Genomic DNA, 50,497 nt, shown 5'->3' with positions numbered 1-50,497 from the left:
CTCGGCTTGCTTGAGAATGGCCATGATTTGGCTGTCTGAAAAACGTGATCTCTTCACGCAAAATTTCCTTGATCCGATTAGGAGAAAATTCTACTTCTGGTGAGTATTTTTTTCAGGGGGGATTACCCCCCAGATAATGCGGTCAACCGGCAATCACCCTATCGCAGTCGTTGGCTAGATAGTCCCGGTTAAATCCACTGGTTGTAGATGTAATTTCCAGGGCTGGACCTCCGTCCGTATTTTGCGAAATTGCACCCTGCTTGACCACCCATGCGCACAGCTACTTGCCCCAGAAGCGCAGGGGCAACGCAACGTTGCAGCGCCAACACCATTAGAACATGTGATAAAGCAGCAGCCCGCCCTCTGCATCCGGGCTAGCGTCAGAAAAACCTTTGACCGCATACAATTGAATCTTCCACTCGTGACTGAGCTTATGTGTGACGAAAAGAGTGAATTCCTGAATTTGCGAACCAGTGGAGACGACTTTCTGCCTCCAGTCGTAGGAGGCGCCCGCCGTAGTGCGCGCTGCCACGGGGAGGGCAAAGCCGAGGCTGGCAAATACCGGGTCGTCGAAATTACTACCGGGTGGGTCGCCAAACTTCTTCCATCCCAGGGTCGCGAAGCCGGTCACCGGGCCGAAGGCCTTGGCGATGCCAACCTGAGCGGTATAGTCGAATTCACCGGTGCCCAAGCACTGATCTTCATCTGCGGTGGGGAACTTGACCTTGCCGATCAGATCCAGCAACACGCCCCCCTCACTGCCATCGAGCAACGCATAATCTGCGCTGGTGACAGTATCGCCCAAGCCACTTTCCACATCCCTGCAACCACCGGGCAACGGGTCGCCGTTCGGGCCGACTTCGGGGTTAGTGATGCGCAACCAGGGCACCGTAACCTTGTACGTCATGGGCCCCGTTTCATACTTTCCCACCACAGGGACGTACCAGATTTCCGAAGTGGTGCCAGTGCCATAGTCACCACTTGAATAGTCGACACCGATGGCTGTGCTGAAGGTGTCGGCCGAGGCACACACGGTAAAGCTTGCCAGCAGGCTGGCAAAAAGAGGCAGCATGGGTCTCATCGTCACCTCAAAGTCCCGTTGAGAAGCGTGATCGAACTTACCCAGCCTAGTTGCTTATTCACCGTTTGTAGAATTGCCGCAGCGCTTATGCCGAACGGCCAGATCGATCCACTTTCTCTACTTTCTCTACTTTCTCTACTTTCTCTACTTTCTCTACTTTCTCTACTTTCTCTACTTTTTCGACCTTTTCGACCTTTTCGACCTTTTCAGGTAGTTCGACTTTTTCTACCTTTTCTGGTCGCTCGACTTTTTCGACCTTTTCTGGCCGCTCCACTTTCTCAACTTTTTCTACCTTTTCGGGGCGCTCTACCTTTTGGACTTTTTCAACCTTCTCAACCTTCTCAACCTTCTCAACCCTCTCTACCTTTTCAGGCCGTCCACTGTTGTCCTCCTTCTCGGGTTGCTCCACTTTCTCGACATGCTCTGATTTTCCAGACTTGTCCACGGACTCGGATTTGCCGGTGTTGTTGCGGTCGTCCGCGTGGCCTCCACCGCTGCCGCCGTCACGGCCCTCACTGCCTTCAATGCCTTCACTGCGCGGGCTTACATCGCGCCCACCGTGACCGCTGCTGTTGTTGGGGTTGCCCGAGCCATCGGCACTCTGTTCCGTATCGGCGCCCGTTCGGTTGTCACGTCCCGCACCGCCCCTGCCCGAGGTATCAGCGCGTTCGCCAGGGAACTCAACACGGGTTGCCCGTACTTCACGCGCACCACTGAACACCCCGCTCACCCGAACACGCTGATCCACTGCCAATTTGGCGGGCTGCTCGCCTGCAAACACGGTGTCACGCCCCAGTATCACATTGAAGCCTGCAACCACCAGGTGTCGATCCTGTTGGCTTTGTACCAGACCTTCGATCACGGCCTCATGCACACGGCCGGCAAAAGGTAGGCTCGGGTCAGGTCGGCTTTGAGCGACCTCCAACTGGCGACCGGACCACTGGCCACGCACCAGCACTTCCTGCCCCGGTGCCACGCGACTTCCCAGTTTCAGCCCCTGGAGGCTGCCGGCAGCATCTATCGAGCCGATGGCACTGGCTTCCCTGAGGGTTGGCGCCCGTTCGATGCGACTAGCAACCACTTCACCATTGGCATCGCGTAGACCGCTGACTCTGACCGGTTCACCCGGGCGTAGCCCCTCAGCAACCCGTGCCCCCACGGCAAGACGCACGGGTTGCCCCATGACCCGCAGCGGCGCCGAAGCAGTGGGTAGTGCCGTCAGCGGCCCTTCATAGACGTTCAGGATCGAGATGCGTCCGGCTCGCAGGCCTTGTTTGGTGGCGAATGCTTCCACCGCGACAACCTGTCCTATCGCCAGATGAGCGCTACTCGCGGCGACGCCGTTTTCGCTCACCGGTACGTCTTTGCCGAAGTGTACTTCCATTCCATTGACGCAAATCGAAGCGAACCCAGTGATGGTGCCAACGATTCCAGTGCCGCCAACACCTCCCGGATCCAGGATCGGTGCGCCCGTGCCGCCCACCCCGCCGTGCCCCCGATTGATGATGGTGCCATCCACGCCGGCAGCCACCGCGCCCGTACCACCGGTGCCGCCGGGACGCTGTTGGAGCGGCGCGCCGGTGCCACCGACACCACCGCTTTCGGCGTGGATGCCTGTACCGCCCACACCGCCTGTCTTTGCCCCGGTACCGCCAATGCCACCCGGAAACTGCAAGTCCGATGCGCCCGACATTCCCACTTCATCGCGGCTAACACATGCCGGCGCTGCGTCCACCCATGCGGGAGTCACCAGGTTCAGTCCAAAACCCAGGACAAGAGTGAAGATACTGAAGCAGCGATTGAGGGAGATCATGGGGCAGGCGTCATCGACGAAACGGGATCGGTGGGCTCAGTGTAGAAATAAAGTCCGATTGTGATGCGCTGACGTTGCTCGATACCAGGCGAATCAAGATTTTCGAGGTCTGCGGCAAGCCGGCTGAAATTGAGCAGAGTTTGCATCCCCTCCTTGGCAACGGCCTCGCGCAAAGTGTCGACGCTGACCGCGGCAAGTGCGTCGTAGTGCACGCTGCGCTCGAAGAAAGGCAGGCCCTCCCCGCTCAGGTTATGCACCGCTGCACTGGCGTGATCGTGCAGGTTGTGGCCGAGGTACGCGGCTTTCTCGTCGAAGCCCTTCTGCGGCACGAACGCCTGGGCTTCAAGGTGTACACGGTCCTGTTCATCGAGACGCACGACACCCAGGCGCAACCATTCATCGAGCACCACCCGCGCGCGGATGTCCGTACTGACCTTCGCCATCAGGGCATCAAAGGAGCACTTACCGCCAACACTGGCCAGTCGTGGCAGAGGTAACGCCTGGCCAGCATCCGTGCAGAAAGGCCGACTGTTGGTCCAGGCGTTGACCAGTTGCGCGCTTAAAGTAATGTTCGCCGGCAGCGTAGCGATCGACGTCTCGCTCTCGTTTCGCAGCCGCCGCACATCCTTGCGATGAACCCCCGTGAGCAGGCTGATGCGGCTGTCGCTCGAAACTTTGTCGTCCAAGCGAAACTCACGATCAGCCACATCGACGAACACCTCTTTGAGCAAATCGGCGAATACGGTATAGGTGACCCCTTTGCGCAGCATCAGGCGCACCAGCGGGCGCATGACCCGCCGCAGGGCTCCTAACAGAGAGCGGGGTAAGGTAGGCGATTGCATACAGCACATTCCTTGACAGATAAACCCAGTATAACGACGTGGAAAAATTCCCATATGAGCTGGTACGCACTTTTTCCAGGAATAAGGGATAGCTGCAAGCGCTCACTGCACATGCGTTGCGTGGGGCAATAACGGGCGGGACCAAATCTCATACAAAACCTTCTCTGAAGGTTTTGTATGAGATCCCATCAGAGTGAGTCAGCTCCTACTGTTGTCATCCCCTGCTTCGCCGCCGACATGAATGCCGCGGTCATCACCCGGTTCGCCACCCACAGGGTTGCCACGATTATCGCCAGGCTCACCCCCAACGTGATTGCCATTGTCGTCGCCAGGCTCGCCGCCAACATGATTGCCATGATCGTCCCCGGGCTCTGCGCCAACATGATTGCCATGATCATCACCAGGCTCACCCCCAACGTGATTGCCGTGATCATCGCCAGCCTCAGCATGGTTGCTGCTGCGGCCAGAATTCGAATTCCCGGCGTTGCCCTGGCCTGCATCGCCATGGCTGCTGCCACTGTTACCACCGCCGTTGCCAGCATGACCACCACTACCACTACCACTGCCACCACCGCTGCTGCTTCCACCATGACTGCCTCCACCGCCGTTTCCACCACCGTTTCCGCCACCACCACCACCACCACCACCACCACCACCACTGCCGCCACTGCCGCCTCCGCCTCCGCTACCACCACCGCCATTTCCGCCGTGGCCACCACTTCCGCCTCCACCGCCATGTCCGCCACCCTCTTTGGCGTAAGCACTGGAACCATGAAAAATCGTATCCGGCACCAAAACGATGGACGCCGACAGCACACCACCTATGGCCATCGCCAATAGAGCCTTCTTGAACAGCCTATGAATCTGCATTTTCCGTCTCCTGGTCATTACCGCGAGAAACGCCAAATCAAGTCGGGAATCGTTAAAAGTTTTTTGGCATTTTGCGTGGGATTTTTTCCCACGCTTAACAATTAGACCTCTTTTTACGTAGGTTCAAGGGGCGCAAAGAAAAGTCGACCAGTGGTTGGCCTGCAAAGAAGTTAGAAATGACGTATCGCAAAATGATCTTTTTCGGACGGGACAGGCACTCAGTGCCATAGCCAGCAGCTAAGTGTCGCGATGAAAGAAAACTGACGGCCGGAGGACTTCAATTCAAGCTCGAAGTGCAGCTTGGTCATTGCTTGCTTAATGGCCGACTGGCGTTCCTCATGATCGGCAGGAAGTGGTCACCCTCTGCCTGTTGTCAGCGTCGGTTTGGGGTCGACTCTGTCGGTTACGGATAGGAAGCGTGCTCATCAGGCCGAATGCGCTAGGCGGGCAATTCTGTGCAATTACCTTGCGGTCGCGCCTCTGTTTCCAGTGGACGCTTCAGTGTTCGACTTCTGCCAGACTGATCATCTGCTGCAACGCGACTATCAATCGACCCAAACGTGGATTGAAGGACACGAGTTGATCCGCACCGAGGGCCCGGGCTCGCTGCAGGCTCACACCCATCATATTGGTTGATGGGTAATCTTCGCCCCGAAAATTTGGGGAATAAAAAGCCCCGCCTGAGCATTGCCCGGCGGGGCTTTATTCTGCCTGCTGCCACCACCCTGCTGTCACGGCCAAACCGATCTATCAGGAAAAGTCTTGGGAGGCACGAATTATATGGTGTCCCAGGCGGGGTTCGAACCTGCAACCTTCCCCTTAGGAGGGGGATGCTCTATCCAATTGAGCTACTGAGACACTGATCGCCGCCGCTCCTGCGAAGGACGGCCTGCATGTTAACGGGCAGTCTCCCGTTTGTCATGTCGTACCCATGCTTTTTAAGCGTAGGCATTTTCGCCAGGAAGTTCACGCCATCGTGCAGATTGCACCAACGAGAAAATAGCTTTCTTGCAAAATGCAATGCAAGCCTACCCCTGACAACATCTAACCTATTGATTTTATTGAAGTAAATACCAATATATCATTGGCATGTTGCCTGCTTTAACTGCTTTCATACACAAGCGGAGGCCAGCCTCATGAACAGCACTCTATTAGTAGCCAATGCAATCGCCTTGGCGATCGTACTGGGTGTTCAGTTTGCGCCGAAGGATGACGAAGTGGCTGCCAATCAGCGAACGCCTCACTACCTTCAGTTGCAGAGGACTCCTCAGCTTGCAGTCATGAATAACCAAACACGCGCGTCCGGACAGGACGCAAGCCAGGGGATGGCGGTCGCCACCACACAATCTTCGGATCGCCTGGTATTTTGAATCACTTCATCAGGAGCGCAGCATGTCCAAATGGGCCACAGGATTTTTCGCCTTATCTCTAATGAGCGGCATGCTGCATGTTGCACTGGTGAAGGACGCCCTTGTGACCGCGCCGCTGATTGTGTGCGCCGCATCTGGATTCCTGTTCATGGGGGCGCTGATAGCGGGTCGCAAAATCAAGTTTGATCCAGTACTACGCTAACACCCGAAGATCGATAGCGAACTGCAACGAGAGGCGCCGTCAAGAGCGCCTCCCCGCGAGGCCAGAAAGCCTCAGCGCCTGCTCGTGACAGACTGCCACCCACCCTGAATCCTCCCCTCCACACCAACACACTAGCAAATCGGCCAATTGCCACTATTCTCTAATAGAAGGTGCAGTGAGGGCGCGCTTTAACACGGGGTTATGGTGTCTGCGCACATCATCCGCCAGGGAAGCAGGCAGCTGGAGATGCGGACCTGGTCAAACTTACCAACCAGTCCGCATTTCTGATAATGGGTGCTGGCAAAACGCCTTTATCCGGTTCAATATTTGTCACAGAATTGACGCCAACGAACTGGCAATCTTGAGGCATTATGCGGGCCTCTATCAATTCAGGTTGAACATTTGTCCGGAAAGCTTGTCCTATCAGACATCCTGCGGCCAATCCCGAGAACCGCTCCTCTGAACTAACCGGTTAAATATATGCGCCCATTGAAACAGGCAATTTATTCCAGCCGTACGGCTGACAAGTTTGTCGTACGTCTGCCAGACGGAATGCGTGAACGCATTGCCGAGGTGGCTCGCAATCATCATCGCAGCATGAACTCTGAAATCATTGCACGCCTTGAGCAAAGCCTTATTCAGGAAGGTGCGCTGGGCGAAGAGTTGAGCATGCGCCTGGACAGCCCGGAGCTGTCATTGCACGAACGCGAACTGTTGCAACGCTTCCGTCAACTTTCTCATCGCCAGCAAAACGCGCTGGTTTCACTGATCGCCCACGACGCCGAGATGGCTGCGGACGGGTCCTGATTCAGCCGAATCCTCCCAAGCCAGCTTAATTGCTGGCTTTTTTTTGGCTGAAATCCAGACCTAAAAAAACCCGCCTGGTGATGGCGGGTTTTTAAGCCTGGAGGTCAGAGCAGGAAGATAGTCGCCAGCCCCAGGAAGATGAAGAAACCACCGCTGTCGGTCATGGCGGTGATCATTACGCTAGCGCCCATTGCCGGGTCTCGACCCAGCCGAGCCAACGTCATGGGGATCAGCACCCCCATCAATGCCGCGAGCAACAGGTTGAGTGTCATGGCCGCGGTCATTACCACACCCAACGACCAGCTACCATAGAGCAGATAGGCGACGATGCCGATAACCCCACCCCAGACCAGTCCGTTGATCAGGCCTACTGCCAGCTCCTTGCGCATCAGTCGCGAGGTGTTGCCGGTGCTCACCTGATCCAGAGCCATGGCCCGGACAATCATGGTGATGGTCTGGTTACCCGAGTTACCACCAATGCCAGCCACAATCGGCATCAACGCCGCGAGTGCGACCAACTTCTCGATCGAGCCTTCGAACAGGCCAATGACTCGCGAGGCGATGAACGCAGTGATCAGATTCACTGCCAGCCAGGCCCAACGGTTACGCAGCGACTTCCAGACAGAAGCGAAGATATCTTCCTCTTCACGCAGACCTGCCATATTGAGAACTTCGTTTTCGCTCTCTTCACGAATCAGGTCGACCATTTCATCGATAGTCAGGCGACCGATCAACTTGCCGTTTTTGTCGACCACGGGCGCGGAAATCAAGTCATAACGCTCGAATGCCTGAGCGGCATCGTAAGCATCTTCATCCGGGTGGAAGCTCACCGGATCGCTGGCCATCACTTCCGCAACCTGCTTGTCAGGATCATTGACCAGCAGGCGCTTGATCGGCAGGACCCCCTTGAGCACGCCGTCGTAATCGACGACAAAGAGCTTGTCGGTATGACCGGGCAACTCTTTCAAGCGCCGCAGATAGCGCAGGACAACTTCCAGGCTGACATCCTCGCGGATTGTCACCATCTCGAAGTCCATCAACGCACCGACCTGTTCCTCGTCATAGGACAATGCGGAGCGCACGCGCTCACGCTGCTGGCCATCGAGCGTTTCCATCAGCTCGTGTACGACATCGCGTGGCAGTTCGGAAGCAAGGTCAGCCAGTTCATCGGCGTCCATGTCCCTGGCTGCCGCCAGGAGCTCATGATCGTCCATGTCGGCGATCAGGGTCTCACGGACCGAATCGGATACTTCGAGCAGGATGTCGCCGTCACGATCAGCCTTGACCAGTTGCCAAAGCGTCAGACGATCATCCAGCGGCAATGCTTCAAGGATGTAGGCCACGTCGGCGGAGTGCAGGTCATCGAGCTTGCGTTGCAGCTCGACCAGGTTTTGCCGGTGAACCAGGTTTTCGACGCGCTCGTGGTGCGGGCCCTCCTGACGGTGCGTCAGGTCTTCGACCACACGTTGGCGCTGCAACAGCTCAACGACTTGAGCGAGGCGGTCTTGCAGGCTTTCTTGCGTTTTCTTTACTTCAACTTCAGACATAGGCGAGCTCCACTCCCAGCAGCGGGGCACGCCGGGAGGATCAATCAGTCAATTCATGATTGGATAATCGGGATTTCAAATAACTCTTTAAGTAACTACTGGGTAAGTCCATGAAGGTATTCCACAAGCCCCGGCGGGGCTGACGGGCGCAATCATACACCGCCCGGAAGTTTTAAACGTTAAAAAATCGCGGCTGGAAACAAGCGCTTGCAAGACAAACCTGAGTGCGTCCTGATCCTTAAATGTGCGACGACGCATGGCGAAAAGAAAACACAGTGCCCGAGGAAAATGTAGCGACTACCCTCTTCTAGGACCGTCATGGAGGACGATTAATGCCATCGCACAGCTACTTTTTTTTCATGATCACCCTTTTGTTCCTGCAGGGCCCCGCATCAGCCACGACCATTCACCGCTGTGAAGCCCCTGACGGACATCCGACCTTTACCACCTTAAGCTGCGCCCCTGGCCATAGCCTCTCGCTGCAGGAAGTCCGCGCCTATCTGCCAGGCAGCGTGGTGCCGCTGGCACCCGAAGCGGACCCGCCCGCCACTCATCGCCCACAACCCCAGCTAACGGTGATAGGTCAACTCGAGGAAAAATGTGGAAACGTGCTCAGCCCACGAGAGCGCAGGGAGGCACTGATCAATCAGAGGATGGTGGCCGGACTGAGCCAGCAGGACGTCGAAAGCGCGCTAGGCAAACCGGACTCGATCAGTATCCGCAATTCAACCACGACCTGGCGCTACGCTGCGAAGCGAGGCCGCAGCGCAGGGGTGCAATTCGACGAAAGAGGATGCATCCCGGAAAAGGGCAAATCCCGGACGGCAAAAAGCCCGCTTTAAAGGCGGGCTTTTTGGTGTTTGGTGCACTCGACAGGATTCGAACCTGTGACCGCTCGGTTCGTAGCCGAGTACTCTATCCAGCTGAGCTACGAGTGCATTTGTGTTTTTATACCAGATCACAACTGGTTGGAGCCAAGTTATTCGCATGACTGCGAACAACTCTTAAATGGTGCACTCGACAGGATTCGAACCTGTGACCGCTCGGTTCGTAGCCGAGTACTCTATCCAGCTGAGCTACGAGTGCATTTGTTGCCGCGCATTATAGGCCGTCTAATCTCTATGTCAAACACTTTTTCTAGTAATTTCAACAACTTACCGAAAAAGCCAGATTACAACGTACTACGCAAATAATGGCGGAGAACGGGGGATTCGAACCCCCGACACCCTTTTGAGGTGTACTCCCTTAGCAGGGGAGCGCCTTCGGCCACTCGGCCAGCTCTCCGCAACACGGGGCGTATATTAACCAGCTTCTTCCCCGTTTGCAAACATAAAAAGCGATAAAAATTAATGGCTTGGTTCTTCGTCCTTCTCTTTCTTTATACGCAGGTAAATTTCCTCACGGTGGACCGCAACCTCTTTCGGGGCGTTGACACCAATACGCACTTGATTTCCTTTGACGCCGAGCACGGTCACGGTGATTTCGCCATCACCGATAATCAGGCTTTCTGCGCACCGACGAGTCAGAATCAGCATACCTTTCTCCTCACGCATTTCATTTCAGGGACAACAGTCTGCAAAAAAAAGGCACTCGACCTACAACCTGAATGGTCGCAGCCCTACATGCCTGAGTATTGACCAGCGCGAGCAAAAGAACAGCCTTGGGTCGCGCCATTCAAGAAAACAGCGGGCGCGGTCAGACCGCGCCCGTTGGCAAACGCATCACTCGCCTTGACGAGCCGGTGCGTCCAGTTCGAAAGCCGTGTGCAGAGCGCGCACAGCCAGTTCCAGGTACTTCTCTTCGATCACTACGGAGACTTTGATCTCCGAAGTCGAGATCATCTGGATGTTGATGCTTTCCTTGGCCAGGGATTCGAACATGCGGCTGGCCACGCCTGCGTGGGAGCGCATGCCGACGCCGACGATCGAGACCTTGGCGATCTTGATGTCACCCACCACTTCACGGGCACCGATCTCGCGAGCGGTGTTCTCCAGCACGGTCTGTGCGGCCTGGAAGTCGTTGCGGTGCACGGTGAAGGTGAAGTCGGTGGTGTTATCGTGCGCAACGTTCTGCACGATCATGTCGACTTCGATGTTCGCGGCACTGATCGGGCCGAGGATCTTGAACGCAACACCCGGGGTGTCTGGCACGCCACGGATGGTCAGCTTGGCTTCATCGCGATTGAAAGCGATGCCGGAAATGATCGGCTGTTCCATGGTTTCCTCTTCATCAATAGTAATGAGGGTGCCCGGACCCTCCTTGAAGCTGTGCAGTACGCGCAGCGGAACGTTGTACTTGCCGGCGAATTCCACCGCACGGATCTGCAACACCTTGGAACCGAGGCTGGCCATTTCCAGCATCTCTTCAAAGGTAATCTTGTCCAGGCGCTGGGCCACGGACACTACACGCGGATCGGTGGTGTAGACGCCATCGACGTCTGTGTAGATCTGGCACTCGTCAGCCTTCAAGGCTGCCGCCAAGGCCACACCGGTGGTGTCGGAACCGCCACGGCCGAGCGTCGTGATGTTGCCGTGCTCGTCGACGCCCTGGAAACCGGCGACGACGACCACGCGACCGGCCTTCAGGTCACCGCGAATCTTCTGGTCATCTATCTGCAAGATACGCGCTTTGTTGTGCGCGCTGTCCGTCAGAATCCGCACCTGGTTGCCGGTGTAGGACACCGCCGGCACGCCACGCTTGATCAGCGCCATGGCCAACAATGCAATCGTCACCTGTTCACCAGTGGAAACAATCACATCCAGCTCACGGGGAACCGGTTGACCGTCGCCACTGATTTGCTTGGCCAGATCGATCAGACGGTTGGTCTCGCCGCTCATTGCAGACAGCACAACCACCAGGTCATCGCCGGCTTCGCGGAACTTCTTAACCTTGTCGGCGACCTGCTCGATTCTCTCGACAGTGCCGACCGAGGTGCCTCCAAATTTCTGTACGATCAAAGCCATTTCAAAGCCGCCTCTGCCCATGAAGGGCGCCCAAATAATCACTCAAACAGCGCGCCGGCCCGCCACTAGACGACGGAGCGGAAACCCTGCCTTATAAACCCTGCTCTACAAATGGAACAGTCAGGGCCAGGGCCGCATCCAAGGCACCAGCGTCCGTACCACCGCCCTGCGCCATGTCTGGACGACCACCGCCCTTCCCGCCCACTGCTGCAGCGGCTTGCTTCATCAAATCACCGGCTTTGAGTTGGCCAGTCAGGTCTTTGGTTACGCCTGCAACCAGAACGACCTTTTCCTCATGGACACTGCCGAGCAGGATCACTGCGCGGCCGAGTTTGTTTTTCAGTTGATCGACCAGCGCCAACAGCGCCTTGCCATCCTGGCCGTCCAGACGCACGGCCAGCACTTTCACGCCCTTGACGTCCAAGGCGGAGGCCGACAGATCGTCGCCCGCCGCGCTGGCGGCCTTGGCCTGCAACTGCTCGAGTTGCTTCTCCAGCAGACGGTTGCGCTCCAGCACAGCCGACAGCTTGTCGATCAGGTTGTCGCGGCTGCCCTTGACCAGGTTAGCCGCTTCCTTGAGTTGTTCTTCTGCAGCGTTCAGGTACGCCAATGCTGCAGCGCCCGTGACCGCTTCGATACGCCGCACACCGGAAGCCACACCACCTTCGCTGATGATTTTCAGCAGACCGATGTCGCCGGTACGGTTGGCATGGATGCCGCCGCACAGCTCAACGGAGAAAGCTCCGCCCATGCTCAGCACGCGCACGTTGTCGCCGTACTTCTCGCCAAATAGCGCCATGGCGCCTTTTTTCTTGGCGGTTTCGATATCGGTTTCTTCGGTTTCAACCGCGGAGTTCTTGCGGATCTCGGCGTTGACGATGTCTTCCAGCGCTTTCAACTGCTCAGGCTTGATGGCTTCGAAGTGGCTGAAGTCAAAGCGCAGGCGCTGACTGTCGACCAACGACCCCTTCTGCTGGACGTGATCGCCCAGTACCTGGCGCAGCGCGGCGTGCAGCAAGTGAGTGGCCGAGTGATTCAACGCGGTGGCGTGGCGTACTTCGGCATCGACGTGAGTGTCCACCGGCGCGCCAATGGTCAGGCTGCCCGAGGCCAGGACACCGTGGTGCAGGAAAGCACCGCCGGTCTTGGTGGTGTCGCGCACGTCGAAGCGAGAGTTACCCGCCTGAAGGAAACCGCAGTCACCAATCTGGCCGCCGGACTCGGCATAGAAAGGCGTCTGATTGAGAACGATCACGCCCTCTTGGCCTTCACTCAATACGTCGACTGACTGGCCGTCTTTATAGATGGCGACAATTTTCGCCGAACCACTGGTGGCCTTGTAGCCGGTGAACTCGGTGGCTACGTCGACCTTGACCAGCGTGTTGTAGTCCAGACCAAACGAGCTGGCGGAACGTGCACGGACGCGCTGGGCTTCCATTTCACGTTCGAAGCCGGCTTCGTCGACAGTCAGGCTGCGCTCGCGGGCGATGTCCGCGGTCAGGTCCATAGGAAAGCCGTAGGTGTCGTAGAGTTTGAACACCACGTCGCCCGGTACCACGGTGCCTTTGAGTTCCAGCAGATCCTGCTCGAGGATCTTCAGACCGTGCTCCAGGGTCTTGGAGAACTGCTCTTCTTCGGCCTTGAGCACGCGTTCAATATTGCTCTGCTGCTGCTTCAGTTCCGGGAAGGCTTCGCCCATCTCGGCGACCAGTGCCGCGACGATCTTGTAGAAGAAGCTGCCGGTCGCGCCCAGCTTGTTACCGTGGCGGCATGCACGACGAATGATCCGACGCAGCACATAGCCGCGACCTTCGTTGGACGGCAGTACGCCGTCGGCGATCAGGAAACCGCACGAACGAATGTGGTCGGAAACAACCTTGAGCGAAGACTGGTCGCCATTTTCGCAACCGATTGCTTCAGCCGATGCCTTGAGCAGGTTCTTGAACAGGTCGATGTCATAGTTGGAGTTTACGTGCTGCATCACCGCACTGATCCGCTCCAGGCCCATGCCGGTGTCCACCGACGGCGCTGGCAACGGATGTAACACGCCATCGGCGGTGCGGTTGAACTGCATGAACACGTTGTTCCAGATCTCGATGTAACGGTCGCCGTCTTCTTCAGGTGAGCCCGGTGGGCCGCCCCAGATGTGGTCGCCGTGATCGTAGAAAATCTCGGTGCAAGGACCGCACGGGCCGGTATCGCCCATGGTCCAGAAATTGTCGGAGGCGTAAGGTGCACCTTTGTTGTCGCCAATGCGGATCATGCGCTCGGCCGGAACGCCAACCTGCTGGGTCCAGATGTCGTAGGCCTCGTCGTCCGAGGCGTAAACCGTTACCCAGAGTTTGTCCTTGGGCAGCTTCAGGACACCGGTCAGGAAGGTCCAGGCGTAGGTGATCGCGTCGTGCTTGAAATAGTCACCGAAGCTGAAGTTACCGAGCATTTCAAAAAACGTGTGGTGACGAGCGGTATACCCGACGTTTTCCAGGTCACTGTTCTTGCCACCGGCACGCACGCACTTCTGGCTGCTGGTCGCACGGGTGTACGCACGCTTTTCCTGGCCCAGAAAGCAGTCCTTGAACTGGTTCATCCCCGCGTTAGTGAACAGCAGGGTTGGGTCGTTGCCCGGAATCAAAGAGCTGGAGGCTACACGGGTGTGGCCTTGCTCTTCGAAGAAGCGAAGGAAGGCTTCACGGATTTCTGCGCTTTTCATTAGGTTCTTCCACGGAGGCTGCGGCCAAAGGCCTGTTCGAAACGTCAACAGACGAAGCGACGGCAAAGGGCCGCATTATATCGGCCCTGCGCGCGGGGTACAGCGTGTTTATACGATAGAAACGGTCAATTGGACTGCTAACGCTGTCAGTTGCGTGAAAACTCGACGAATGCCGCGATCACCTGTTCGATCCCGGCGCGATCGACGTCCATGTGCGTGACCATTCTCAGCCGCCCAGCAGCACTGAGCCGGATGCCGCGCTCAGCGGCAAAGGCCTTGAAGGCCTCGGCCCGGTCGCCCATCTGCACGTAAACCATGTTGGTCTGTACGGGCTCGACTTCGTAACCGGCCTGGAGCAGCCCGTCTGCGAGGAATTGCGCGTTGGCATGGTCGTCGGCCAGACGCTTGACGTTGTTATCCAAAGCATACAGGCCCGCCGCCGCCAGCAGCCCGGCCTGGCGCATGCCTCCGCCGACCATCTTGCGCAGGCGCCGCGCCTTGCCGATCAACTCGGCCGAACCACACAGCACCGAACCGACCGGTGCGCCCAGGCCCTTGGAAAGGCACACCGATACGGAGTCGAAGTGCTGGGTGATCTCCCGGGCATCCACCCCCAGCTTGACCGCCGCGTTGTACAGCCGCGCGCCGTCCAGGTGCAAGGCCAGCCCATGCTCAAGGGTGAAGGCCCGGGCCCGCGCAAGGTATTCCAGGGGCAAGACTTTGCCCTGCATGGTGTTTTCCAGCGCCAGCAAACGGGTGCGGGCAAAATGGAAGTCGTCCGGTTTGATCGCAGCGGCGACATCAGCCAGGTCCAACGAGCCATCGGCCTGGACTTCCAGCGGCTGCGGCTGGATCGACCCCAGTACTGCCGCGCCGCCACCCTCGTACTTGTAGGTGTGGGCCTGCTGACCAACGATGTATTCATCACCCCGAGCACAATGCGCCAACAATCCCAGCAGATTGCTCATGGTTCCGGTGGGGACGAAGAGTGCTGCGGCAAAACCCAGGCGTTTAGCCAATTCGGCCTCCAGGTGGTTGACCGTCGGATCTTCGCCATAGACGTCGTCACCGGTAGCGGCAAGGGTCATCGCGCCGAGCATTGCGGCGGTCGGTTGGGTGACGGTGTCGCTGCGAAGATCGATAACACTCATGAATCTGGCCTCGTTAAGCAGGGGAAATCCCTTTCAGACAGGGATTACTGCGGTCATGCCGACGATTAATCAACCCTAGCGTGGGAAAAAACACAAACCCGCTCCCACAGGGTTACGCGTCGACTTTGGCTATACGCGACGCAAAAATTTGTGTTAAAAACGCAGCGCCGCCAACTTTTATGGCGGCAAACGTTCTCAGGGCGGGGTGCAACTCCCCACCGGCGGTAATTGCGCGCAATGCGCATAGCCCGCGAGCGCTTGGTGGCAGTCCCGGCTTCGGCGGCACTGGCGGCAAGGTCAGCAGACCCGGTGTGATCCCGGGGCCGACGGTCATAGTCCGGATGAAGAGAGAACGGGATTGGCGCCAAAGGGCCGTCCGCCCGCATTCGTGCGAGCGCGCGCACCCTTAAATCCCATTCGATTCATATGCCCTGTTTTTCACACAAACAGGAGTCAGAACATGCAACCCACCGCAATCGACAGCAAAAGCAAAAACCATCAGGGCGAGCGCGTCGCGTTCATCCAGGCCTGCTGGCACAAAGATATCGTCGCCCAGAGCCGTAAAGGTTTCCTGGCCGAAATGATTGCCCAGGGTTACCAGGAATCCGACATCGACTTATTCGAAGTGGGCGGTGCCTTTGAAATGCCCCTGCACGCCAAGCTGCTGGCCAAGACCGGACGTTATGCCGGCATCGTCGCCGCGGCCCTGGTGGTGGACGGCGGTATTTACCGTCACGAGTTCGTCGCCCAGTCGGTGGTCAGTGGCCTGATGCAGGTTCAACTGGAAACCGAAGTGCCGGTGTTCTCGGTGTCCCTGACCCCGCATCACTTCCATGCCGGTGAAGAACACCATAAGTTTTTCTTCGAGCACTTTGTGCACAAGGGCCAGGAAGCGGCGAAGACCTGTGCCGATACGCTGCACAAGATACGGGCGTTGCGTCGCGCCGAGCCGCGGGCGTTGGCCGTATAAACACTCACCCGGCAATGGGTTGAATGTTTCGCCCCCCCCCCAAAAACCACTGTAGGAGCGAGCTTGCTCGCGATGGTCGTGAACGATAACGCGGGAAGCCTGACTCCCGTGGCGTTCTCGGGCTCATCGCGAGCAAGCTCGCTCCTACAGTGGCTGGATGCGAACGTCAGGCCAGGTTTTCGTCGGTCGTCGGCACGATCAGGATACCGGCGCGCAGGCCGTTCTTGACCTTGGGGTTGGGGAAGATGATCCGGGCCCCTTCCTCCTCGATGATCCAGCGGGTCTGGGCGATGTCTTCGGCCAGCAAATAACCCACTTCCAATTCCGAGAAGTTCTCGACGTCCGCTGGCAGGTTCAAGCGGAAGCCGTCGCTGTGCTTGATGATTTCCCGGGCCACGCTGAACAGCTGCAGGCCGTCCAGTGAGGCCTCGGCCAGCTCCGGTTCGTTGCCTTCGATGACTTGCTTGAGCCGGGTCTCCAGGCGATCGACATTGACCCCGTCGTTGTGCCCGAACGGTCGTGCCTTGCCCAATTCCAGGGTGAAAGACTCGGCGCCCAGCTTGTCGTAGGTGTACGAGCTGAACACGATCGACGGCTTGTTCTGCAGCAGCACCGCTTCCATCCCGGCCGCGCGCAAACGCGCCAGCTCCTTGCGCGAATGCTGGCGATCTTCCTTCCAGGGGTACAAGGCGAATTGTTCGATCTTCGAACCACGGATGGCGGTGTGCAGGTCGTAGTGCAAGCGCTCGCGGTCCGGCAGACTGAAAAAGCTTGCTGCCAGGCGCTCCAGCTCACAGGCGCGCAGGGCCTCGGAACCGCTGCTTTGTTCGTGCCGGCCGTTGAACAGCCGATTGACGTCCTGCTCGATGAAACGCTCGCCTTTGCGAATCGCTTCCGGGTTGCCGAACAGGAACAGAATACGCGTGCGCGGCTTCAGATCACCGCGGGCGATTTCATGCAACAGGCGATCGAGCAGTTCGATCGGCGCTGTTTCGTTGCCATGGATACCGGCTGACAGCAGCAGGTCCAGGCCATTGTCGCGAGCTTCCGGGGGCCGGACTTCCAGCGCCCCCTCGCTCAGCCAGCGCATCCGCACGCCTTCGACAGTCAGTTGAGTCTTCTCCGCCGGTTCGCGGCCGGCGAGGGTCAGTTCAAGCAGTTTGCCGAGGGCGAGCATAGAGCGACTTCCTTAATGGTCGTGATTGCAATCCGGGCCGTGCACGTGTTCTTCGTCGTCGCCGAGGTCAGCCGGTTCCATTTCCAGTTGCAGACTTACCAGATTAGTCGCCAATGGGCGCAGCAGCAGGTTGGCGTATTCGGCATCACCTTCTTCGACGTCCACGCCGATCAGCAACTGGCCACGACCATCCTGCTGGATCCACAGCTCTTTGCCTTGCCACATGACCGCGACGCGGGTGCAGGAGGTTTCCAGTTGCGTGCCGTCGGTGTCTTCAAGGATCAGCTGCAGGGTATCGCTCATGTTTTTTTACGCTCTCTAAAGGAGATGAAGCGGCGCATGCAGCGCCGACTTTCAATTGATCTGGAATGGATAAACCGCGCCCAGTTTAAGGATTTGCGTCAGTTCATCCAGTGCCGTCCGGCATTCAAGCAGCAATTGCGGGTCCGCAAGATCGCTCTCGGCCATGCGGTCGCGGTAGTGCTTGTCGACCCATTCGGTCAGCGAGCCGTACAACGGTGCGGTCATGATAACGCCTGGGTTGACTGCCGCCAGTTCCGTTTCATTCAAAGCGACGCGCAACCTCAGGCAAGCCGGGCCACCACCGTTCTGCATGCTTTGTTTCAAGTCGAAGACTTTTACTTCGCGAATAAGACCGCCAGAGCTGGTCAGGCCCTGCAGGTATTGCCATACCCGCTCATTGCCGCGGCATTCTTCCGGCACGATCAGTAACATCGAGCCATCAGGACGCGTCAGAAGCTGGCTGTTGAACAGGTAGGAGCGAACTGCGTCTTCCACGGCGACCGCTGAACGCGGTACGCAGATCGACTGAAAATTCCCACCTGCCTTGGCTAGTTTTCCCTGCAGCTCAGCGAGCATCTGCTCGGTGTCGAGGAACGCGTCCTCGTGATAGAACAGCACCTCGCCGTTACCGACCGCGATCACGTCATTGTGGAATACACCCTGGTCGATCACCGACGGGTTCTGCTGACCGTAAACCACCGCGTCGTCACTCAGCCCGTGCAAACGGGCTACGGCCTGGGACGCTTCGAGGGTCTGGCGTGCCGGGTACTTCTGCGGTGCCGGGTAACGGGTATCGAAGGCGCTGCGGCCGAACACGAAAAACTCGACGCCGGCTTCGCCGTATTCACGGCAGAAACGCGTGTGGTTGGCTGCGCCTTCATCGCCGAACTGCGCCACCGCCGGCAAGGCGGCGTGGTGAGCGAAGTGCTTCTGATCGGCGAACATCGCCCCCAGTACGCGACTGGTGGTCGGGTGTTCGATGCTGCGGTGGTATTTGCAGTTGAGGTTGGCCGCCGTGAAATGCACGCGACCATCGGCAGTATCGGCGCTCGGGCTGACAGTGGCGGCGTTGGCCACCCACATGCTCGACGCCGAGCAGCTGGCGACCAGCAATGGCATCGCTTCCTTAGCCGCGCGCTCGATCACTTGCGCGTCGGTGCCGCTGAATCCCAGGCGACGCAGGGCTGCCACATCAGGCCGCTCCTGAGGTGCAAGGACGCCTTGCTGAAAGCCCATTTCCATCAGTGCTTTCATTTTCGCCAGGCCTTGCAGCGCAGCTTCCTTCGGGTTCGAAGACTGCTGGCTGTTGCTCTGGGACGCGACGTTGCCGTAGGACAGGCCGCCGTAGTTATGGGTCGGCCCCACTAGACCGTCAAAATTGACTTCATAGGATTTCATCAGCGAGGCTCCACGAGAATTCTGTTGTTAGGCTTCAGTAACCGGATTTGAGACCGAGGCGTGGCCATCGCCAGCAGGCTGGCTCCCACAGGGATTGCGTCGTACACACATTGTGTAAACACCACCGAACCTGTGGGAGCCAGCCTGCTGGCGATTGGCATCACGCCATTTTCACGCCAGGCGTGAGGGCGGCAGGCAAGGTCAGGCTCGGCGTTTCCAGCGACGCCACCGGGTACGCGCAGTAATCTGCCGCGTAATAGGCGCTGGCACGATGGTTACCCGAGGCACCCACTCCGCCGAACGGCGCACTGCTGGCCGCGCCCGTCAGTTGCTTGTTCCAGTTGACGATACCGGCCCGACTTTGCAGCCAGAACTGCTGGTAACGCGCTTCGGAGTCCGAGAGCAGACCGGCGGCAAGGCCATATTCGGTGTCGTTGGCCTCGGCGATCGCCGCTTCGAAGTCAACGTAGCGAATCACTTGCAGCAGCGGTCCGAACAGTTCTTCGTCGGGACGCTCGGCCACGGCCGTCACATCCAGAATGCCTGGGGTCAGCAAGGCCGCCTGAGCCTGTGGCTGAGCCATTTCCAGTAGTGCGATGGCACCATTCGCCAGCAGATGCGCTTGCGCATCCATCAGGGATTTGGCCGCGCCCAAAGAAATCACCGAGCCCATAAACGGCGCCGGTTGCTGATCAAACGCGCCCACTTCGATGGTCGAAGTGACCGCCACCAGGCGTGCCAGCAACGAGTCGCCCCAGGCGCCCTGGGGCACCAGCAAGCGACGCGCGCAGGTGCAACGCTGGCCGGCAGAAATGAACGCCGACTGAATGATGGTGTAGACCGCCGCATCCAGGTCAGCCACCTGGTCAACCACCAGTGGATTGTTACCGCCCATCTCCAGCGCCAGGATCTTGTCCGGACGACCGGCGAACTGCTGGTGCAGGTGATTGCCGGTGCGACTCGAACCCGTAAAGAACAGGCCATCGATGCCAGGGTTCGCCGCCAGGGCAATCCCGGTTTCGCGAGCACCCTGCAGTAAGTTCAATACGCCAGACGGCAGACCGGCTTCGATCCAGCATTTGACCGTCAGCTCGGCGACTTTCGGCGTCAGCTCGCTCGGTTTGAACAGCACGCTGTTACCGGCCAGCAAGGCGGGCACGATGTGACCGTTAGGCAGGTGACCGGGGAAGTTGTAAGGCCCGAACACCGCGACCACGCCGTGTGGCTTGTGTCGCAGCACCGCGGTCGCATCGCCCAGTGGCCCACTCTTCTCACCGGTGCGCTCGCGGTAGCTCTGAACCGAAATGGCAATCTTGTTGACCATGCTGGTCACTTCAGTTGCCGACTCCCACAGGGGTTTGCCGGTTTCCTCGCCGATGGTCCGAGCTAGCTCGTCAGCGTGATTTTTCAAGGCGGCGGCAAAGGCCTCCAGCACGCTGATGCGCTCGTCCAGGGTGCGTCGGGCCCAGCCCGGGAACGCCTGGCGCGCCGCTTGCACGGCGGATTCCACCTGGGCAGCGCTGGCGCCTTCACCGGACCACAGCACTTGCTGGGTCACCGGGTTCAGCGACTGGAACGCTTCGCCCTGGCCAGACAGCCACTCACCTGCAATGTATAGCGAATTCATTATTTCGACTCCCGGGCAGCGGACAACGGAACGGCGCGCACCTGATCGCCGGCATTGAGTTGAAGGCGTTTGGCGGTCAGTGGATCGACCACCAGGGTGCCGGCGGCGAAGCGTGCAGGCGCTGCAGTGATCCGGCAGTCTTCGCGCTTGCGGTTGTGGATCAGGAAAGGCGTGGCATCGTCACCTGGCGTGCCGATGGCCAGCACCAGCGGCTGGCTATCGCGCACCGCGCGGATCTTCGTGGTTTCGCACTCCACTGCCGGGCCTGCGTCGAAGATGTCGACGTAGCCCTGGTAGCTGAATCCTTCGCTCTTGAGCATGGCCAGTGCCGGCTCGGTGTCCGGGTGAACCTGGCCAATGATGTTGCGCGCATCCGGCGACAGGAAGCAGGTGTACAACGGAAATTTGGGCATCAGTTCGGCGATGAAAGCCTTGTTGCCGACGCCGGTCAGATAGTCCGCCTGGCTGAATTCCATCTTGAAGAAATGCCGTCCCAGGCTTTCCCAGAATGGCGAACGTCCGGCTTCATCAGACATGCCACGCATCTCGGCGATGATCTTGTTGCCGAACAGCTGCGGGAATTCGGCGATAAACAGCATCCGCGCCTTGGCCAGCATGCGCCCGTTGAGGCCGCTGCGGTAATCGGCATGCAGGAACAACGAGCACAGCTCGGAGTTGCCGGTCAGGTCGTTGGCCAGGAACAGCGTCGGAATCTCGCGATAGATGTTCAGCTCTTGCGAAGCGCTAACCGTCAAGCCAACCCGGAAGTTGTACCAGGGCTCACGCAAACCGACGGCGCCGGCGATGGCGGAAATGCCCACCACGCGACCGTCGTCATCTTCGAGCACGAACAGGTAGTCCGCATCGCCCCGCCCGGCTTCTCCGCGAAAGGTCTTCTCGGCCCAGCCGACACGGTGGGCCAACCGCTCTTCATTGGCTGGCAGGGTGGTCAGGCCAGTGCCAGTGCTGCGGGCCAGGTCGATCAGAGCGGGTAAATCGCTGCTGCATACGGGACGAACGATCATGCTATCTCCTCAGTCGGGCCGCTTGCGCCACCCGCGAAACTTCGCTGCTATCTAGGCAATTCTTTCCAGGCGTGGCAGCGGGGTTAAACCGCCACCAGGCGGACGCTGGCACCTTCACCGACGCCCAGGGCTTCGGCTGCTTCCAGATCCAGGGTCACTGGTTTGCCCGGCGCATAATCGAGCTCAAGTAACACGGCACGGTAATCCTGCAACTGGGCGTTGGCCACCAGGTACTGGCGACCGACACCTTTGGCCGGCTCGCCGATTTTCACGGGCACCACGCGACTCTGGGCGATAGAGCGGATCCCTGAGACGCGAGCATGCAGGGTCGGGCCGCCGTCGAAAATGTCGATGTAATGATCGGTCTCGAAGCCTTCGCGCATCAGGATGTCGAAGGTGATCTGCGCCCGCGGGTGCACTTGGCCCATCGCTTCCTGGGCGGAGTCCGGCAGCAACGGCACGTAGATCGGGTAATGCGGCATCAGTTCGGCGAGGAACGTGCGGCTTTTCAGCCCGCACAGGCGCTCCGCTTCGGCGTAGTTGAGGTCGAAGAAGTTGCGTCCAATGGCATCCCAGAATGGCGAGTCGCCGTTTTCGTCGCTGTAGCCGACGATCTCGGTCACCACGGAATCGGCAAACCGCTCCGGGTGGCTGGCCACGAACAACAGGCGACCACGGGAGTTGAGCTCGGCCCACGGCGACCCTACCAACTCGCGCTGCACGTAGAAACTGGTCAGCAAGCTGTTGCCGGTCAGGTCATGGCACTGCGACAGCACGTGAATCTTGTTATGAATCTTCAGCTCGCGGGAAGCGTGCACGAAGGTTTCATTGCGAAAACTGTAGAACGGTTCCGAATAACCGGCCGAGGCGACGATGGCCGAACAGCCGGCCAGCTTGCCAGTGGCGGTGTCTTCAAGGACGAAGAAATAGCTTTCCTCGCCGTTGAAGCTGACTTCGGCGGCGAACGACGCTTCGCTCGCGGCAATCTTGTCGCTCAGGCGTTCGACGTCATCCGGCAGGGAAGTGACACCAATCGGGCTGTCCGCAGCCAGACGCTGTACCTCGCCCAGATCAGCCATTTGCGCGGGGCGCATCACCAGCATGGTGTCACTCCTTAATCTCAGAACTTACAAAAGAAAAAATCCCGGGCCATCCCTGAAACAACTCAGAGTCAACTGTGGGAGCCAGCCTGCTGGCGATAGCGTCCTGTCAGGCAACAATGATGTTGGCTGTCAGGCCCTCATCGCCAGCAGGCTGGCTCCCACAGTTTGATTCGGTCCGGCATAAAAATTGGGATCGACGCCTGAACGCTCAGGCGCCGAAAGGTCTATCAGGCTTGCGTCAACTTCGCCGCAGCGCGCTCGAAGCGATCCAGGCCGGCATCGATATCGGCATCTTCAACCACCAGGCTCGGGGCGAAACGAATCACGTCCGGGCCCGCCTGCAGAATCATCAGGCCTTCTTTTTCAGCGGCGTTGAAGATGTCCTTGGCTTTGCCTTTCCAGGCGTCATTCAGCACGCAGCCGATCAACAGCCCCAGGCCCCGCACCTGGGTGAACAGGCCGTACTTCTCGCCGAGCTGCTCAAGGCGCGCCTTGAATTTGTCGTGCTTGGCATTGACGCCGGCCAGCACTTCAGGGGTGTTGATCACGTCGATCACCGCTTCCGCGACCGCACACGCCAGCGGGTTGCCGCCGTAGGTGGTGCCGTGGGTGCCGACGACCAGGTGCTTGGCCAGCGCTTCGGTCGTCAGCATCGCCGCGATCGGGAAACCGCCGCCCAGGCTCTTGGCGCTGGTCAGAATGTCCGGTGTCACGCCGTAATGCTGGTAGGCGAACAACTTGCCGCTGCGGCCCATGCCGGTTTGTACTTCATCGAACACCAGTAGCGCGTCATGTTCGTTGCACAGCTCGCGAGCGCCTTGCAAGTAGGCCAGCTCGGCCGGCAGCACGCCGCCCTCGCCTTGAATCGGCTCAAGCACCACCGCGCAAGTCTTGTCGGAAACCGCAGCCTTCAAAGCGGCCAAGTCGTTATAAGGCACGTGAGTGATACCAGTGATCTTCGGACCGAAACCGTCGGAATACTTCGACTGGCCACCGACGTTGACGGTGAACAAGGTGCGACCGTGGAAGCTGTTCAATGCCGCGATGATTTCGTACTTCTCGCTACCGAAACGATCAAACGCGACGCGACGCGCCAGCTTGAACGCAGCCTCGTTGGCCTCGGCGCCGGAGTTGCAGAAAAACACGCGCTCGGCAAAGGTGGCGTCGATCAGCTTATGCGCCAGGCGCAGCGCCGGCTCATTGGTGAACACGTTGGACACGTGCCATAGCTTGTTCGCCTGTTCTGTCAGGGCACCGACCAGCGCTGGATGAGCGTGGCCCAATACGTTAACGGCAATCCCACCAGCAAAATCGATCAACTCGCGGCCGGACTGGTCCCACACGCGGGAACCGGCGCCACGCACCGGAATGAATGCGGCAGGCGCATAGTTGGGAACCATTACCTGGTCAAAATCGGCGCGTTCTACCGCAGCGTGCTCAACGGACATCGGAGTCTCCTGAAGAGGAACACCCGCCTGGAACTGGCGAGCGATGGGGGGATTGTAGGGAGAGTTTTCGCCTTGGCCTTGCCGCCAAGCGACAACTTCTTATAGCGCAAACCCCGGTTTCAACCGGGTTTACGGCAATGCGACATATAGCTTCGCAAAGGCGCAGTTTAAACGCTGCAGGGGATTGATACAGTGGGGTAACGCATTTGATTGGATTGCCAGCGGGGGGCTTGCGCGGCCGTCAGCCGCGCTCGGAAGGTGCCGACGACAATTCGAACGGACTGCTGCTGCGCCGCTGGTTGCGATCTTCCCGTGGCGTGGCACCAAAGAAGTTGCGGTAGGCGCTGGAGAAATGCGGCCCCGAGGAGAAGCCACAAGACAGGCCGATCTGGATGATCGACTTGCTGGTTTGCATCAGCATCTGCCGGGCCTTGTTCAGGCGCAGCTCCAGATAGTACTGGCTGGGCACGCGGTTGAGATATTGCTTGAAGATGCGCTCCAGTTGCCGGCGGGACACACACACATGCTGGGCGATTTCGTCAGTGGTCAGCGGCTCTTCGATGTTAGCTTCCATCAGCAACACCGCCTGGGTGAGCTTCGGATGGCTGGAGCCCAAGCGGTTCTGCAACGGAATGCGCTGGCGCTCACCGCCTTCGCGAATACGCTCGACCACCAGCTCCTCGGAAACCGCACCGGCCAGTTCCGCACCGTGATCACGAGCCAATACCGCCAGTAGCAAATCGAGTACCGAGAGGCCGCCGCACGCGGTGAGGCGATCGCGATCCCAATCGAAAAGATGACTGGTGGCGATGACTTTGGGGAAGCGCTCGGCGAAATCGTCCTGCCAGCGCCAGTGCACGGCGGCGCGATAACCATCGAGCAAACCCAGTTGGGCCAATGGGTAGACACCGGCGGACAGACCACCGATGACACAACCGGCTCGCACCAGCTGTTTCAACGAACTGCTGAGTGCCGGCGCGAGCGTGGTCGGTGGCTCGTCAGCGAGCAAAAACAGCTTCTGAAAGTTTTCCATCTTGCCGGCCCAGGGCTCACCCGGCAATTGCCAGGCGCCTTCGGCCGGCGGCTCGGCCTGCAGGAAGGACAGTTCGTAGACGACGTCCGGATGCACACGCTGGGCAACACGCAAGGCCTCCTCAGCCAGCGCAAGCGTCAGTGCTTTAGTGCTGGGCCAAATCAGGAAACCAATTCGATGGGCAGTCATGGCGGGCAATCCGAAACGAAAACAGTGATGAAGGCATGGGCCAATGCTAGCCCGAAAATGAACGCAGTTCTCAAAACCAGCAAAGAGCCTGTGGGAGCTGGCTTGCCAGCGATAGCGGTGTGTCTGTGCCGCAGATGCAAACTGACCCAACGCTATCGCTGGCAAGCCAGCTCCCACAGAGAATCGGGGCCGGCTTCTGGATTGCGAAGCATGCACTATCGCGGTGCACAACGGCAGCCCTGATTACTTCAGACTACCCGAGAGGAACTGTTGCAGGCGTTCGGACTGTGGATTGACCAGTACTTCCCGCGGATCACCGCTTTCTTCGACGATGCCCTTGTGCAGGAACACCAACTGGTTCGACACCTCGCGGGCGAAGCCCATTTCGTGGGTCACCACCACCATGGTCCGGCCTTCCAGCGCCAGGGCCTGCATGACTTTCAGCACGTCGCCGACCAGTTCCGGGTCAAGGGCTGAAGTCGGTTCGTCGAACAGCATCACCTCCGGCTCCATCGCCAGCGCACGGGCGATCGCCACGCGCTGTTGTTCGCCGCCGGACATGTGGCCTGGGTAGGCCTCCTTGCGATGCGCAACGCCCACCTTATTGAGGTAGTGCTCGGCCTTCTCGCGGGCTTCAGCCTTGGACATGCCCAGCACGTGCACCGGCGCTTCCATGATGTTTTCCAGTGCGGTCATGTGCGACCACAGGTTGAAATGCTGGAACACCATCGACAGGCGCGAACGCATGCGCTGCAGCTGTTTCGGATCGGCGGCTTTCATCGCGCCGTCCTTGTTCGCCACCAGCTTCAGCTCTTCATTGTTGAGCAGAATCCGCCCGGCGTGAGGCTGTTCCAGCAAGTTGATGCAGCGCAGGAAAGTACTTTTACCGGAGCCACTGGAGCCGATGATGCTAATCACATCGCCAGCCGCCGCCTTCAGGGACACGCCCTTGAGCACTTCGTGACTGCCATAGCGTTTATGCAGGTCTTGGACTTCAAGTTTGTACATGCGGTCGGTTCTCACAAAAACAGTCAGTCAGTCGTTAAGCAAGCGCCCGTGACGCAGCGCTTCGCGCCCCGCCACCTTGGCCAGCCAGAAACCGGGTTGGGCATAACGCAGCCGTTCAATGGCAAACAACACCCCGGACGTACCAGCACACACCGTGCTGACCCGATCCGCCAGCGGATCGATCACTTCGAAAATCTCGTCACCGGCCTCGACCCACTCGCCGGGCTTGCGCAAAAAGCTGATCACCCCAGGGTGCGGTGCGAACAGCAATTCAGTGCCTTCAAAAGGCATGCCTTCGCAGGCGTCCCGGCCAGCCTTGGGCCACTCACCGTTGATCAGGCCCTGCTCAGCCAGGAACGCGAGGATGCCTTCAGCATAAGCTTGTGCTTCCACGCGACCGGTATCAGCCTGCCCCCCCAGTTCGATGGTCGTCGCCAGGCACGCCAATGGAATCTGCGCCCCGGGGAACAGACGCGACAGACGCAACCACGGAAGCGAGCAGGCCTCGTCGAACGAACTGCCGCCGGAATCTTCCGCCAGCAAACCCACCTTTACGTCCAGGTGCGCGGCGAGCGAACGCCACTGTGGCCAATGCTGCGGCAAGGCGTACATGTGCAGCGCCGCTTCAGCATCGCAATGCAGGTCCAGCACCACATCGGCCGTGCAGGCATGGCTGAGCAGGACGCGCTGCATGCCTTGCAGCTGGCTCGAAGCCGGCGGCAATGCGTCGAGCGCATCGCTCATGGCCTGGCGAATAAGACGAATATTGGCGTGGGCATCATCGCCCAGGCGGCCTTGCACAGCAGCCGCCACCGGCGCGCTCAGCTCGACAAAATCGCGGTTGAAATTCTTGCCGCTGCCGGCTTCGAAACGCCCTTGATGACTGCCCTGAAGCAACTGCCCAAGCCCCAGCGGGTTGGCCACCGGCACCAGTTCAATCACGCCGTTGAGCAAGCCTTGGGCTTCGAGTTCGCCCAGGCGCTTTTTCAGCTCCCAGGCAGTGCGCATTCCCGGCAGTTCGTCGGCGTGCAGGCTGGCCTGGATATAGGCCTTGCGCTCGCCGCTACCGAAGCGGAACACCGAAATCTGGCGTTCGCTGCCCAGGTGACTCCACGGCAATGGGTGATCGATGCGTTCCATATCAGTGCTTCCGCGGGGCCAGATAGCCCAGCCAGCGGCGCTCGGCCATCTTGAACAGGCGCACCAGGATGAACGTCAGGCACAGGTAGAACACACCGGCAGTGATGTACGCCTCGAACGGCAGGTAATACTGGGCGTTCACGGTCCGCGCTGCACCGGTGATGTCGATCAGGGTCACGATGGAGGCCAGGCTCGTGGTCTGCAGCATCATGATCACTTCGTTGCTGTACTGCGGCAGTGCCCGGCGCAGGGCCGACGGCAGCAGGATGCGCTTGTACATTTTATAGCGCGACATGCCCATGGCCTTGGCCGCCTCGATCTCGCCGTTCGGCGTGGCGCGCAGGCTACCAGCGATGATCTCGGCGGTATAGGCACTGGTATTGATCGCAAAAGCCAGGCACGCACAGAACGTCGCGCTGGACAGCCACGGCCACAGGAAGCTTTCGCGTACGGCTTCGAACTGCGCCAGGCCGTAGTAGATCAGGAACAGCTGCACCAGCATCGGCGTGCCGCGGATCACGTAGGTGTAAAGCCAGGCGCTCATGTTCACGACCGAGTTCTTCGAGACGCGCATCAAGCCCAGGGGCAACGCACACAGCAGGCCGAAAAACAGCGACAGGCCAAGCAATTTCAGGGTGGTCAGCAGGCCGCCGAGGTACAGCGGCAAGGCCTCCCAGATGACGTTGTAGTCGAAGATCATAGATCAGCCGCCCTTACGCCTACCGAGTAGCGCTTCTCAAGTTGACGCAGTATCAGTAACGAAACGCTGGTGATCACCAGGTACATCGCCGCCACTGCGAGGAAGAAGGTGAAAGGCTCGCGGGTGGCATCTGCCGCCTGCTTGGCCTTGAACATCATGTCTTGCAAACCCACCACCGAAATCAACGCGGTGGCCTTGGTCAGGACCAGCCAGTTGTTGGTGAACCCCGGAATCGCCAGGCGAATCATCTGCGGGACCAACACCCGGAAGAACACTTGAAAACTGCTCATGCCGTACGCCATGCCCGCCTCGGCCTGACCCTTCGGGATCGCCATGAAGGCGCCGCGGAAGGTTTCCGACAGATACGCACCGAAGATGAAGCCCAGGGTACCGATACCGGCAGCCAGCGGGTTCAAGTCGATGTAATCGTCAAAACCGAGCATCGGTGCCACGCGATTGAGCAGGTCCTGGCCGCCATAGAAAATCAGCAGGATCAGTACCAGGTCGGGAATGCCGCGAATGACCGTGGAATACAGATCGCCCAGCCAGGCAAGCCAGCGCACCGGCGACAGACGCAATGCAACGCCGATCAGCCCCAGAACGATGGCCAGGGCCATGGACGACAAGGCGAGCTGAAGCGTCAGCCATGCGCCATCGAGGATGACAGCCCCGTAGCCTTTCAACATGATTCAGGTCCTCGAAAGTTGGGATGAAAAAATGGCGCAAACCTCAGAGATCCTGTTGCTTGCGCCATTTCGGACTTGTCGCCGGGACGTTGTTACTCGCTGTAGATATCGAAGGCGAAGTATTTGTCCTGGATTTGCTTGTACTTGCCATTGTCGCGGATGGCAGTGATCGCGGCGTTGATCTTGTCTTTCAACGCGTCACCCTTGCGCACTGCGATGCCTACGCCGTCGCCGAAGTATTTGACGTCGGTGAAGGCCGGGCCTACGAACGCAAAACCTTTGCCGGCGTCGGTTTTCAGGAAACCGTCGTCCAGCAAGGTCGCGTCTGCCACGGTACCGTCCAGACGGCCAGCGGCCACGTCGAGGTAGATTTCGTTCTGCGAACCGTACGGCTTGATCTCGGCACCCAGCGGGGCCAGTACCTCACGGGCGAAACGCTCGTGGATCGAACCACGCTGCACGCCGATGTTCTTGCCCTTGAGTTCGGTCAGGCCATCGCTGACCTGAGTGCCGGCCTTCATGACCAGGCGCGCCGGGGTGTTGTAGTACTTGTTGGTGAAGTCCACGGACTTCTTGCGGTCTTCGGTGATCGACATGGACGACAGGATCGCGTCGATCTTGCGCACCTTGAGTGCCGGGATCAGACCGTCGAACTCTTGCTCGACCCACACGCACTTGACCTTCATCTCTTCGCACAGGGCGTTGCCGATGTCGTAGTCGAAACCGACGATGCTGCCATCCGGCGCCTTGGAGGCGAACGGAGGGTAAGCCGCTTCGATACCGATCTTCACCGGCTTTTCGTCAGCGAAGGTAGGCAGGGACAGCACGGACAGTGCCAGGGCGCCAAGCAGCACGAGTTTCTTCATCTTGGTACTCCATCGGTATAGGGCTAAAAGGCAGAGTGAGCGACAGCCCAATATGCGAATGAGTAAAACCGGAAAGCGGTTGCTGCGTCGTAGGAATCGCGCGCTGTTTTCAACGCGAACGACGACGAGCGAGTGATCGGCATTCTAACGACAGGCCGGAAGTCGATATTTCTTCAATGCGACAACAAATTACAGAAGCACCGAGAATGCCGCCTTGGCACGTTGACAGCCTTGCAATTTCATGCAAGGACAAAAGACAGTGAACCGATACATACTGCAAGTTGCGGGCCTATTATTGGCAAAGCCTTCTAATCCGGCAAGCTTGGCGTTAAGTCTTATTTTTCGGGGCCGTTTTACCGGCCCTGAAATGGCGCATTGCGTTTCCCATCGCCCCGCATCGGAGCGCGCGGTTACACATTCAGTTACTTGAGAGGCAGTGGGTAACAGTGCCGATAATTATTGGGCGATGGTTCATCGGCGCCCGGTCTGGCCTCATCGCGGGCAAGCCCGCCCCCCCACAGGTAATCGTGGCGAACATGAAATCCCCCGGCAACAAAGAACCCCTGTGGGAGCCGGGCTTGCCCGCGATGACGCCAGACCTGACACCACAAACCCACCAGCCAAAAAAAACCCCACCAGGCTCAACACCTGGCAGGGCTTCGATGACTTAAAACGCTACTTAAGCCACATTCATCGTCTTGTGCGTATCAATCAAATGCTGCACCACACCCGGATCCGCCAGGGTCGAAATATCCCCCAACCCATCGTACTCAGCCGTAGCGATCTTGCGCAGAATCCGCCGCATGATTTTTCCCGAACGGGTCTTCGGCAGCCCCGGCGCCCACTGGATCACGTCCGGCGAGGCAATCGGGCCGATCTCTTTACGCACCCAGTTCTTCAACTCCAGGCGCAACTGCTCGCTCGGCTCTTCGCCGCCAATCAAGGTCACATACACATAAATACCCTGACCCTTGATGTCGTGCGGCACACCCACCACGGCCGCCTCGGCGACTTTCGGGTGAGCAACCATCGCGCTCTCGATCTCGGCGGTACCCATGCGGTGGCCGGAAACGTTCAGCACGTCATCCACACGACCGGTGATCCAGTAGTAACCGTCCTCGTCACGACGCGCACCGTCACCGGTGAAGTACATGCCACGGAAGGTCTTGAAGTAGGTATCGACGAACCGGTCGTGATCGCCATAGAGGGTGCGCGCCTGGCCCGGCCACGAATCGAGAATCACCAGGTTGCCTTCAACGGCACCTTCGAGAATGTTGCCCAGATTGTCCACCAGTGCCGGCACCACCCCAAAGAACGGACGAGCCGCCGATCCAGGCTTCAAGGCATGCGCGCCCGGCAGCGGGCTCATCATGTTGCCGCCAGTTTCGGTCTGCCACCAGGTGTCGACGATCGGGCAGCGCGACTGGCCGACTTTCTTGTAATACCAATCCCAGGCTTCCGGGTTGATCGGTTCACCCACCGAGCCCAGCAGGCGCAGGCTGCTGCCGTCAGCGCCTTCGACTGCAGCGTTACCCGCCGCCATCATCGCGCGGATAGCAGTTGGCGCGGTGTAGAGGATGTTGACCTTGTGCTTGTCGACGATCTTCGCCACCCGGGTGATGTCCGGATAGTTCGGCACGCCTTCGAACAATACGGTGGTCGCACCGTTGGCCAGTGGGCCGTAGACAATGTAGGTGTGGCCGGTGACCCAGCCGACGTCGGCGGTGCACCAGTAGATTTCACCCGGACGGTAGTCGAACACGCGCTCGTGGGTCATCGCCGCGTACAGCAAGTAACCGCCAGTGGTGTGCTGCACGCCTTTAGGCTTGCCGGTGGAACCGGAGGTGTAAAGGATGAACAGCGCTTCTTCGGCACCCATCTCTTTCGGCGCGCAGACACTGCCCGCCACTTTCATCAAATCTTCGTACCAGATGTCGCGATGCTGGTTCCACTTGATGCTGCCACCGGTGCGCTTGCACACGATGACCTTCTGAATGCTGCTGGTTTCCGGGTTGGTCAGCGCGTCGTCGACGTTGGACTTGAGGGGGATCTTCTTGCCCGCACGAATGCCTTCGTCAGCGGTAATCACCACCTTGGATTTGCAATCGATAATGCGACCGGCCAGGGCTTCCGGTGAGAAACCACCGAATACTACCGAGTGAATCGCGCCGATCCGCGTGCACGCCAGCATGGCGACAACGGCCTCGGGAATCATCGGCATATAGATAGTCACCACGTCGCCACGATGCACATCCTGGCCGCGCAAGGCGTTGGCGAACTTACAGACCTCTTCGTGCAACTCTCGGTAGGTAATGTTGCGGCTTTCGGCAGGGTCATCGCCTTCCCAGATGATCGCAACCTGATCGCCGCGCTCGGCCAGGTGACGGTCCAGGCAGTTGTAGGAAACGTTCAAGGTGCCATCGGCGAACCACTTGATATCGACGTGGTGATCGTCGAAGGAGGTCTGCTTCACCGTGGTGAAAGGCTTGATCCAGTCGAGGCGCTTGGCTTGCTCGCGCCAGAAGCCGTCCGGGTTGACGACCGACTGCTGGTACATGGCCTTGTAGGTTGCCTCGTCGGTCAGCGTGTTGGCTGCTACCTCGGGACGAACGGGATACAGGGAAGCCGCACTCATCTTTCTTACCTCGGTGGAATAGTTGTTTTTGTATGCCCCTGTTGTAGCCCGGGGCGGGCCTATAGAACCATTCGACGATGGTAGTAACAAGCCCCTACAAATTGCCCTGACAATCCCCTTTATTCGCCTGCCCCCCCAATCCCGTGGCCCCGCACACCCCGTAGGAGGCTGCGATCTTTTGATCTTTCGGGGGATTGTTACGGGAATCGAGAAAGGTGTTTATCAAAAGCATGGGTATATGAATCCACCCCCCACGCCTAAAATCCCTCTCGCCAACACGGCAAACCCTGATTAACCCAGTTGCAGCCCCCACGAAGGCAGTTAATCAAAACCCCGGCAATCAAGTTCCGCACGCAACCCCAAAAAGGTTGCGTGACCCCACTCGACCTCTAAAAGGTAAAACTGAGATGAAAGCTTTATTAGTTCTGGCCCTCTCCAGCCTGTGCGCAACCGCCATGGCGGATGAGGTCCCGACTGATGTCGCACAGCAACAACCGGCCGTTGAGGAATACACTTACTCCACCCACCTGGACATCGCCAAAGTGGTGTCCATGAGCGAAATCCCCAACGTATGTGAAGTGGTCCCGATGAAAATGGAATATGACGATTCCAACGGCCAACGGCACATCCTGCGCTACAGCATCATGGGTAACGGCTGCTCCAACGGCTAACCACCCGCCCTCCTCGTTATAAACGGCTCGACCCGTCTCTATCAGACAGATGCAGCGTCGAGCCGTAAATATCGAGTTAATCGATATGTTTAAGTACTTATTTGCGCTTTTTAATCAAATTATCTGGCGTAGTATCAATTCCACACCCAAGGCACAAAACGCCAACGAACCTGGAGCAACGACCATGAAAACCCAACTGATCCTCGCCCTGACCCTCTCCGTCCTGGCCGCCAACACCTTCGCCGCCGATGGTTACGATCGCACCGGCTCGGCAGCTTTCACCACCGAAGCCGCAGTCGCCTCCGACGGCTACGACCACACCGGTTCCGCGTCCTTCGCCGCTGATGGTGCCGATCACGTCGGTGCTGGCAAACTGGCTTCCGATGGTTTTGATCACACTGGCGCCGCCAAAGTCGCTGCTGACGGTTCCGACCACGTCGGTGCAGCTCGATTCAGTTGATCCACCTGCGTGACTTTACAGCCCGACTTCGGTCGGGCTTAGTTGTGTCTGGGGCCATCGAAAACCCGTTCAAAACACTACATGTAGTAAAAAACCGCTTTTTTGCCTGTTTTTTGTACAAATCAAACGGCCCGGAAAAATTAATCAAAAAAAATCTTCACCCGCGATATCCAGCCAAAGCCCTGTAAACCCTCGCTCCGATCGAAAATCCCCTCTTCTCCACCGCTCCATGCGCGGATTCGCCCCACCACGGCCGCAAAAATTTCCCTATAATGCCGGCTTAACGGGCCTGCAATATCCCCTTACAGGGATGACAGCCAGTCTGAAGCCCACGCTGAAGTCGTCATCGATTTCCGCGCCCGTCAGAGGCTCTCGGAACCCCGTACGAAATTATGTTTATTTGCCTGCGTGTACCGCTGCAAAAAACGCTATCCAACGCGGCCAGAACGGTCGTGTGAAAAACCAACCTTTCAGTTTTCACACGGGCACTGGCCCTCACGCAGGAGACGACACGTCATGCTGAGCTGGGACGAATTCGACAAAGAAGACAGCGGCGAGACCGTGGTTAAAGGCGCCAACGCCGGCCACGCGACTGAAGCCAACATGGACCGCCTCGACAACGCCGGTGGTGTTGCCGCTCAAGAAGCTCGCGCTGTAACCGCGTCCGACTCCGCTGCCATCGCTCGCGCCAAGGCCGCCCTGGACAACCTCGACATCGCCGAAGGCCTCGCCGAACTCGAAGGCGCCTCCGCCCGCGTCGCGGTCGACGAAAAGCGCATGATCAACTGCCGCGCCGACCTCAACCAACTCGTACCTTTCAAGTACGACTGGGCCTGGCAGAAGTACCTGGACGGTTGCGCAAACCACTGGATGCCGCAAGAAGTCAACATGACCGCCGACATCGCCCTCTGGAAAGACCCGGAAGGCCTGACCGACGACGAGCGCCGCATCGTGATGCGCAACCTCGGCTTCTTCTCCACCGCCGACTCCCTGGTTGCCAACAACCTGGTCCTGGCCGTGTACCGCCTGATCACCAACCCGGAATGCCGCCAGTACATCCTGCGCCAGGCTTTCGAAGAGGCGATCCACACCCACGCCTACCAGTACTGCATCGAATCGCTGGCCATGGATGAAGGCGAGATCTTCAACATGTACCACGAGATCCCATCGGTCGCGAAAAAAGCCACCTGGGGCCTCAAGTACACCCGTTCGATCTCCGATCCGAAGTTCGAAACCGGTACCGTCGAAACCGACAAAGAGCTGCTGCGCAACCTGATCGCCTACTACTGCGTCCTGGAAGGCATCTTCTTCTACTGCGGCTTCACCCAGATCCTCTCCATGGGCCGTCGCAACAAGATGACCGGCGTCGCCGAGCAGTTCCAGTACATCCTGCGCGACGAATCTATGCACCTGAACTTCGGCATCGACGTGATCAACCAGATCAAAATCGAAAACCCGCACCTGTGGGATGCCGAGATGAAGGAAGAAGCTTCGCAGATGATTCTGCAGGGCACTCAGCTGGAAATCGAATACGCGCGTGACACCATGCCTCGCGGCGTGCTCGGCATGAACGCGGCGATGATGGAGGACTACCTGAAGTTCATCGCTAACCGTCGTCTTTCGCAGATTGGGTTGAAGGAAGAGTATCCAGGGACGACGAATCCGTTTCCTTGGATGAGCGAGATCATGGACTTGAAGAAAGAGAAGAATTTCTTTGAGACGCGGGTTATTGAGTATCAGACTGGTGGGGCGTTGAGCTGGGATTGATTTCTTGGCTAGTCCCGATTTGACGATGGGTAGTTAATCGTTAAATCGAACGAAAAAGCCCGCTTAGTGCGTAATGCTGTTCACTTAAGCATTTGAGCTAAGGCCGGGCTTTCTAAGAATCCGATACCAGACCTCTGGCATCGGATTTTTTATGTCTGTTCAACAGGACCTGCTCGACCTCGGCAACCTTTTCAACTTCTGTGACCTGAGCACTTTCACCCAAAACATTCCCATTGAATGGGTAGCGTCTGCGCTGGATCTGTCGAGTCAGACGACCATTCTCCGACGTCGCCTGCCCGCTGACCAAGTGCTTTGACTGGTGCTTGGCATGGTGTTGTTTCGTGACGAGGTGGCCAGACGTTTGAATATCTGCGCCCAAGGCCTGGCCTCTGACCACTTGTTGGCCCGCAGCGGTGTGACCGAGGCACGAAAGCGACTCGGTGCCGATCCTGTTGAGTGGTTGTTCCGCAAAGCCGGTACCCAATGGAGCGCGGAGCGCTACGACGATGATGCCTGGCACGACCTGCAGGTATTTGCGGTGGACGGTGCACTTTTGCGCACTCCGGATACGCCTGAGCTTCGAGATAACTTCGGATCGGGAAATACTTCGACCGACCGCCAGACGCCGTTTCCTATGCTGCGCCTGGTGGCGCTGATGAATGTACGTTCGCACGTGATCCTAGATGCTCAATTGAGCCCTTACCGACGCAGTGAAATGCGCTTGGCTGATGAGTTCCTGCAACAGATCCCCGACCACTCGGTGACGCTGTTCGACAAAGGGTTCTGGGGCGCCGAACTGCTGTTGAGCCTGAGCAATGGGGGCACCCACCGTCATTGGTTGATCCCAGCAAAAAAAGGACTGGTCTGTGAGGAAGTGACCCGTTACAGCCAGCACAACCGTTGGGTACGCATGAAAGTCTCGCCGCAGGCCAGAAAGAGAAATCCGGCTCTTCCATCGCACTGGGAGGTACGCGAAGTCAGCTATGAAATTCAAGGCAAAGTGAAGACCGTTATGACGTCCTTGCCGGCCAAGACCTACAACACCCAGGCCGTTGCCAAGCTTTATCAGGAGCGCTGGGAGATCGAGTTGGGTTTCAGGGATATCAAGAGTTCGATGCAGCAGAACGCAATGACCCTGCGCAGCAAAAAAGTCGAGCTGATCTATCAGGAAGTATGGGGCTTTTACTGGCTTACAACGTGATTCGTCGAGAGGCCAGTCAGGCGGCGGTGGCGTTTGGCCGAGCGCCTTCGGACATCCGTTTCAAACCAGCTTGTCAGTACATTGCCGTGCAACTGATTGTAATGGCAGCGGCCAACCCGGTTTCAGCGACAGGAAGACGCTTGGCAGAACTGAGGGCAGGTATCGGGGGATTGTTTCCGGATCACCGCCCCAGGCCTTCGAGGCCAAGGACGGTGAAGATCTCAATGACCCGGTTTCCAGTGGACCGTAAAGCTGCTCCGCTTAAGTGAACAGCATTACGACTTGATCGGGGCTTTTTTATTTTTGCGGTTTCTTATGCAGAAACGGAATGTGGCCGGTAGTCAAGCCTTGGTGGTGGAGAATTTTAGAGATAGTTCAACCGTCGAAGGGTTCTGTTATCTATATTGGAAAATTCGCGTGGACCTAGCGTAGGAATAGTCACCATTTCATGTAGGAATATTCCTAGACAGCCATGATGGCCACTCAGTATCGTCCGAGGGTTTTCCACCCTCGGCGATGTTATGGACACCCAAAAGGAAAAAAGTGGATGGAGTGATGAGGAGCTTGAGGCTTCCGTCGATGCTTATCTGAAAATGCTGGAGCTTGAACTAAGAGGCCAGACGTTTAGGAAGTCGGTTGAAAATCAGCTTTTGCGTGAGGGCCCGCTCAGCAAACGCAGCGCCTCATCGGTTGAGTACCGCATGCAAAACATTTCTGCAGTGATGGAGGAATTGGACCTCCCGCGGATTTCTGGCTATGTCTCTGCAAAAAACCTTGGAAGTGGAGTTATAAGCCGCATCAAAAAAATCCTCGCGAAGAAACACACAAATGCGCTTCGCAAGAACATAAAGCGAACCGCACCGTCGTTTTCGCTTCGGTTGGTTGATGCCCATCAACTTCAAGTGTGTGATGCGCCGCTAGGTATTCTGAGTCCCAAGCAGACCAGCGCAACGGTCATGAGGATTTCGCGCGCACTTAGTGTCAAGAAATGGGTGGAAGCTCGCTCTCTGGGTATATGTGAAGGATGCGGCCAACCTGCTCCGTTTCTAAATGCCAAAGGCGAACCCTTTCTCGAAGTCCATCACGTAAAACATCTCGTTGACGGCGGCACTGATCGCATCTCTAACGCGGTTGCTCTCTGCCCAAACTGTCATCGACGTTGCCACCATTCCAGGGACAAAGATGAATTCACTAAGACTCTTTACACCAGAATCGAAGGACTAAGTCCTGAGTAGCCGGGTGATTCGCCCCGCTACTCCAATACCTCAACATAACTCGACTCCCCACCCCCACTCGCCCCCGACAACCACCCCCAAACAAACGCCAGCGTAGTCCTCCCCGCCTCATCAACGCCCACCGTTCCATGGGACCAGCCAGCGAGAATTTCGCCCTCTGTGGTGATGCAGTGATAAAGCAACTCGATGGTATCGGCGCCGGTCACGCGGCCAACCTGGTGGCCCATGCGAATTCGGCCGCCTTGGTAGGTGCTTGAAATGGCATCGCCCTCAACCTGGTAATGAAACAACGTGCCAGTGCCGGAGAGTCCGTGGGTGTTGCCGGCTACGGTGAAGCGGCGGTTGTTCAGGCGTTGGTTGATTTGAGGAAGGGGTATTGGCATGGGGTCGCGTCCTTTAGTTAAGTGCGTTCAATTCCGTTCCGGATGATCGTAAGCGATTTTGTCGTGACGCATGAAGCCGCTTCTCGACACAAGATCTACGCCAGGCCAGAGGGCATTTCGCGAGCAAGCTCGCTCCTACAGGGGGCTGTGGCTTGTCGTTGATATTGTCCTGCGTTGAAAACAGTCAGTGCAGCGCGTGCTGTCTCCCGATATAAATGCCCTGACAACTCAAGGACTCCAGTACCCCATGAAATTCGACCTCGCCTACTGCCTCAGCCTCGACGCCAAGCTGTCGATCTATGACGTTCGCGATTTGAATTTCGACGAGACCATGGAGTTCGATTCCGCCAAGGAACACTTCCAATGCCCCAATGACGCCTGCAGGACTGCTTTCGATGCGGCGAATGTGCTGACGACGTTCAACGGCAAAAACGTGAACTACGTCCGTACCCCGCACTTCAAGAACACGCCCAGCACCCGGCATGTGGCGGATTGTCCTTATGTCAGTCTGAAGGCGCCGATGCCAGGCGTGGACGGCGCGGAAACGGATGACACCCGCGAGGAACATTTCCCGTCCGAGTTGTTGCTGACTCGGCGTCAGTACGTGCGTAAACCGTCGAGCCCAGTGGTGGTGGCGGATATGGCGAGCGACGCTGCCAAAGCACCTTCGGCCGCTGACCATGGCGAACACCCAACCAACGAATCGGCGCCGGACAAGACCACGGTCTTCGCGCACCCGGTGGAGTGTTTCGTCTCCAACTTCGGGGACAAGGAGTTGCTCAAGCGCATGCCGCTGAAGATCGGCGAGCACACCGCGCCTTATGGCTCGTTTTTCAAGAAGATTGAATATCTGCAGGACAACAAGGGGTTGATCTACTGGGGCAAGATCAAGGAGATCAAGGATTACACCCAGAGCTTTCGCATCGATTTCGAACAGAAGGTCTGGTTCAAGCAAGCGGATGAGGCGAAGAAAAAGCCCTATTCGGTCAACGTATACCTGAGCAAGAAATTGATCGAGAACTACCGCAAGCGCAAAGCGTTTCTGCAAGAGATCAAGCACGCCATCGATAGCGATAAAGAACTGTTTTGTTTTTTCTACGGCGTGACACCGGAGTTGAAGCAGGTGCCGAGCAAGAAAAACCCCGAGCAGACGTTCGGGGTGTTCAGTGCGAATATCGAGAACCTGGATCACTTCATTATTCGGGAAGCGCCGGGGTTGGCTGAGAAGTAATCATTCCTGTCGAAGCTGGCGCTCCAGTTCGTAAATTTCCCGCTGCACCGCTTTGCAGCGATCCCGCGCGGCCTGCACGGCTTGCTCGTCGCACCCGCAGTACAGCTGTAACAAGTGCGCCATCATTTCCTCGATCGGGAAGTAATAGCCCTTGCGGGTTTTGTCGCTTCTCGGGGTGTCGTTCATCTGTGCATCAAAGCGACCAGCCGAATACTCGTCCGGGGGTAAGGTGCCCCACTGCGCTGCGCAATCCTGGAAGAACCAGGCTATTTCGTCGATGTGCTTCTGCGCGCCACGGTGGCGGCGTTTGTAGAACCGGTACTCGCGATTACCCTCCTCAAAACGCTGCATCATGGGTTCATCCTTGACCCATTGCAGGACGTCGTACTGCCCGGCATGGCGCATCAGGCCGTAGATCCACCGCTCGCTGAAACGCTCGATGAACGCTTCGACATCGGCCTTTTTTGCATCCGCGAAGACCATGCAATAGCGGGTCTTGATGTGGATAACCAAGAGCACGTGCTTGCGCTGAACCGTGATCGCATGGACCAGCCATTGCTCTGCCGAGTCACCGATTTCATCTTCTTCGGGAGTTGGCGAGGGGGGAGTGCTATCGATGAGGGAAAACGTTTTGCCTTTGTGTACTCGACTGAAGAATTTGCTGGCCGCTTCGCTGCAATTGAATATCAACATCCCTGGCTCTCTGATAAAAAATGGTAACTGCAGTCAGTCAAGCCGCGCGATGCCTCCTACTCACTCAGGACGTATCGCCGTTGATGTGGCACTTGCTGGGGCAAGCGCCGTCCGTCTGGCTGAAGGGGACGAAAGTGTAAAAATCGAAAAATGGATTTGATCCGGGCGCAAAACAACTGTACAAAAACACAGTAGATCAAAAACAACACTCTCGAGCCCGGAGAACATCATGGCCTCTCAAGCGATCAAAATCACCCTGGAACGCATCGCCCTCTTCCAATTCACCCCAGCCCACTGTGCCCAGGCCCGGGCCATGCTGGATTGGAGCATCGAAGAGTTGTCCCGGGAGTCCGGGGTTTCCGTGGAGGCCATTCAACGATTCGAGAATGAGCAGCCAGTGTTGGATGTCACGCGGCTAGCCTTGGCTTATCGGCTTGAGTCGGAAGGGTTGGCGTTCTTCCCGGGTTTTGCGCCGGGCAGAGGGATGAACGTGCGGGGGTCGACGCCAAATCCGGTGGGGCGGGCGGATTATGCGATGGTTGAGTGAGCGGTTTAAGCGCTAACGCTCGGACGAGCGTTAGCGCTGTTGCCAGCAATTATTCAAACAGGGCCTAAGGTTTGAAACCAGGTTCACGACGCTCTTGAGACGCCTGCTCATACCCATAAGCCAACGCCAGCAGACTGGCCTCGCTCCAGCGCGGTCCGTAGAAGAACACCGAGGTCGGCAGCCCACTGTCGTCCATGCCGGAGGGCACCATGATGGCCGGGTAGCCCGCCAGGGGAATGACGTTCATACCCGCTGAGCCAACGTCCGAGACCACGCCATCGAGTTTATGGGTTGTCAGCACCGCGTCGATGGCTGCGGCATTTTCACTTTGGATGTATTGCCACAACGCGTTGTAAGCCGCCTCGTCAAAAGCGACCGCTTGAGCCTCGCTCAGTATTGATTGCCCATAACCCTCTTTGCCGGGTTTGCGTATGTTGAACTGCAGCAACTCTTCCAGGCTGCTGACGGCGAGACCGGTCCGAGTCGCCAGATAGGCAGGGAGGTGATGTTTGAGGCCCATGGCAAACCCTTCGCCGACTCTGGCGGATTCGGGGTCCTTGAGATCGACTGGCACCAGGGTGGCGCCAGCGGCCTGCATGACTTCCAGGGCTTTGGAAAACTGCGGATCGCTATCGGCCGCTTCACCGCCGGTGTCAAATTCCACCGGGAAGCCGATGCGTTTGCCCACCAGCGAACCGGGTAACAGGGCGGCCGTGTAGTCCAGGCCCTTAAGGGCAAGAGGTGGTTGGGCCGGGTCGGTCTTGTCATTGCCGGTCATGGCGTTCAGCAATAACGCCGCGTCACGGACGGTTCGTGCCATTGGCCCGGGAGTGTCGAGTTTGTGGGTTGCGGCGATGATGCCACTGCGGCTCAATAACCCGACTGTCGGCTTGAGCCCTACGACTCCGTTCAGCGACGCTGGGCAGACAATCGAGCCCGAGGTTTCGGTGCCCACGGTCAGAGTTGCGAAGCCTGCCGCGACTGCGGCACCGGAGCCCGAACTTGAGCCGCACGGCGTCTCGCTTAGGACGTGGGGATTTTTCGTTTGTCCGCCTCGGCCACTCCAACCACTGGGGATTTCGATGTCGCGAAAGTGGGCCCACTCGCTGAGGTTGGTTTTGCCCAGGATGACCGCGCCAGCAGCTCTTAAACGCTGCACGATATAGGCATCCTGCGCGGCCGGGATTCCGACCATCGCCAGTGAGCCGGCGCTGGTCTGCATCTGGTCGGAGGTGTCGATGTTGTCTTTGAGCAAGACCGGGATGCCGTGCAGCGGGCTACGAACCCTGCCCTGCTGGCGTTCCAGATCCAGTGACTGTGCGATGACCTGGGCGTCCGGATTGAGCTCGATGATCGAGTTGATCGCCGGTCCGTTTTTGTCCAGTGCGTCAATGCGCTGCTGCAGGTATTGCACCAGCGTCACGGCATCCAGTTGACCGCGCTGCATCCTGTTGCCAAGTTCTTCGACGCTCAGGTATTCCAGCCCCGACTGGGGAACGGATTCGGCATGGACCGTGCTGGCCATCGAAAGCAGGAAGACAGGTGCCAGCCGCTTCATGCGGCCTTTGAGGTTTACATCCATGAGAAAGAGATCCTTGTGATGACGGAGGGCCAGTGGCAGAACTCACTGACCCGCCAGCCTACCGAGACGGTTAAGAACTGCAGTCATCACCGTCCCTCAGATCACGTACGAATACTCACTTCAAGCTGTAGTCCTTCACCCGAGACTCTGCTGATCCTGATACACCGGCTGCTCGACCTCGTACCACCAGGCCTCGCCACGGGAGGGATGTTTCAGGTTGAATGCAGCCCCCATCTGCGGGGTCGTGATCGACACACTCCGCTCCCAGGCCAACGCCATGATGCGGTCGAACGGTTCGTACCAGGCGTGCATCGACAAGTCGAAAGTGCCGTTGTGGATCGGCAGCAGCCAGCGCCCTTTGAGGTCGATGTGCGCCTGCAGGGTTTGCTCCGGCTGCATGTGCACATGCGGCCACTCGACGTTGTAGGCACCGGTTTCCATCAGCGTCAGGTCAAACGGGCCGTGCTGCTCACCGATGCGCTTGAAGCCATCGAAGTAACCGCTGTCACCGCTGAAAAAAATTCGGGTGTCACCGTCGATCATCACCCACGAAGCCCACAGCGTGCTGTTGCCGTCGAACAGGCCACGCCCGGAAAAATGTTGCGACGGTGTGGCGATGAATTGGATGCCGTCGACTTCGGTGCCTTGCCACCAGTCCAGTTGACGCACCTTGCTGGCATCGACTCCCCACTTGATCAGCGTGTCACCGACACCCAGAGGGGCCAGGAAATAGTTGGCCTTGCTCGCGAGCTGGAGCACGGCCTGATAATCCAGGTGATCGTAATGATCGTGGGAGAGAATGACCGCTTCGATCGGCGGCAACGCTTCCAGACTGATCGGCGGTTGATGAAAGCGCTTCGGACCGGCCCACTGCACGGGCGAGGCGCGTTCGGCGAACACGGGATCGGTGATCCAGAACTTGTCGCGCATTTTCAGCAATACCGTCGAGTGGCCAAGGCGGTACACGCTGTGATTGGGTGCGGCGATCAGCGCCTCGCGGGTCAGCGGCTGCACCGGCACCGCGGCGGCTGGACGGGTATTGCGCGGTTTGTGGAAGATCATGCTCCACATGATGCGCAGCATCTTGCGCAGGCCTTCGCGCTGGACGGGGGCATGGTTGCGAAAGAGCCCTTCGACCTGACGGGAAGATTCAGGTTCGCGAACGGTTTCTGAATCAGAGATGGCCATAAAAAACTCCAGAACGAGCGCAAACGATTGTGTCATGGCTCGGTGAACCGGGATGAATGGCCAAGCATGCACGCATCAGCCAGAGAATCTATTTTTACCGGCGCAGGATTAACACAACATTACACTGCACGGTGTAGTTTCAAGGTTGCATCAAAGCCGATCACAAGTAAACTGCCAAGTGTAATTCTTCTCTCTTCCTGCTGAAGCGTACTTATGACAGCTCCAAAGCGCCTGACCGATCGAAAACGCGAAGCCATCATCCAGGCTGCCATTGCCGAATTCCGCGCCAACGGTTTCGACATCACCAGCATGGACAAGATTGCCGCGACGGCGGACGTGTCAAAGCGCACGGTGTACAACCACTTCCCGAGCAAAGAGGAATTGTTCGCCGAGATCCTCAATCAGCTGTGGGCCCGGGTCAGCGCAGAACAGGACACCGCTTACCTGCCCGACCAGCCTTTACGCGGCCAGATGCGCCAGTTGCTGATGGCTAAAATGCACACGCTGGGGGATGAGAATTTTCTCGCCCTGGCGCGAGTCGCCATTGCCGCCACCATCCATTCCCCCGAGCGCGGGCAGGACATGGTCGCCCGCATGAGCGAGCGCGAGGGAGGCCTGACCGTGTGGATTCGTGCAGCTCAGTCAGACGGTCGCCTCAAGCCGGTCGACCCGGCGTTCGCTGCCCATCAGATCCAGGGCATGCTCAAGTCTTTTGCGTTCTGGCCACAGATCTCCCTGGGTTTGCCGAGCCTTGAGGCCGCGATGCAGGACCAGGTGGTGGATTCGGCCCTGGACATGTTCCTGGCCTGTTATCAGCTGGCATAAATGACAAGGTCTACCCAAGAGTCAAGGTTTCGCTGACAGCAAAAAGAACATCTCGATGTGTTTCAGAATGAAACCGACGCCAGCGCTATAGTGTGCCTCTGTCCTAACGACCCGCAGAGAGCATCATGACCACAACGACTGATTCCAAATCCAAGGCCCATGTCGATCACCTGCGTTTCCACCGCCGTCATGCTCACCTCGCACCGACCTTTGGCAATGACAAGTTTGCCCTGCGCGCCGAAGCGTTCGCCCGGTTCTTCGGCACACCGACTTTTCTTGGCGCGCAGACGCTGATCGTGGTGGTGTGGGTATGCCTCAATGTGTTTGGCGTCGCGCACTTCGATCTGTATCCGTTCATCCTGCTCAACCTCGCCTTCAGCCTGCAATCAGCCTATGCCGCGCCCCTGATTCTATTGGCCCAGACTCGCCAGGCAGCGCGGGACAAAGCCCAGTCGGATGCCGACGCCCAACACCGCGAAGCCATCGCCGTAGCCAATAGCGAGCAGCAGACACAGGCAGCGCACAACTCCGCGCAGTTGCTGGAACTGCTGGAACAGAACACTCGCCTGACCGAGATGACGAAATCGCTGACCGAGCGCATCGAAAACCTGACCTCGCAGATGCATCAGCACCTTGTGCTCAAACACCCGCCAACTAACAATTGATGTGGCGCCTGGTCCGGCCTCTTCGGCGTTCCGACGATGAGGCCGGCAAATCATTGCACAACCTCACCCCTGCACAAGACTGCGCACCGCCGAAATCTCGGGTACATCCCCGCGACTCATATACACCCGCAACGGCTCGGTCACGTTGATCCGGTCATCGATATTCTGATTCAGCAACAACTGAATCAACTCCCGCTTGAGCGTCATACCCTGCCCCGGACCGGGCGCCCAGACGAACTCACTCACTGGAATAATGCCGTCATCCGCCACGTCCATGCCGAAGGAGTCTTCGCTGAAACGTACGATGTACCGGCCGGTCTTGCGATTGAGGCCGACGAAACCCTTGAGCTGGTCGGCGGCCTGGCAGATGAGCTGGGAAGTGATGCGCATATAAACCTCACAACAAGTGATCGATGGTTTACACGCAAGGCAGGTGCAGGGGTTTTCCCTCTGCCGGGGAAAGTGCCGGGACCAAGAGTACTGCAAAGGACCGCACAAATGCGCTGAAAAAAACGGCTTTAAACAGGTTTATGTCGGTCTCACGATAGCGCTGTCGGCGCTCAGTTGTTAAAAGGGACGTCTTTGAAAACTGCGAAAGGACCTCGATCATGCCTATCACCTTCACCCAAAGCGCTCTGCTGCTAAGCGTGCTGCTCGGCCTCGGCCAGGCACAGGCCGCCACTGAGCCAAGCCCCACTGCCCTGGCGACCCGCATGGGCATTCCGCACCCGGCGGTGATCGCGCATCGCGGCGCGTCCTTCGATGCACCGGAATCGACCGCCGCGGCCTACAAGCTGGCGCGCGACCTGGGCGCCGATTATCTCGAGCTGGACCTGCAGCGCAGCAAGGACGGCGTACTCTTCGCCCTGCACGACGACAACCTGCAACGCACTACCGACGTTGCCAACAAGTTTCCCGAGCGCAAGGACAGCCCCGCGAACGCCTTCACCCTCGCCGAGCTGAAAACCCTCGACGCAGGCAGCTGGTTCAACAAGGCGTACCCGGATCGCGCGCGTCCCTCCTACGTCGGCCTGAAGATCCTGACCCTCGACGAAGTCATCGATATCGCCCAGGGCAGCCCGCGGCACAAGCCGGGCCTGTACATCGAGACCAAGGAGCCCAAACAGTTTCCAGGGCTTGAACGTGATTTGAAGGAGAAACTCCAGGACCGCGGCTGGCTCAGCCCGGCCGGTTCGAAACTGGCGAAGAGCGAACTGGCAGTCGGCCAGGGCAAGGGCAAAGTGGTGCTGCAGACTTTCGAGAAGAGCAGTCTTGAACTACTGGAAAAGGAAATGCCGCAGGTGCCAAAGATCCTGTTGCTATGGGTTGCCCCGGGCAGCATCGAACCCAAGTCTACGGTGACCTTCGCTGAATCCGGTGACAAGGACAAGGCCACCTACTACGCCAAACAGGAACCCAAGAGCAAAGCCGAATTCCAGCAATGGGTCGACTACGCGAAGTCTGCGGGCGCAATCGGCACCGGCCCTTCCGCTGCATTGACCAAGGGTGGCGACCAGAGCTATTCAGACTTGGTGCAACCCTGGATGAACCAGTACACCCACGATCAGGGCTTGTTGGTGCACGTCTACACGATCGATGATGCGGTGGATTATCAGAAAGTCATGGATGCGGGCGTTGATGGCATCTTTACCAACCGCGCAAGTGAGCTGCTGAAGTTCTACAAGCGTCCAGCGGCGGCGAGTGTGGGCCAGTTGTTGCAGGACAATGGGTATTGAGGTGTTGGAATTAAGCCTGAATTAAGTTGCCCCAGTTAATCTGGTGCCACTTAAACAGCTCATCCAAGGAAAGACCCTTATGAAAACTTTAACTGCCCTCTTCACGGCTGCAGCCCTTACCCTCACCGCTGGCCTAGCCCAGGCTGATGTGCCGGTTGATCAGATCCCGCAACTGGTCAAGGACGGCAAGATCAAGCCGCTGGAAGAACTGAATCAGGTCGTCATGAAGTTACACCCGGGCGCCACTATTACGGACAGCGGCCTGGACAACCACTTCAATGGCTACGAGTACGAAGTGGAACTGCGTGACGCCAAGGGCATTGAGTGGGATGTCGACTTGAACGCCGCTAATGGCGAAGTACTGAAGAACAAAAAAGACGACTGATTGAACAAATAAAAAGCCGCACGATTTCACGAATCGTGCGGCTTTTTGCTGTTCCAGAAAAACACTACGCACTAAGACGCGCAGTGACCTCATTCAACTGCCCGGACAAATCGTGCAGGTTGTGGCTGGCCGCTTCGGTGCGCTGCACGTTATCCAGATTGGTGCTGGCAATGCTGGTGATCTCGGTCAGGTTGCGCGAAATGTCTTCGGCCACTGAGGTCTGCTCTTCGGCGGCCGTAGCAATCTGGCGGTTCATGTCGCGAATCGCCTCCACTGCAAGGGTGATGCGCTCCAGCATGGCGCCAGCCTGGGTAACCTGCTCCACGCTTTCCTCACTACGGGACTGGCCACTCTCGATAGCCTGGGCCGCGTCCACCGCACCGGTTTGCACAGTCTGGATAATCTGGTTGATCTCGATGATCGACGCCGCCGTGCGCTGGGCCAGGCTACGAACTTCATCGGCCACTACGGCAAAACCACGTCCTGCTTCACCAGCCCGTGCGGCTTCGATCGCGGCGTTGAGCGCCAGCAGGTTAGTCTGTTCGGCGATGCCGCGAATCACTTCCAGTACCTTGCCGATGCGCCCGCTGTCGGTTTCCAGCTGGCGAATGACGGTCGCGGTATTGGCAATCTCACCGCGCATCAAGGTAATGGTCTGAATGGTGCCCTGCATGACTTTTTCGCCCTGCTGCGCTGACTGGTCGGCGTCGTCAGCAGCACGTGCTGCGTCGGCTGCGTGACGGGCAACCTCCTGGGCGGTAGCGGACATTTCGTTCATCGCCGTCGCCACCTGATCTGTACGGTTGAACTGCTCGTTGGTGCCACCGGCCATGAGGCCCGCGATCGACTTCAACTCGCCGCTGGCGCTGTCCAGGTCCGACGCACTGCGTTGCAGACGGCTAAACGTATCGGCGAGAAAATCGCGCAGGGTATTGGCCGCAACGGCGAGCTTGCCCAACTCATCCTGACGGGTGCTGGCCACTCGTTCGGCAAAACGTCCCTGGCTGAGTTGTGCCACGTACTCGATCAGTTTACGGATCGGCTCAACCAGGTTGCGGTTGACCAGCCACAGGCTCAACAGGCCGATCAACAGACCCGAAGCCAGCATCACCACGATCCCCAGCAGCACCGTGCGATCAGCACTGGCACTGATGACGGTCGACTGCTGCGCGCCCTGCTTGCGCAGCTCGCTGACCAGCTCGCTCATCTGATCGCTGGCCGCACGGTCGACTCCTTTGACCGCTGCGTCCCCCGCCGCCGGGTCAGCGCCCGCCGCCACGTAGGCGTCACGGCCTTTCTGATACGCGGCGCCCAACAGGCGATGCTCATCGCGCAGACGTTCAATGCGCGTCTTCAGTTGCGGTTCGATGCCCTTTTGCCCGGCCAGTTCATCGAGAATATTCTGCACGTCGCGCTGACGGTCCTCAAACTGCTTCCAGTATTTGGCCAGATCCGCCGGTTGCTTGCCACGCAGCAGGACGTTTTTCCATTCCTGCACCTGCACCTTGAATTGCAGGTTGGCTTCGTCGATCAACTGCGAAGTGTGCAAAGGTCCTTCGATGAGATTGGCGTAGCTCTGAACGCCGCCGGACAAGAAGTGAAAACAGGCCAGGGCGATCAGCAACATCGCCAGCAGGCTACCGCCGAGCAAGGCAAGGATTTGTGCTCTCAGGGATTTTTGCAAAAACATCGAGTGGTATCTCATGACAGGGATAAAACACGCCCGGCAGGCGTGCAAGATGTCCGAACATCCCTGTCGGCGACGCTGGTCCACGACCTTCATCGCAATCGAACCTACTACCCGTCATCGGCGCGCCAGAGCCTTTCTTTAGCGATTCCGATCACTGGTGCATGAGAATCACCTGTCATCTAAACGTCACAATAAAGTCATCATTGCTTGCCATGCTGCGGCTCAAGTCAGCCTGTAAAACTTTGCAATATTCGCCTTCCGCAGCGAGACCTCATGAACCACACTATCGATCACGGCCATCGCGACCAGGACCTGTTCGGTCTGCTGTACGGTTTCAGTTTTCGTCCTGGCGAGCCTGGCCGAGAAATCGATTCGGCCCGCGCGCTGCAGTGCCTGCAGCAGCCCCAAGACAGCGAGGAGTTTCTCTGGCTGCACCTGAACCTCGCGCACGCCGCCTGCGAACGGTGGATGAAAAGCCACCTGGAATTGCCCGACGAATTTTTCGAAGCGCTGCACGAAGGCTCTCGTTCGACTCGCATTGAGCATGTGGATTCGGCGCTGCTGGCGGTGGTCAACGACGTGGTGTTCAACCTCAGCAGCATGGTCTCCTCCGATGTGTCGACGCTGTGGGTATGCGCCCGCAGCCGGCTGATCATCAGCGCGCGCCTGCAACCCTTGCACTCGGTGGACAAGCTGCGCTCGTCGGTCAAAGCCGGTGAGCGCTTTCGTTCGCCCCTGGAGTTACTCGTGCATCTGCTGCGCGATCAGGGCGAAGTCCTGACCCAGATCGTGCGCCGCACCAGCCTGAGCGTCGATCAGATTGAAGACGAGTTATTGTCCTCGCGACTGTCGACCAACCGCGCCGAACTGAGCGCCAACCGTCGGGTGCTGGTGCGCTTGCAACGCTTGCTGGCACTGGAGCCCGGTTCGCTGCTGCGCTTGCTCAATCGACCGCCGCAGTGGTTGCAGAAGGAAGACGTGAAGGAGTTGCGCAAGTCCACCGAGGAGTTTGCGTTGATTATTAACGACCTCACGGCGCTGGGTGAGCGGATCAAATTGTTGCAGGAAGAAATCGCGGCCAACCTCAACGAGCAAAGCAACCGCACCTTGTTCACCCTGACGGTGGTGACGGTGCTGGCGCTGCCGATCAACATCATTGCCGGGTTCTTTGGCATGAACGTGGGTGGCGTACCGCTTGCGGGAGATCCGGAGGGGTTCTGGATCCTGGTGGCGCTGGTGGCCACCTTCACCGTGATCGCCGGACGCTGGGCATTTCGCAAGCGTCAGGATTATTAAACGCGAACCCGTGGCAAGTGAGCTTGCTCCCGCTCGGCTGCGAAACAGTCGCCACACCAGAGCACGCGGTACACCGGATGAGCGCGGTGGCAGCTTTCGGGGCCGCTTCGCTGCCCAGCGGGAGCAAGCTCCCTCGCCACAGGAACGGCGACCGCTCGAAAATTCTGCGGCGCACTCCTACGGGATATCCAGCCTGTAGTGGTCACCTTCACCGTGACCACCAGACACCGGGCCTTTCGCAAGCGTCAGGATTATCAAACGCGAACCCGTGGCAAGTG

45 protein-coding genes, 4 tRNA genes, 2 pseudogenes and 1 riboswitch are annotated in these 50,497 nt (G+C 58.3%); of the genes and pseudogenes, 17 read left to right on the top strand and 34 right to left on the bottom strand.

Going from position 1 to position 50,497, the window contains the following annotated elements; translation table 11 throughout:
• Positions 1-331: 331 nt before the first annotated feature.
• From L9059_RS15810 to L9059_RS15790, 5 genes are all read right to left on the bottom strand, one after another.
• Positions 332-1,081 carry a hypothetical protein gene (locus tag L9059_RS15810; protein ID WP_247291932.1) on the bottom strand — a complete coding sequence of 250 codons (750 nt, stop codon included), beginning with the start codon at positions 1,079-1,081 and terminating at the stop codon, positions 332-334.
• A gap of 85 nt (positions 1,082-1,166) precedes the next feature.
• Positions 1,167-2,894, bottom strand: coding sequence for a DUF5666 domain-containing protein (locus L9059_RS15805; RefSeq protein ID WP_247291931.1), 1,728 nt, complete (start codon positions 2,892-2,894; stop codon positions 1,167-1,169).
• Positions 2,891-3,736 (bottom strand): DUF6502 family protein, encoded by an 846-nt coding sequence (locus L9059_RS15800; protein ID WP_247291930.1) that lies wholly within the window; start codon positions 3,734-3,736, stop codon positions 2,891-2,893. Before L9059_RS15800 ends, L9059_RS15805 begins: the two co-directional genes overlap by 4 nt.
• Before the next feature lie 198 nt (positions 3,737-3,934).
• Positions 3,935-4,606 (bottom strand): hypothetical protein, encoded by a 672-nt coding sequence (locus tag L9059_RS15795; RefSeq protein ID WP_247291929.1) that lies wholly within the window; start codon positions 4,604-4,606, stop codon positions 3,935-3,937.
• A 781-nt stretch (positions 4,607-5,387) separates the two neighbouring features.
• Positions 5,388-5,464: transfer RNA gene (locus tag L9059_RS15790), tRNA-Arg, on the bottom strand.
• Between the two features lie 278 nt (positions 5,465-5,742).
• On the opposite strand from L9059_RS15790, the gene L9059_RS15785 reads away from it, so the two are divergent.
• From L9059_RS15785 to L9059_RS15775, 3 genes are all read left to right on the top strand, one after another.
• Positions 5,743-5,976: a hypothetical protein gene (locus L9059_RS15785; protein ID WP_247291928.1), complete on the top strand. Its 234-nt coding sequence runs from the start codon at positions 5,743-5,745 to the stop codon at positions 5,974-5,976.
• Between the two features lie 22 nt (positions 5,977-5,998).
• Entirely contained in the window at positions 5,999-6,178 is a 180-nt protein-coding gene (locus L9059_RS15780; RefSeq protein WP_247291927.1) for a PA3371 family protein, read from the top strand.
• A 480-nt stretch (positions 6,179-6,658) separates the two neighbouring features.
• On the top strand, positions 6,659-6,985 hold the full coding sequence (locus L9059_RS15775) for an Arc family DNA-binding protein (RefSeq protein ID WP_247291926.1): 327 nt from the start codon (positions 6,659-6,661) through the stop codon (positions 6,983-6,985).
• A 104-nt stretch (positions 6,986-7,089) separates the two neighbouring features.
• On the opposite strand, the gene mgtE is transcribed toward L9059_RS15775, so the two are convergent.
• A complete protein-coding gene (gene mgtE / locus L9059_RS15770; protein WP_247291925.1) occupies positions 7,090-8,532 on the bottom strand; it encodes a magnesium transporter in 1,443 nt (480 codons plus the stop codon).
• A gap of 332 nt (positions 8,533-8,864) precedes the next feature.
• Between mgtE and L9059_RS15765 the strand changes: the two genes are divergently transcribed.
• The gene (locus tag L9059_RS15765) at positions 8,865-9,374 is read left to right on the top strand and encodes a cell envelope protein SmpA (RefSeq protein WP_247291924.1); all 510 of its coding nucleotides are present in this window, start codon (positions 8,865-8,867) and stop codon (positions 9,372-9,374) included.
• 19 nt (positions 9,375-9,393) lie between these two features.
• On the opposite strand, the gene L9059_RS15760 is transcribed toward L9059_RS15765, so the two are convergent.
• The 7 genes from L9059_RS15760 to ltaE form a co-directional block, all read right to left on the bottom strand.
• Positions 9,394-9,470 (bottom strand) — tRNA-Arg (locus tag L9059_RS15760).
• Between the two features lie 71 nt (positions 9,471-9,541).
• Positions 9,542-9,618, bottom strand: a tRNA-Arg gene (locus tag L9059_RS15755).
• Positions 9,619-9,725: 107 nt separating this feature from the next.
• Positions 9,726-9,816, bottom strand: a tRNA-Ser gene (locus L9059_RS15750).
• A gap of 62 nt (positions 9,817-9,878) precedes the next feature.
• Positions 9,879-10,067: a carbon storage regulator CsrA gene (csrA, locus tag L9059_RS15745; protein ID WP_002554426.1), complete on the bottom strand. Its 189-nt coding sequence runs from the start codon at positions 10,065-10,067 to the stop codon at positions 9,879-9,881.
• Between the two features lie 186 nt (positions 10,068-10,253).
• Positions 10,254-11,495, bottom strand: a complete 1,242-nt coding sequence (locus L9059_RS15740) for an aspartate kinase (protein ID WP_247291923.1) — start codon at positions 11,493-11,495, stop codon at positions 10,254-10,256.
• Between the two features lie 91 nt (positions 11,496-11,586).
• Entirely contained in the window at positions 11,587-14,205 is a 2,619-nt protein-coding gene (gene alaS, locus L9059_RS15735; protein ID WP_247291922.1) for an alanine--tRNA ligase, read from the bottom strand.
• 146 nt (positions 14,206-14,351) lie between these two features.
• Entirely contained in the window at positions 14,352-15,356 is a 1,005-nt protein-coding gene (gene ltaE, locus L9059_RS15730) for a low-specificity L-threonine aldolase (RefSeq protein ID WP_247291921.1), read from the bottom strand.
• Between the two features lie 187 nt (positions 15,357-15,543).
• Positions 15,544-15,714: riboswitch (FMN riboswitch) on the top strand.
• Between the two features lie 102 nt (positions 15,715-15,816).
• On the opposite strand from ltaE, the gene L9059_RS15725 reads away from it, so the two are divergent.
• Positions 15,817-16,326 (top strand): 6,7-dimethyl-8-ribityllumazine synthase, encoded by a 510-nt coding sequence (locus L9059_RS15725; protein ID WP_247291920.1) that lies wholly within the window; start codon positions 15,817-15,819, stop codon positions 16,324-16,326.
• A gap of 166 nt (positions 16,327-16,492) precedes the next feature.
• Here L9059_RS15725 and astE read toward each other — a convergent pair whose 3' ends face one another.
• The 14 genes from astE to acs all read right to left on the bottom strand — a co-directional run bounded on the left by astE (position 16,493) and on the right by acs (position 32,664).
• The gene (gene astE, locus L9059_RS15720) at positions 16,493-17,503 is read right to left on the bottom strand and encodes a succinylglutamate desuccinylase (RefSeq protein WP_247291919.1); all 1,011 of its coding nucleotides are present in this window, start codon (positions 17,501-17,503) and stop codon (positions 16,493-16,495) included.
• A 12-nt stretch (positions 17,504-17,515) separates the two neighbouring features.
• On the bottom strand, positions 17,516-17,806 hold the full coding sequence (locus tag L9059_RS15715) for a hypothetical protein (protein ID WP_045057447.1): 291 nt from the start codon (positions 17,804-17,806) through the stop codon (positions 17,516-17,518).
• Positions 17,807-17,857: 51 nt separating this feature from the next.
• Complete coding sequence (gene astB, locus L9059_RS15710; RefSeq protein ID WP_247291918.1) at positions 17,858-19,204, bottom strand: N-succinylarginine dihydrolase; 1,347 nt, start codon at positions 19,202-19,204, stop codon at positions 17,858-17,860.
• A 160-nt stretch (positions 19,205-19,364) separates the two neighbouring features.
• Positions 19,365-20,834 carry a succinylglutamate-semialdehyde dehydrogenase gene (astD, locus tag L9059_RS15705; protein ID WP_247291938.1) on the bottom strand — a complete coding sequence of 490 codons (1,470 nt, stop codon included), beginning with the start codon at positions 20,832-20,834 and terminating at the stop codon, positions 19,365-19,367.
• On the bottom strand, positions 20,831-21,856 hold the full coding sequence (gene astA, locus L9059_RS15700) for an arginine N-succinyltransferase (RefSeq protein WP_247291917.1): 1,026 nt from the start codon (positions 21,854-21,856) through the stop codon (positions 20,831-20,833). Before astA ends, astD begins: the two co-directional genes overlap by 4 nt.
• Before the next feature lie 83 nt (positions 21,857-21,939).
• Positions 21,940-22,959, bottom strand: coding sequence for an arginine/ornithine succinyltransferase subunit alpha (aruF, locus tag L9059_RS15695; RefSeq protein ID WP_247291916.1), 1,020 nt, complete (start codon positions 22,957-22,959; stop codon positions 21,940-21,942).
• A gap of 227 nt (positions 22,960-23,186) precedes the next feature.
• Positions 23,187-24,407, bottom strand: coding sequence for an aspartate aminotransferase family protein (locus L9059_RS15690; protein ID WP_247291915.1), 1,221 nt, complete (start codon positions 24,405-24,407; stop codon positions 23,187-23,189).
• 241 nt (positions 24,408-24,648) lie between these two features.
• Positions 24,649-25,629 (bottom strand): GlxA family transcriptional regulator, encoded by a 981-nt coding sequence (locus L9059_RS15685; protein WP_247291914.1) that lies wholly within the window; start codon positions 25,627-25,629, stop codon positions 24,649-24,651.
• 243 nt (positions 25,630-25,872) lie between these two features.
• A complete protein-coding gene (locus L9059_RS15680) occupies positions 25,873-26,637 on the bottom strand; it encodes an ABC transporter ATP-binding protein (protein ID WP_247291913.1) in 765 nt (254 codons plus the stop codon).
• A gap of 27 nt (positions 26,638-26,664) precedes the next feature.
• Positions 26,665-27,777, bottom strand: a complete 1,113-nt coding sequence (locus L9059_RS15675; protein WP_247291912.1) for a M14 family metallopeptidase — start codon at positions 27,775-27,777, stop codon at positions 26,665-26,667.
• 1 nt (position 27,778) lies between these two features.
• The gene (locus L9059_RS15670) at positions 27,779-28,477 is read right to left on the bottom strand and encodes an ABC transporter permease (protein WP_247291911.1); all 699 of its coding nucleotides are present in this window, start codon (positions 28,475-28,477) and stop codon (positions 27,779-27,781) included.
• Positions 28,474-29,163, bottom strand: coding sequence for an ABC transporter permease (locus L9059_RS15665; protein WP_247291910.1), 690 nt, complete (start codon positions 29,161-29,163; stop codon positions 28,474-28,476). Before L9059_RS15665 ends, L9059_RS15670 begins: the two co-directional genes overlap by 4 nt.
• Before the next feature lie 92 nt (positions 29,164-29,255).
• Complete coding sequence (locus L9059_RS15660; RefSeq protein ID WP_247291909.1) at positions 29,256-30,029, bottom strand: ABC transporter substrate-binding protein; 774 nt, start codon at positions 30,027-30,029, stop codon at positions 29,256-29,258.
• A gap of 679 nt (positions 30,030-30,708) precedes the next feature.
• Entirely contained in the window at positions 30,709-32,664 is a 1,956-nt protein-coding gene (acs, locus tag L9059_RS15655; RefSeq protein WP_247291908.1) for an acetate--CoA ligase, read from the bottom strand.
• Between the two features lie 407 nt (positions 32,665-33,071).
• Between acs and L9059_RS15650 the strand changes: the two genes are divergently transcribed.
• The 5 genes and pseudogenes from L9059_RS15650 (at position 33,072) to L9059_RS15630 (ending at position 37,998) form a co-directional block, all read left to right on the top strand.
• Positions 33,072-33,335 carry a DUF2790 domain-containing protein gene (locus tag L9059_RS15650; RefSeq protein WP_247291907.1) on the top strand — a complete coding sequence of 88 codons (264 nt, stop codon included), beginning with the start codon at positions 33,072-33,074 and terminating at the stop codon, positions 33,333-33,335.
• Positions 33,336-33,519: 184 nt separating this feature from the next.
• Entirely contained in the window at positions 33,520-33,795 is a 276-nt protein-coding gene (locus L9059_RS15645; RefSeq protein WP_122840223.1) for a hypothetical protein, read from the top strand.
• A 516-nt stretch (positions 33,796-34,311) separates the two neighbouring features.
• Entirely contained in the window at positions 34,312-35,562 is a 1,251-nt protein-coding gene (locus L9059_RS15640) for a ribonucleotide-diphosphate reductase subunit beta (protein WP_247291906.1), read from the top strand.
• 151 nt (positions 35,563-35,713) lie between these two features.
• A pseudogene (locus L9059_RS15635) lies at positions 35,714-37,032 on the top strand (IS4 family transposase).
• Positions 37,033-37,284: 252 nt separating this feature from the next.
• Positions 37,285-37,998 carry an HNH endonuclease gene (locus L9059_RS15630; RefSeq protein ID WP_247291905.1) on the top strand — a complete coding sequence of 238 codons (714 nt, stop codon included), beginning with the start codon at positions 37,285-37,287 and terminating at the stop codon, positions 37,996-37,998.
• A 17-nt stretch (positions 37,999-38,015) separates the two neighbouring features.
• On the opposite strand, the gene L9059_RS15625 is transcribed toward L9059_RS15630, so the two are convergent.
• Positions 38,016-38,381, bottom strand: a complete 366-nt coding sequence (locus L9059_RS15625; RefSeq protein WP_247291904.1) for an avidin-fold protein — start codon at positions 38,379-38,381, stop codon at positions 38,016-38,018.
• 247 nt (positions 38,382-38,628) lie between these two features.
• Here L9059_RS15625 and L9059_RS15620 point away from each other — a divergent pair, with 247 nt between their 5' ends.
• Complete coding sequence (locus tag L9059_RS15620) at positions 38,629-39,612, top strand: hypothetical protein (protein WP_247291903.1); 984 nt, start codon at positions 38,629-38,631, stop codon at positions 39,610-39,612.
• On the opposite strand, the gene L9059_RS15615 is transcribed toward L9059_RS15620, so the two are convergent.
• A complete protein-coding gene (locus tag L9059_RS15615; RefSeq protein WP_247291902.1) occupies positions 39,613-40,305 on the bottom strand; it encodes a DUF6933 domain-containing protein in 693 nt (230 codons plus the stop codon). It abuts the gene before it with no gap.
• 229 nt (positions 40,306-40,534) lie between these two features.
• Here L9059_RS15615 and L9059_RS15610 point away from each other — a divergent pair, with 229 nt between their 5' ends.
• On the top strand, positions 40,535-40,852 hold the full coding sequence (locus L9059_RS15610) for a helix-turn-helix domain-containing protein (protein ID WP_247291901.1): 318 nt from the start codon (positions 40,535-40,537) through the stop codon (positions 40,850-40,852).
• 64 nt (positions 40,853-40,916) lie between these two features.
• Here the strand turns inward: L9059_RS15610 and L9059_RS15605 are convergent, their stop codons facing one another.
• Positions 40,917-42,434: an amidase family protein gene (locus L9059_RS15605; RefSeq protein ID WP_247291900.1), complete on the bottom strand. Its 1,518-nt coding sequence runs from the start codon at positions 42,432-42,434 to the stop codon at positions 40,917-40,919.
• A gap of 135 nt (positions 42,435-42,569) precedes the next feature.
• Positions 42,570-43,622: an MBL fold metallo-hydrolase gene (locus L9059_RS15600; RefSeq protein WP_247291899.1), complete on the bottom strand. Its 1,053-nt coding sequence runs from the start codon at positions 43,620-43,622 to the stop codon at positions 42,570-42,572.
• Between the two features lie 213 nt (positions 43,623-43,835).
• Here L9059_RS15600 and L9059_RS15595 point away from each other — a divergent pair, with 213 nt between their 5' ends.
• The gene (locus tag L9059_RS15595; protein ID WP_247291898.1) at positions 43,836-44,447 is read left to right on the top strand and encodes a TetR/AcrR family transcriptional regulator; all 612 of its coding nucleotides are present in this window, start codon (positions 43,836-43,838) and stop codon (positions 44,445-44,447) included.
• Positions 44,448-44,572: 125 nt separating this feature from the next.
• Entirely contained in the window at positions 44,573-45,112 is a 540-nt protein-coding gene (locus L9059_RS15590; protein WP_282615486.1) for a DUF1003 domain-containing protein, read from the top strand.
• 63 nt (positions 45,113-45,175) lie between these two features.
• Here L9059_RS15590 and L9059_RS15585 read toward each other — a convergent pair whose 3' ends face one another.
• Positions 45,176-45,502 carry a DUF2025 family protein gene (locus tag L9059_RS15585; RefSeq protein WP_247291897.1) on the bottom strand — a complete coding sequence of 109 codons (327 nt, stop codon included), beginning with the start codon at positions 45,500-45,502 and terminating at the stop codon, positions 45,176-45,178.
• A 218-nt stretch (positions 45,503-45,720) separates the two neighbouring features.
• Between L9059_RS15585 and L9059_RS15580 the strand changes: the two genes are divergently transcribed.
• Positions 45,721-46,848 (top strand): glycerophosphodiester phosphodiesterase, encoded by a 1,128-nt coding sequence (locus L9059_RS15580; protein ID WP_247291896.1) that lies wholly within the window; start codon positions 45,721-45,723, stop codon positions 46,846-46,848.
• 79 nt (positions 46,849-46,927) lie between these two features.
• Positions 46,928-47,233: a PepSY domain-containing protein gene (locus tag L9059_RS15575; protein ID WP_247291895.1), complete on the top strand. Its 306-nt coding sequence runs from the start codon at positions 46,928-46,930 to the stop codon at positions 47,231-47,233.
• A gap of 64 nt (positions 47,234-47,297) precedes the next feature.
• On the opposite strand, the gene L9059_RS30995 is transcribed toward L9059_RS15575, so the two are convergent.
• Both L9059_RS30995 and L9059_RS30990 read right to left on the bottom strand, forming a co-directional pair.
• Complete coding sequence (locus L9059_RS30995) at positions 47,298-48,002, bottom strand: methyl-accepting chemotaxis protein (RefSeq protein ID WP_428480275.1); 705 nt, start codon at positions 48,000-48,002, stop codon at positions 47,298-47,300.
• Positions 48,003-48,230: 228 nt separating this feature from the next.
• Positions 48,231-48,341 (bottom strand): annotated as a pseudogene (locus L9059_RS30990) (hypothetical protein); the annotation flags it as partial.
• Positions 48,342-49,196: 855 nt separating this feature from the next.
• Here L9059_RS30990 and L9059_RS15565 point away from each other — a divergent pair.
• Positions 49,197-50,219 carry a transporter gene (locus tag L9059_RS15565; RefSeq protein ID WP_247291893.1) on the top strand — a complete coding sequence of 341 codons (1,023 nt, stop codon included), beginning with the start codon at positions 49,197-49,199 and terminating at the stop codon, positions 50,217-50,219.
• The last annotated feature ends 278 nt before the right edge of the window (positions 50,220-50,497 follow it).

Source organism: Pseudomonas violetae (assembly GCF_023072615.1).
Classification (GTDB): Bacteria; Pseudomonadota; Gammaproteobacteria; order Pseudomonadales; family Pseudomonadaceae; genus Aquipseudomonas; species Aquipseudomonas violetae.
This window is presented reverse-complemented; position numbering and strand designations above follow the sequence as displayed.

What these genes read in the sequence shown, in the direction of transcription:
- L9059_RS15765 (WP_247291924.1), top strand. Translation starts at nt 8,865, where the DNA reads ATGCCATCGCACAGCTACTTTTTTTTCATGATCACCCTTTTGTTCCTG.
- astE (WP_247291919.1), bottom strand. Translation starts at nt 17,503, where the DNA reads ATGCTCGCCCTCGGCAAACTGCTTGAACTGACCCTCGCCGGCCGCGAA.
- L9059_RS15690 (WP_247291915.1), bottom strand. Translation starts at nt 24,407, where the DNA reads ATGTCCGTTGAGCACGCTGCGGTAGAACGCGCCGATTTTGACCAGGTA.
- L9059_RS15645 (WP_122840223.1), top strand. Translation starts at nt 33,520, where the DNA reads ATGAAAACCCAACTGATCCTCGCCCTGACCCTCTCCGTCCTGGCCGCC.
- L9059_RS15680 (WP_247291913.1), bottom strand. Translation starts at nt 26,637, where the DNA reads ATGTACAAACTTGAAGTCCAAGACCTGCATAAACGCTATGGCAGTCAC.
- L9059_RS15660 (WP_247291909.1), bottom strand. Translation starts at nt 30,029, where the DNA reads ATGAAGAAACTCGTGCTGCTTGGCGCCCTGGCACTGTCCGTGCTGTCC.
- L9059_RS15685 (WP_247291914.1), bottom strand. Translation starts at nt 25,629, where the DNA reads ATGACTGCCCATCGAATTGGTTTCCTGATTTGGCCCAGCACTAAAGCA.
- L9059_RS15590 (WP_282615486.1), top strand. Translation starts at nt 44,573, where the DNA reads ATGACCACAACGACTGATTCCAAATCCAAGGCCCATGTCGATCACCTG.
- L9059_RS15740 (WP_247291923.1), bottom strand. Translation starts at nt 11,495, where the DNA reads ATGGCTTTGATCGTACAGAAATTTGGAGGCACCTCGGTCGGCACTGTC.
- L9059_RS15780 (WP_247291927.1), top strand. Translation starts at nt 5,999, where the DNA reads ATGTCCAAATGGGCCACAGGATTTTTCGCCTTATCTCTAATGAGCGGC.
- astA (WP_247291917.1), bottom strand. Translation starts at nt 21,856, where the DNA reads ATGATCGTTCGTCCCGTATGCAGCAGCGATTTACCCGCTCTGATCGAC.
- aruF (WP_247291916.1), bottom strand. Translation starts at nt 22,959, where the DNA reads ATGCTGGTGATGCGCCCCGCGCAAATGGCTGATCTGGGCGAGGTACAG.
- ltaE (WP_247291921.1), bottom strand. Translation starts at nt 15,356, where the DNA reads ATGAGTGTTATCGATCTTCGCAGCGACACCGTCACCCAACCGACCGCC.
- L9059_RS15810 (WP_247291932.1), bottom strand. Translation starts at nt 1,081, where the DNA reads ATGAGACCCATGCTGCCTCTTTTTGCCAGCCTGCTGGCAAGCTTTACC.
- L9059_RS15615 (WP_247291902.1), bottom strand. Translation starts at nt 40,305, where the DNA reads ATGTTGATATTCAATTGCAGCGAAGCGGCCAGCAAATTCTTCAGTCGA.
- L9059_RS15625 (WP_247291904.1), bottom strand. Translation starts at nt 38,381, where the DNA reads ATGCCAATACCCCTTCCTCAAATCAACCAACGCCTGAACAACCGCCGC.
- L9059_RS15670 (WP_247291911.1), bottom strand. Translation starts at nt 28,477, where the DNA reads ATGATCTTCGACTACAACGTCATCTGGGAGGCCTTGCCGCTGTACCTC.
- L9059_RS15620 (WP_247291903.1), top strand. Translation starts at nt 38,629, where the DNA reads ATGAAATTCGACCTCGCCTACTGCCTCAGCCTCGACGCCAAGCTGTCG.
- astB (WP_247291918.1), bottom strand. Translation starts at nt 19,204, where the DNA reads ATGAAATCCTATGAAGTCAATTTTGACGGTCTAGTGGGGCCGACCCAT.
- L9059_RS30995 (WP_428480275.1), bottom strand. Translation starts at nt 48,002, where the DNA reads ATGTCCGCTACCGCCCAGGAGGTTGCCCGTCACGCAGCCGACGCAGCA.
- L9059_RS15630 (WP_247291905.1), top strand. Translation starts at nt 37,285, where the DNA reads ATGGACACCCAAAAGGAAAAAAGTGGATGGAGTGATGAGGAGCTTGAG.
- csrA (WP_002554426.1), bottom strand. Translation starts at nt 10,067, where the DNA reads ATGCTGATTCTGACTCGTCGGTGCGCAGAAAGCCTGATTATCGGTGAT.
- L9059_RS15585 (WP_247291897.1), bottom strand. Translation starts at nt 45,502, where the DNA reads ATGCGCATCACTTCCCAGCTCATCTGCCAGGCCGCCGACCAGCTCAAG.
- alaS (WP_247291922.1), bottom strand. Translation starts at nt 14,205, where the DNA reads ATGAAAAGCGCAGAAATCCGTGAAGCCTTCCTTCGCTTCTTCGAAGAG.
- L9059_RS15565 (WP_247291893.1), top strand. Translation starts at nt 49,197, where the DNA reads ATGAACCACACTATCGATCACGGCCATCGCGACCAGGACCTGTTCGGT.
- L9059_RS15805 (WP_247291931.1), bottom strand. Translation starts at nt 2,894, where the DNA reads ATGATCTCCCTCAATCGCTGCTTCAGTATCTTCACTCTTGTCCTGGGT.
- L9059_RS15675 (WP_247291912.1), bottom strand. Translation starts at nt 27,777, where the DNA reads ATGGAACGCATCGATCACCCATTGCCGTGGAGTCACCTGGGCAGCGAA.
- L9059_RS15605 (WP_247291900.1), bottom strand. Translation starts at nt 42,434, where the DNA reads ATGGATGTAAACCTCAAAGGCCGCATGAAGCGGCTGGCACCTGTCTTC.
- L9059_RS15650 (WP_247291907.1), top strand. Translation starts at nt 33,072, where the DNA reads ATGAAAGCTTTATTAGTTCTGGCCCTCTCCAGCCTGTGCGCAACCGCC.
- L9059_RS15600 (WP_247291899.1), bottom strand. Translation starts at nt 43,622, where the DNA reads ATGGCCATCTCTGATTCAGAAACCGTTCGCGAACCTGAATCTTCCCGT.
- L9059_RS15640 (WP_247291906.1), top strand. Translation starts at nt 34,312, where the DNA reads ATGCTGAGCTGGGACGAATTCGACAAAGAAGACAGCGGCGAGACCGTG.
- L9059_RS15610 (WP_247291901.1), top strand. Translation starts at nt 40,535, where the DNA reads ATGGCCTCTCAAGCGATCAAAATCACCCTGGAACGCATCGCCCTCTTC.
- L9059_RS15575 (WP_247291895.1), top strand. Translation starts at nt 46,928, where the DNA reads ATGAAAACTTTAACTGCCCTCTTCACGGCTGCAGCCCTTACCCTCACC.
- mgtE (WP_247291925.1), bottom strand. Translation starts at nt 8,532, where the DNA reads ATGTCTGAAGTTGAAGTAAAGAAAACGCAAGAAAGCCTGCAAGACCGC.
- L9059_RS15725 (WP_247291920.1), top strand. Translation starts at nt 15,817, where the DNA reads ATGCAACCCACCGCAATCGACAGCAAAAGCAAAAACCATCAGGGCGAG.
- L9059_RS15785 (WP_247291928.1), top strand. Translation starts at nt 5,743, where the DNA reads ATGAACAGCACTCTATTAGTAGCCAATGCAATCGCCTTGGCGATCGTA.
- L9059_RS15715 (WP_045057447.1), bottom strand. Translation starts at nt 17,806, where the DNA reads ATGAGCGATACCCTGCAGCTGATCCTTGAAGACACCGACGGCACGCAA.
- L9059_RS15595 (WP_247291898.1), top strand. Translation starts at nt 43,836, where the DNA reads ATGACAGCTCCAAAGCGCCTGACCGATCGAAAACGCGAAGCCATCATC.
- L9059_RS15795 (WP_247291929.1), bottom strand. Translation starts at nt 4,606, where the DNA reads ATGCAGATTCATAGGCTGTTCAAGAAGGCTCTATTGGCGATGGCCATA.
- L9059_RS15800 (WP_247291930.1), bottom strand. Translation starts at nt 3,736, where the DNA reads ATGCAATCGCCTACCTTACCCCGCTCTCTGTTAGGAGCCCTGCGGCGG.
- L9059_RS15775 (WP_247291926.1), top strand. Translation starts at nt 6,659, where the DNA reads ATGCGCCCATTGAAACAGGCAATTTATTCCAGCCGTACGGCTGACAAG.
- acs (WP_247291908.1), bottom strand. Translation starts at nt 32,664, where the DNA reads ATGAGTGCGGCTTCCCTGTATCCCGTTCGTCCCGAGGTAGCAGCCAAC.
- L9059_RS15665 (WP_247291910.1), bottom strand. Translation starts at nt 29,163, where the DNA reads ATGTTGAAAGGCTACGGGGCTGTCATCCTCGATGGCGCATGGCTGACG.
- L9059_RS15580 (WP_247291896.1), top strand. Translation starts at nt 45,721, where the DNA reads ATGCCTATCACCTTCACCCAAAGCGCTCTGCTGCTAAGCGTGCTGCTC.